Annotated in this window: 49 protein-coding genes; 24 read left to right on the forward strand and 25 right to left on the reverse strand. The window is 68.9% G+C overall.

All coding sequences use genetic code 11. The features are described 5' to 3' along the window. The coding region (locus WD271_17445; protein MEX1009606.1) for an SNF2 helicase-associated domain-containing protein at positions 1-1,598 on the reverse strand (1,598 nt) is incomplete at its 3' end. A gap of 284 nt (positions 1,599-1,882) precedes the next feature. Between WD271_17445 and WD271_17450 the strand changes: the two genes are divergently transcribed. Further along, on the forward strand, positions 1,883-2,668 hold the full coding sequence (locus WD271_17450; protein ID MEX1009607.1) for an oxygenase MpaB family protein: 786 nt from the start codon (positions 1,883-1,885) through the stop codon (positions 2,666-2,668). Here WD271_17450 and WD271_17455 read toward each other — a convergent pair. Then, positions 2,595-3,509 (reverse strand): sulfite exporter TauE/SafE family protein, encoded by a 915-nt coding sequence (locus tag WD271_17455; protein ID MEX1009608.1) that lies wholly within the window; start codon positions 3,507-3,509, stop codon positions 2,595-2,597. The two genes, WD271_17450 and WD271_17455, sit on opposite strands and share 74 nt — an antisense overlap. Positions 3,510-3,571: 62 nt before the next feature. Between WD271_17455 and WD271_17460 the strand changes: the two genes are divergently transcribed. The 3 genes from WD271_17460 (at position 3,572) to WD271_17470 (ending at position 7,056) form a co-directional block, all read left to right on the forward strand. After that, entirely contained in the window at positions 3,572-4,027 is a 456-nt protein-coding gene (locus tag WD271_17460) for an Rrf2 family transcriptional regulator (GenBank protein ID MEX1009609.1), read from the forward strand. A gap of 18 nt (positions 4,028-4,045) precedes the next feature. Further along, entirely contained in the window at positions 4,046-4,645 is a 600-nt protein-coding gene (locus tag WD271_17465; GenBank protein ID MEX1009610.1) for a class I SAM-dependent methyltransferase, read from the forward strand. 134 nt (positions 4,646-4,779) lie between these two features. After that, positions 4,780-7,056, forward strand: coding sequence for an aconitate hydratase (locus WD271_17470; protein MEX1009611.1), 2,277 nt, complete (start codon positions 4,780-4,782; stop codon positions 7,054-7,056). Here the strand turns inward: WD271_17470 and WD271_17475 are convergent. Beyond that, positions 7,034-7,423 carry a type II toxin-antitoxin system VapC family toxin gene (locus WD271_17475; GenBank protein MEX1009612.1) on the reverse strand — a complete coding sequence of 130 codons (390 nt, stop codon included), beginning with the start codon at positions 7,421-7,423 and terminating at the stop codon, positions 7,034-7,036. The two genes, WD271_17470 and WD271_17475, sit on opposite strands and share 23 nt — an antisense overlap. Beyond that, positions 7,420-7,656 carry a type II toxin-antitoxin system prevent-host-death family antitoxin gene (locus WD271_17480; protein MEX1009613.1) on the reverse strand — a complete coding sequence of 79 codons (237 nt, stop codon included), beginning with the start codon at positions 7,654-7,656 and terminating at the stop codon, positions 7,420-7,422. Before WD271_17480 ends, WD271_17475 begins: the two co-directional genes overlap by 4 nt. A gap of 32 nt (positions 7,657-7,688) precedes the next feature. On the opposite strand from WD271_17480, the gene WD271_17485 reads away from it, so the two are divergent. Further along, positions 7,689-8,252 (forward strand): HAD-IA family hydrolase, encoded by a 564-nt coding sequence (locus WD271_17485; protein ID MEX1009614.1) that lies wholly within the window; start codon positions 7,689-7,691, stop codon positions 8,250-8,252. A 17-nt stretch (positions 8,253-8,269) separates the two neighbouring features. Here WD271_17485 and WD271_17490 read toward each other — a convergent pair whose 3' ends face one another. From WD271_17490 to WD271_17500, 3 genes are read right to left on the reverse strand one after another with little or no spacing between them, the layout of a single operon-like run. Next, positions 8,270-8,680 (reverse strand): nitroreductase family deazaflavin-dependent oxidoreductase, encoded by a 411-nt coding sequence (locus WD271_17490; GenBank protein ID MEX1009615.1) that lies wholly within the window; start codon positions 8,678-8,680, stop codon positions 8,270-8,272. Then, positions 8,677-10,008, reverse strand: a complete 1,332-nt coding sequence (locus tag WD271_17495) for a CUAEP/CCAEP-tail radical SAM protein (GenBank protein MEX1009616.1) — start codon at positions 10,006-10,008, stop codon at positions 8,677-8,679. The genes WD271_17490 and WD271_17495 overlap by 4 nt, the downstream gene beginning before the upstream one ends. Then, a complete protein-coding gene (locus WD271_17500) occupies positions 10,005-10,664 on the reverse strand; it encodes a metalloregulator ArsR/SmtB family transcription factor (GenBank protein MEX1009617.1) in 660 nt (219 codons plus the stop codon). Before WD271_17500 ends, WD271_17495 begins: the two co-directional genes overlap by 4 nt. 114 nt (positions 10,665-10,778) lie before the next feature. Between WD271_17500 and WD271_17505 the strand changes: the two genes are divergently transcribed. Next, positions 10,779-12,521 (forward strand): Rieske (2Fe-2S) protein, encoded by a 1,743-nt coding sequence (locus WD271_17505; GenBank protein ID MEX1009618.1) that lies wholly within the window; start codon positions 10,779-10,781, stop codon positions 12,519-12,521. Here WD271_17505 and WD271_17510 read toward each other — a convergent pair. Beyond that, positions 12,488-13,690, reverse strand: a complete 1,203-nt coding sequence (locus WD271_17510; protein ID MEX1009619.1) for an ATP-grasp domain-containing protein — start codon at positions 13,688-13,690, stop codon at positions 12,488-12,490. The two genes, WD271_17505 and WD271_17510, sit on opposite strands and share 34 nt — an antisense overlap. Positions 13,691-13,708: 18 nt before the next feature. On the opposite strand from WD271_17510, the gene WD271_17515 reads away from it, so the two are divergent. After that, on the forward strand, positions 13,709-14,353 hold the full coding sequence (locus WD271_17515; protein ID MEX1009620.1) for a NifU family protein: 645 nt from the start codon (positions 13,709-13,711) through the stop codon (positions 14,351-14,353). Positions 14,354-14,422: 69 nt separating this feature from the next. On the opposite strand, the gene WD271_17520 is transcribed toward WD271_17515, so the two are convergent. From WD271_17520 to WD271_17535, 4 genes are read right to left on the reverse strand one after another with little or no spacing between them, the layout of a single operon-like run. Further along, positions 14,423-15,145: a DUF169 domain-containing protein gene (locus tag WD271_17520; protein MEX1009621.1), complete on the reverse strand. Its 723-nt coding sequence runs from the start codon at positions 15,143-15,145 to the stop codon at positions 14,423-14,425. A 10-nt stretch (positions 15,146-15,155) separates the two neighbouring features. Beyond that, complete coding sequence (locus tag WD271_17525) at positions 15,156-15,635, reverse strand: VOC family protein (GenBank protein ID MEX1009622.1); 480 nt, start codon at positions 15,633-15,635, stop codon at positions 15,156-15,158. Continuing rightward, positions 15,636-16,796, reverse strand: coding sequence for a cysteine desulfurase family protein (locus WD271_17530; protein MEX1009623.1), 1,161 nt, complete (start codon positions 16,794-16,796; stop codon positions 15,636-15,638). It lies immediately after the preceding gene. Beyond that, positions 16,768-17,511, reverse strand: a complete 744-nt coding sequence (locus tag WD271_17535; GenBank protein ID MEX1009624.1) for a helix-turn-helix domain-containing protein — start codon at positions 17,509-17,511, stop codon at positions 16,768-16,770. Before WD271_17535 ends, WD271_17530 begins: the two co-directional genes overlap by 29 nt. A gap of 56 nt (positions 17,512-17,567) precedes the next feature. On the opposite strand from WD271_17535, the gene WD271_17540 reads away from it, so the two are divergent. After that, positions 17,568-18,719 (forward strand): Mrp/NBP35 family ATP-binding protein, encoded by a 1,152-nt coding sequence (locus tag WD271_17540; GenBank protein MEX1009625.1) that lies wholly within the window; start codon positions 17,568-17,570, stop codon positions 18,717-18,719. Here the strand turns inward: WD271_17540 and WD271_17545 are convergent. From WD271_17545 to WD271_17555, 3 genes are all read right to left on the reverse strand, one after another. Next, positions 18,712-20,604: an adenylate/guanylate cyclase domain-containing protein gene (locus tag WD271_17545; GenBank protein MEX1009626.1), complete on the reverse strand. Its 1,893-nt coding sequence runs from the start codon at positions 20,602-20,604 to the stop codon at positions 18,712-18,714. The genes WD271_17540 and WD271_17545 overlap by 8 nt on opposite strands. 97 nt (positions 20,605-20,701) lie before the next feature. Continuing rightward, entirely contained in the window at positions 20,702-21,463 is a 762-nt protein-coding gene (locus WD271_17550) for a Crp/Fnr family transcriptional regulator (protein MEX1009627.1), read from the reverse strand. Next, on the reverse strand, positions 21,361-22,101 hold the full coding sequence (locus WD271_17555) for a tyrosine-protein phosphatase (GenBank protein ID MEX1009628.1): 741 nt from the start codon (positions 22,099-22,101) through the stop codon (positions 21,361-21,363). Before WD271_17555 ends, WD271_17550 begins: the two co-directional genes overlap by 103 nt. A 47-nt stretch (positions 22,102-22,148) precedes the next feature. Between WD271_17555 and WD271_17560 the strand changes: the two genes are divergently transcribed. Genes WD271_17560 through WD271_17575 form a run of 4 tightly spaced genes read left to right on the forward strand, consistent with a single transcriptional unit; the run spans position 22,149 to position 26,008 of the window. Continuing rightward, positions 22,149-22,382, forward strand: coding sequence for a DUF3107 domain-containing protein (locus WD271_17560; GenBank protein ID MEX1009629.1), 234 nt, complete (start codon positions 22,149-22,151; stop codon positions 22,380-22,382). Between the two features lie 16 nt (positions 22,383-22,398). After that, positions 22,399-23,364 (forward strand): ArsA family ATPase, encoded by a 966-nt coding sequence (locus WD271_17565; protein ID MEX1009630.1) that lies wholly within the window; start codon positions 22,399-22,401, stop codon positions 23,362-23,364. Continuing rightward, positions 23,364-24,575: an ArsA-related P-loop ATPase gene (locus WD271_17570; GenBank protein MEX1009631.1), complete on the forward strand. Its 1,212-nt coding sequence runs from the start codon at positions 23,364-23,366 to the stop codon at positions 24,573-24,575. The genes WD271_17565 and WD271_17570 overlap by 1 nt, the downstream gene beginning before the upstream one ends. Beyond that, complete coding sequence (locus WD271_17575) at positions 24,572-26,008, forward strand: histidine kinase N-terminal domain-containing protein (protein ID MEX1009632.1); 1,437 nt, start codon at positions 24,572-24,574, stop codon at positions 26,006-26,008. The genes WD271_17570 and WD271_17575 overlap by 4 nt, the downstream gene beginning before the upstream one ends. Positions 26,009-26,059: 51 nt before the next feature. On the opposite strand, the gene WD271_17580 is transcribed toward WD271_17575, so the two are convergent. Then, the gene (locus WD271_17580) at positions 26,060-26,353 is read right to left on the reverse strand and encodes a WhiB family transcriptional regulator (protein MEX1009633.1); all 294 of its coding nucleotides are present in this window, start codon (positions 26,351-26,353) and stop codon (positions 26,060-26,062) included. Between the two features lie 250 nt (positions 26,354-26,603). Here WD271_17580 and WD271_17585 point away from each other — a divergent pair, with 250 nt between their 5' ends. Next, positions 26,604-27,308 (forward strand): glycerophosphodiester phosphodiesterase family protein, encoded by a 705-nt coding sequence (locus tag WD271_17585; GenBank protein MEX1009634.1) that lies wholly within the window; start codon positions 26,604-26,606, stop codon positions 27,306-27,308. 74 nt (positions 27,309-27,382) lie between these two features. Here WD271_17585 and WD271_17590 read toward each other — a convergent pair whose 3' ends face one another. Then, positions 27,383-28,306 (reverse strand): diacylglycerol kinase family protein, encoded by a 924-nt coding sequence (locus WD271_17590; protein MEX1009635.1) that lies wholly within the window; start codon positions 28,304-28,306, stop codon positions 27,383-27,385. A 132-nt stretch (positions 28,307-28,438) separates the two neighbouring features. Between WD271_17590 and WD271_17595 the strand changes: the two genes are divergently transcribed. The 3 genes from WD271_17595 to WD271_17605 are packed head-to-tail and all read left to right on the forward strand — an operon-like array spanning position 28,439 to position 31,697. After that, positions 28,439-29,140: a uracil-DNA glycosylase gene (locus WD271_17595; protein MEX1009636.1), complete on the forward strand. Its 702-nt coding sequence runs from the start codon at positions 28,439-28,441 to the stop codon at positions 29,138-29,140. 4 nt (positions 29,141-29,144) lie between these two features. Next, positions 29,145-30,038: a 4-hydroxy-tetrahydrodipicolinate synthase gene (gene dapA / locus WD271_17600; GenBank protein MEX1009637.1), complete on the forward strand. Its 894-nt coding sequence runs from the start codon at positions 29,145-29,147 to the stop codon at positions 30,036-30,038. A 24-nt stretch (positions 30,039-30,062) separates the two neighbouring features. Beyond that, entirely contained in the window at positions 30,063-31,697 is a 1,635-nt protein-coding gene (locus WD271_17605; GenBank protein MEX1009638.1) for an MFS transporter, read from the forward strand. 71 nt (positions 31,698-31,768) lie between these two features. On the opposite strand, the gene WD271_17610 is transcribed toward WD271_17605, so the two are convergent. The 3 genes from WD271_17610 to WD271_17620 are packed head-to-tail and all read right to left on the reverse strand — an operon-like array spanning position 31,769 to position 37,296. After that, positions 31,769-35,398 (reverse strand): multifunctional oxoglutarate decarboxylase/oxoglutarate dehydrogenase thiamine pyrophosphate-binding subunit/dihydrolipoyllysine-residue succinyltransferase subunit, encoded by a 3,630-nt coding sequence (locus tag WD271_17610; GenBank protein ID MEX1009639.1) that lies wholly within the window; start codon positions 35,396-35,398, stop codon positions 31,769-31,771. 18 nt (positions 35,399-35,416) lie between these two features. Then, positions 35,417-36,757, reverse strand: a complete 1,341-nt coding sequence (locus tag WD271_17615) for a 3-deoxy-7-phosphoheptulonate synthase class II (protein MEX1009640.1) — start codon at positions 36,755-36,757, stop codon at positions 35,417-35,419. Then, positions 36,757-37,296 carry a proteasome activator gene (locus WD271_17620; GenBank protein ID MEX1009641.1) on the reverse strand — a complete coding sequence of 180 codons (540 nt, stop codon included), beginning with the start codon at positions 37,294-37,296 and terminating at the stop codon, positions 36,757-36,759. The genes WD271_17615 and WD271_17620 overlap by 1 nt, the downstream gene beginning before the upstream one ends. A gap of 182 nt (positions 37,297-37,478) precedes the next feature. On the opposite strand from WD271_17620, the gene WD271_17625 reads away from it, so the two are divergent. Both WD271_17625 and WD271_17630 read left to right on the forward strand, forming a co-directional pair. Then, positions 37,479-38,555 carry a sigma-70 family RNA polymerase sigma factor gene (locus WD271_17625; GenBank protein MEX1009642.1) on the forward strand — a complete coding sequence of 359 codons (1,077 nt, stop codon included), beginning with the start codon at positions 37,479-37,481 and terminating at the stop codon, positions 38,553-38,555. A gap of 237 nt (positions 38,556-38,792) precedes the next feature. After that, positions 38,793-39,821, forward strand: coding sequence for an aldo/keto reductase (locus WD271_17630; protein ID MEX1009643.1), 1,029 nt, complete (start codon positions 38,793-38,795; stop codon positions 39,819-39,821). 90 nt (positions 39,822-39,911) lie between these two features. On the opposite strand, the gene WD271_17635 is transcribed toward WD271_17630, so the two are convergent. Continuing rightward, entirely contained in the window at positions 39,912-40,997 is a 1,086-nt protein-coding gene (locus WD271_17635; GenBank protein ID MEX1009644.1) for a hypothetical protein, read from the reverse strand. Between the two features lie 150 nt (positions 40,998-41,147). On the opposite strand from WD271_17635, the gene WD271_17640 reads away from it, so the two are divergent. Further along, on the forward strand, positions 41,148-41,915 hold the full coding sequence (locus tag WD271_17640; GenBank protein ID MEX1009645.1) for a hypothetical protein: 768 nt from the start codon (positions 41,148-41,150) through the stop codon (positions 41,913-41,915). Positions 41,916-41,918: 3 nt separating this feature from the next. Here the strand turns inward: WD271_17640 and WD271_17645 are convergent, their stop codons facing one another. Both WD271_17645 and WD271_17650 read right to left on the reverse strand, forming a co-directional pair. Beyond that, positions 41,919-43,322: an RNA polymerase sigma factor gene (locus tag WD271_17645; GenBank protein ID MEX1009646.1), complete on the reverse strand. Its 1,404-nt coding sequence runs from the start codon at positions 43,320-43,322 to the stop codon at positions 41,919-41,921. A 49-nt stretch (positions 43,323-43,371) separates the two neighbouring features. Next, positions 43,372-45,165, reverse strand: coding sequence for a hypothetical protein (locus WD271_17650; protein MEX1009647.1), 1,794 nt, complete (start codon positions 45,163-45,165; stop codon positions 43,372-43,374). Positions 45,166-45,294: 129 nt separating this feature from the next. Here WD271_17650 and WD271_17655 point away from each other — a divergent pair, with 129 nt between their 5' ends. Further along, positions 45,295-46,188, forward strand: a complete 894-nt coding sequence (locus WD271_17655; GenBank protein MEX1009648.1) for an LLM class F420-dependent oxidoreductase — start codon at positions 45,295-45,297, stop codon at positions 46,186-46,188. Positions 46,189-46,197: 9 nt separating this feature from the next. Here the strand turns inward: WD271_17655 and WD271_17660 are convergent, their stop codons facing one another. Both WD271_17660 and WD271_17665 read right to left on the reverse strand, forming a co-directional pair. Next, the gene (locus WD271_17660; protein MEX1009649.1) at positions 46,198-46,965 is read right to left on the reverse strand and encodes a hypothetical protein; all 768 of its coding nucleotides are present in this window, start codon (positions 46,963-46,965) and stop codon (positions 46,198-46,200) included. Beyond that, a complete protein-coding gene (locus tag WD271_17665) occupies positions 46,962-48,158 on the reverse strand; it encodes a cytochrome P450 (GenBank protein ID MEX1009650.1) in 1,197 nt (398 codons plus the stop codon). The genes WD271_17660 and WD271_17665 overlap by 4 nt, the downstream gene beginning before the upstream one ends. A gap of 373 nt (positions 48,159-48,531) precedes the next feature. On the opposite strand from WD271_17665, the gene WD271_17670 reads away from it, so the two are divergent. From WD271_17670 to WD271_17685, 4 genes are all read left to right on the forward strand, one after another. Continuing rightward, the gene (locus tag WD271_17670; protein ID MEX1009651.1) at positions 48,532-49,074 is read left to right on the forward strand and encodes a GrpB family protein; all 543 of its coding nucleotides are present in this window, start codon (positions 48,532-48,534) and stop codon (positions 49,072-49,074) included. Positions 49,075-49,114: 40 nt separating this feature from the next. After that, the gene (locus WD271_17675) at positions 49,115-50,305 is read left to right on the forward strand and encodes an acyl-CoA dehydrogenase family protein (GenBank protein MEX1009652.1); all 1,191 of its coding nucleotides are present in this window, start codon (positions 49,115-49,117) and stop codon (positions 50,303-50,305) included. Positions 50,306-50,314: 9 nt separating this feature from the next. Then, positions 50,315-51,451 carry an acyl-CoA dehydrogenase family protein gene (locus WD271_17680; protein MEX1009653.1) on the forward strand — a complete coding sequence of 379 codons (1,137 nt, stop codon included), beginning with the start codon at positions 50,315-50,317 and terminating at the stop codon, positions 51,449-51,451. A 128-nt stretch (positions 51,452-51,579) separates the two neighbouring features. Further along, the gene (locus tag WD271_17685) at positions 51,580-52,368 is read left to right on the forward strand and encodes an SDR family oxidoreductase (GenBank protein ID MEX1009654.1); all 789 of its coding nucleotides are present in this window, start codon (positions 51,580-51,582) and stop codon (positions 52,366-52,368) included. Positions 52,369-52,511: the final 143 nt, after the last annotated feature.

Genomic DNA, 52,511 nt, shown 5'->3' on the forward strand with positions numbered 1-52,511 from the left:
CGCTCAGCGAGCGCGGCCGCCGCGGCGTCCAGGTCGGCTCGATCGATCGCGACCCACCGTCCGCCGGAGCGGATCAACGGCCGCGCTTCCTTCGCCAGCCGCGCGATGTCGGTAGCCGTGAGCTCGACGTCGCCGAAGAGTGCCGACCACCGCACGTTGGCGAGTTGGCTCGCGCCAACTGCCGATGTCGCCGAAGTGTCGGCGAACACTCGCAGCATCGGCGCCGGTCGATGCCGCGACAGCTCCGGTATCCGCATGTCGAACCCGGCGACCGCGAGCCGCGGGCCCGTCGTCGCCATCAGCTCCCATGCCTCGTCCTGGCTCAGGATCACCTGGCCGCGGCGAGTGCCGCCGGGGCGCCGCAGCGTCGGCAGCATCCGTTCGAGGCGCGCCATCTCGTCTTCGAGATCGCGCCGATCCGAACCGGCGTTGACGATCGCGTGCTCGATCGGAACCAATTCTCCCTTGGCTCCCGAAGCGAACACCCCGAGATGCCAAACGTCTCCGCGCTCGGGAGGATCGAGCCGGACGATCAGCGCGGTGTGTTCCCGGGTCACCGAGCGGGCCCAATCCTCTGCCCGCGCCACGAGCTCCCCGGCGACACGCAGCGGGGCGTCGAAGGCGCTCCCGTCGAGCCGCGCGAGGAACGCCTCAGTGACGTCGGTCGCGGTGCGAACGTTCGGTGGCGGCGCGGGCACCTCGACCCTACGGGCACTGTCCCGACAGATCGCGTCGACCATGCCGGTGAGGGCAGAGCGAGTCAGGGCCCGAGCGTCGACGCTCGGATCGAGTGCCACAACGCTGCCCGGCATCTCGCGGGCCACATCGTCGAGACGGCCCGCATCGACGAGGGCCGGCATCCAGCGCACCGAGAAGGAGGCAGTGGAGCTGCTCGCGGTTCCACTGCGCCGCCTTCGCCGGCGCAACAACGGAACCATCGCTCCCCGCGCGGTGAGCTCCACCGCCCAGATCGCCACGCGCCCCAACCATCGAACGCTGGGGGCGACATCGTCGCCGACCTGACCGGCTCCGGCAGCGACCAGCCATCCCAAGACCTCGCCGACTGGAGCGGCGAACGCGTCAGCCACGGCACCTCCCGGCAACGAGATCGCCGCGTGGCGGACCCACCCCGACGTGGGCGCACCCGCAGCGGCGAGCAGGGCCATGACCTCATCGCCGTCAGCGGCCGGCGCGCGTGGGCCCCCGCCCCACGCCACCACGCGTCCCGGTTCCCACGACGCCTGCACCTGGACCACTCCGGGCACGGGCGATGTTTCGTCGTCGCGCTCGTCGCGCTCGTCGCCGCGTTCGCCGCCGCGTTCCATGGCGGCGAACCGAACCCACGCCGCCGATAGCCGCTGTTGATCGGATTGCGCGTCCGCGAACACCTGATCGCGTTCCTCTCCCCGGAGCGATCGAGCGGTGGCAACATGCTCCTCCGCGTCGCGAACCAAGCGCAGCAGCGCAGCGCGCCACCCTGGTCGATCGGCTTCGAGGACTGCGAGTTGCTCGGCTGTGGCCTCGCCGTCAGCCTCCGCTTCGACATACAGGTCGAACTGCCAGGAAGCGACCGGGGCGGGCGCTGACAACCGATTCACCAGCTCATCGCTTGGAACGTCGACGATGACCGTCGACGGAGCTCAACGTCACGAATCGATCCGAACATCATCTCCGTTCGTCGGGCGATACCACGGAGGACACCCCACGTGTCCTCGAAGAAGAACGGGCTGCAGCTCCAGTTGTGGAACTGCTCCTGGACCGTGCCCGCACAGCGACCCGGACCACCGGCCTCGCGGCCTCGCGCGAGGCGGCCGTGACAACCAGGATAGGCGACGAAAGCGATTCGGTCACACCATGATCCGGTCGCGCGTACCGTGCACGCATGGGTGACCTCGGTCTCTTCGGGCCCGACAGCGTGGCGTGGCACATCCACGCCGACCCGGTGATGCTCGTCGGGGGGATGCGCGCGCTGCTCGTGCAGGCGCTCGAACCGCGTGCCATGGCGGCGGTCGACCAGCACGGCAAGTTCCGCGAGGACCCATGGGGTCGGCTCGAACGCACCACGAGTTTCGTGATGAACACGATCTACGGCGACACTTCCGCTGCGGAAGCCGCCTGTGATCGGGTCCGCAAGGTTCACGCGCGCATCCACGGCATCGATCCGGTCACGGGTCAGGCCTACGCCGGCAACGACCCCGATCTGCTGCTCTGGATCCACGCGGTCGAACTCGAGTCGTTCGTGCTCGTGTACCGCATGTACGCAGGACGGCTGTCGGAAGAAGACGCGGACCGCTATGTGGTCGAGATGGCGCGCGTCGCCGAGATGGTGGAGCTACCGGCGCAGATGGCGCCTCAGTCGATGGGTGAGGTGCGCGAGTACCTGAGGTCGGTGCGCCCCACGTTGCAAGTCACGCCGGCTGCGTTCGACGGCCTGCGCGTGGTGCTGTTCCCGCCGATGCAGCTCGCCTACCGCCCGCTGTGGGCCATCCCCACCACGGCTGCGATCGCGATCCTGCCGCGGTACGCGCGCCGCATGTACCGGCTGCCGTGGATACCGGGCGCGGGGCTGCCGGTGAGGGCGGCGATGTACCCGCTCAGTCGGGCGCTGAACTGGGTGACCCCGACTCCACCGATTGTGCGCGCGGCGCACGAACGCGTCGCCGCCTGACGAACCACGCGACCGCGCCGCCGATCAAGGCCAGCACCAAGATCACCGCCAGCACCTCGTTGGGTACGTCGAGCAGCTTCAGCCCCGACAACACCAGAACGAGTGCGAGCACGGGGCGGATGAACCCGTCGGGCGCACGGGACGACACGTGCGCACCGAGGATCACCCCCGGGATGCTCCCGAGCAGCAGCGACCCGGTCAGGCCGAGCACGAAGTCGCCCCAGATGATGTGACCGATCGCGGCGGCGGTGACGAGCGGCACCGCCTGCACGAGGTCGGTGCCGACGAGCTCCCTCGACGAGAGCATCGGGTAGAGCAGCATCATCGCGACGATCATCAGCGAGCCCGATCCCACCGATGTCATCCCGACGACGACGCCGCCGAAGAACCCGACGAGCAGCGTCGGGACCTGCCGCACCGGCACGCGCTGCGCGGCGGTGCCTTCGAGGGTGCCGGTGCGGTGACGCGAGATGTAGCTACGCACGACCATCGCGGCGGCGGCGATCAGCAGCACGACGCCGAGGATCACCTTGATGGTGTCGCCGACGTCGTTGCCGAGGTGAGAGATCACGTACGAGCCGAGCAGTGCACCAGGCACGGAGCCGAGCATGAGCCAGCGCACGAGACCCATGTGCACGGTGCCGCGCCGGAAGTGGATGCCGCCGCCGATCGGCTTCATCACCACCGCGGCCACCAGGTCGCTCGACACCGCGGCGAGCGGCTCGATGCCGAACCCGATGACGAGGATCGGCGTCATGAGCGCGCCCCCACCCATGCCCGTGAGGCCGACGACGAAGCCGACGATCAGGCCCGCGAGCGCGATGCCGAGATCGATGTCCACGGCCGTGGGCCTCTAAAAGACTAATCCGACTGACAAGATGAACAATGTAGGGTTCGCGAGCTATGAACGTCAAGGCCAAGACCGACTACGCGGTACGGGCGGTGGCCGAGCTGGGCGCAGCCGACGGCGCGCTCGTGAAAGCCGACCGCATTGCCGAGGCGCAGGGCATTCCCCGACACTTCCTCGACAACATCCTCAACGACCTGCGGCGCGCCGGGATCGTGAGCACTCAGCGCGGCGCCGAGGGCGGCTCGCGGCTCGCGCGTCCGGCGAAAGACATCACGCTCGCCGACGTGATGCGCGCGATGGAAGGTCCGCTCGCGGCGGTGCGCGACGTGCGCCCCGAGAACCTCGCCTACGACGGCGCGGCCGAATCGCTGCCGCAGGTGTGGGTCGCGGTGCGCGCCGCGTTGCGCAACGTCCTCGAGTGCGTCACCGTGGCCGACGTCGTCGCGGGGACACTCCCGCGCTCGGTCGAGAGACTTCTCGACGACCCCGAAGCATGGAAGCCCCACTGATCCACGGCAGACTGACGCATGGACCAAAACGAATGGAACGAGCGCTACCGCGCGACGGAGTTGGTCTGGTCGGCCGAACCCAATCGCTTCGTCGTAGCCGAAGTCGCCGACTTGGAGCCCGGCCGCGTCCTTGATCTGGCAGCAGGGGAGGGACGGAACGCGATTTGGCTTGCCGAGCAGGGCTGGCGGGCAGCCGCCATCGACTATTCGGACGTTGCGCTCGACAAGGCCCGGGATCTGGCGGCCAGGCGTGGCGTCGAGATCGACACCGCGCTCGAGGACGTGACCCGTTTCCGTCCAAGTCCCGGCGCCTACGACCTCGTGCTGGTCGCGTACTTGCAGCTCCCCGAGCCCGATCGTTCGGCGGCACTGCGGCGCGCGGTCGACGCCGTTGCGCCCGGTGGCACGCTGCTCGTGATCGCCCACGACGAATCGAACGTCGAACGCGGGTACGGCGGCCCCAAGGACCCGGCGGTGCTCGCGTCTCCTGACGAGGTCGCCTCGATCGTGTCCGAGCTCGAGGTCGTCAAAGCCGAGCGGGTCGAGCGCGCGGTCGACACCCCCGATGGTCCGCGTGTCGCGATCGACCATGTCGTCCGTGCCCGCCGGCCCGCCTGACGGCGAACGACGCGTGCACGGCCGTGCGGAGCGCCTCCTCGACCGGACCGATCGAGCCACGCGCGGCGTAGCCTGAGGGTGGCACGTGCAAGCTGCGACGGCTTGCCCACTGAGTAGCGAACGAGGAGCTCGTCATGGCGGAGAGCGTCGGGCCTACCACGCCCATCGAGCTCGTCGAGGCGGTGTACGCACGGTTCCCCAAGGCGTTGGGCGACGCCCGCCGGCGCCTCGAACGCCCGCTGACCTTCGCCGAGAAGGTGCTGTTCGCCCACGCCGACGACCCCGCCACCGTCGGCATCGACCGCGGCGTCGACTACGCCGACTACCGGCCCGACCGCGTCGCGATGCAGGACGCCACCGCGCAGATGGCGCTGCTCCAGTTCATGACCGCAGGCCTGCCGCGCGTGCAGGTGCCCACCACGGTGCATTGCGACCACCTCATCCAGGCTCGCGTGGGCGCCGACATCGATCTCCGCAGCGCGCTCGACGTGAACTCCGAGGTGTACGAGTTCCTCCGTACCGTGTCGGCGAAGTACGGCGCCGGGTTCTGGAAGCCGGGCTCCGGCATCATCCACCAGGTCGTCCTCGAGCAGTACGCGTTCCCCGGCGGGATGATGATCGGCACCGACAGCCACACGCCCAACGCGGGTGGCCTCGGCATGGTCGCCATCGGTGTCGGGGGCGCCGACGCCGTCGATGTGATGGCCGGTTGGCCGTTCAACACGCGCGTCCCGCACCTCATCGGCGTGCACCTCCACGGGGCGCTGTCGGGCTGGGCCGCGTCGAAGGACATCATCCTCGCGGTCGCCGGCATCCTCACCGTGAAGGGCGGCACCGACGCGATCGTCGAGTACTTCGGCGAGGGTGCGGAATCGATCTCCGCCACCGGCAAGGCCACGATCTGCAATATGGGTGCGGAGATCGGCGCGACCTGCTCGCTGTTCGGCTACGACGCGCAGTCGGCCGCGTACCTGAAGGCCACCGGACGCGAGGCGATCGCCGATCTTGCCGACGCGCACGCCGAACACCTCCGGATCGACCGCGAAGTACTCGCCGACCCCGAGCGGTTCTTCGACCGCGTGATCGACATCGACCTCGACGAGCTCGGGCCGCACCTCGTGGGTCCGCATACGCCCGATCTCGATCGTCCGATCGCCGACGTCGGCAAGGCCGCGCGCGAGGAGGGCTACCCGGTCGACATCCGGTACGCACTCGTCGGTTCGTGCACGAACTCTTCGTACGAAGACATCGGGCGCGCTGCGCACGTCGCGCGGCAGGCGCACGCGGCGGGGCTCACGGTGAAGTCGCCGCTGCTCATCACGCCGGGGTCGGAGCAGGTGCGCGCGACCATCGAGCGCGACGGCCTCCTCGACGACCTCGAAGCGATCGGCGCCACCGTGCTCGCGAACGCGTGCGGCCCCTGCATCGGCCAGTGGCAACGCGACGACATCGAGAAGGGTGAACGCAACACGATCGTGTCGTCGTTCAACCGCAACTTCCCGGCTCGGAACGACGGCAACGCGGCCACGCTGTCGTTCATCGGCTCGCCTGAGACCGTCACTGCGATGGCGTTGACGGGAAGACTCGATGTCGATTTCGTGCACGAGCCACTCGAGTCGCCCGACGGCACGTTGGTGCTGCTCGAGCCGCCGGTGGCCGACCGGCTGCCGGCGAAAGGATTCGATCCCGGCGAGTCGGGCTTCAGCGCGCCCGCCGACGACTCCACTACCGTCGAGGTCTTCGTGAATCCCGACTCGGAACGGCTCGAGCTCCTCGAGCCCTTCCTGCCGTGGAACGGGCGCGACTTCACCGGCGTACGGGTGCTGGCGAAGGCCGCAGGTAAGTGCACGACCGACCACATCTCACCGGCGGGCCCGTGGCTCCGGTACCGAGGCCACCTCACGAACATCTCCGGAAACCTGTTCAGCGGTGTGAACAACGCGTTCGCACTCGATGCGGCCGGCATGGGCATCGACGCGCGCGACGGGTCCGTGAGGCCGTTGCCCGACCTCGCGCGCGAATACAAGGAAGCGGGAATCTCGTGGATCGTCATCGGCGACGAGAACTACGGCGAGGGATCGTCGCGTGAGCACGCGGCGATGGAGCCGCGGTTCATGAACGGTATGGCCACGATCGTGCGGTCGTTCGCGCGCATCGCGGAGGTGAACCTCAAGAAGCAGGGCATGCTCGCGCTCACGTTCGCCAACGTCGACGACTACGAGCGCGTGCTCGCCGAAGACGTGGTCGACATCGTGGGCCTCGCCGAGCTCGCGCCAGGGAAGCCGGTGAAGGTCGTGCTGCACCACGCCAACGGCACCACCGACGAGATCTCCACCACGCACACGATGTCCGACGAGCACATCGCGTGGTTCCGCGCCGGCTCGGCGCTCAACGTGCTGCGCGGAGGTTGAGCACTTCGACGTCGTACGGCTCGAATGCTCGGTCGATCGTGACGATCGTGAGGTCTTCGGCTCGAGCCTGCGCGATCAGCAGGCGGTCGAAGGGGTCGCCGTGATGACGAGGAAGCGCGCCCGCGGCCACGGCATGTTCGAGCGTGATCGCCAACGCGCCGATCCTGTCGTTCGCGAGCTCTTCCTGCAGATTGTCCGGCGTGCGGAGCTTTCCTTGCGCGTGCTTGATCGACATCTCCCAGGCAGTTGCCGCGCTCACCAGCACGTTGTTCGCGGGCTCCGCGATCGCCACACGAGCCTGCGTCGGGATCCGGGTTGGATCGTCGAGCCACCAGATCGCGACGTGGGTGTCGAGCAGCAGGTTCACTCGTCGCCGCCGTAGAACATGCGCTCGATCTCCGCGTCGTATTCGTCGAAGTCGGGAGCGATCCACACCCTGCCCTTCCATTGGCCGCCTTCGCGCGACTTCTTCGTCTGACCGACGGGAACGAGGCGAACTTGTGGCACGCCTGCTCGCGCGATCACGATCTCCTCGCCCGCTGCGGCGCGCTCGACCAGTCGGGAGAGGTGTGTCTTGGCCGCGTGCATGTTGACTTGCATCCGATGAGCTTAGTCTAGTGAGCTAGGGTGAAATGGTAGAAATCGCTCTCTTCGACCTCGACGGGGTCGTCCGCCGGTTTCCCGGACACGCCCAGTGGCCCGAGGTGCCCGCGGTCGCCTTCGCGCCCGGGCTCCTCGACGAGGCCGTCACCGGGAAGATCACCGACGAGGAGTGGCGGGCCGAGGTGCTGCGACGGCTCGGCCATGAGTCGGCCGCGGCGGTGGCGGCGTGGTCGGAGTCGTGCGGCGAGGTGAACGACGCGGTGCTCGAACTCGTACGCGACGTTCGGGTGCGCATGCCGGTGGGGCTGCTCACGAACGGGACCACACGCCTGCGCGCGGACCTCGATCGGCTCGGTATCGCCCACGAGTTCGACGCGGTCTTCAACTCGTGCGACCTCGGCGTCGCCAAGCCCGACCCGGCCGTGTACGAGCTCGTGTGCGAGCGTCTCGACGTACCACCTCCGTCGGTGTTCTTCGTCGACGACTCGCCCGGCCACGTCGACGCCGCACGCGACGTCGGGTTCCGCGCGGTGCTGTTCGTCGATGCCGTGCTGCTGCGCGACGTGCTGCGCGACGAAGGCCTCGTGGACTAACGAACGCTCGCGGTTCGTTACCCGACGCGCTCGAGTGCAATCACGGGGATCTTCCGAGTCGTCTTCCTCTGGTACTCGCCGAACTGCGGGAACCGCTCCGCGATCCGCGCGTAGAGCTCGTCGTGCTGGTCGTCGGGCACGACCGACGCCTTCGCGTCATAGGACTCACCACTGTGCTCGACGTTGACGGTGGGATTCGCGACCAGGTTGTGGAACCACGCCGGATGTGCGGGCGCGCCGCCCTTCGACGCGATCACGTAGATGCGCCCGTCGTCGTCGAAGACCGCGAGCGGCGAGACGCGCTTGCGCCCGCTCTTTGCCCCGGTGGTGGTGAGGAGGAGCAACGATGCGGGCCCGAACTCGAGTCGGCCTCCGTTCGCGCGGAACTGCTCGATCATCTGGTCATTGAAGTCGTTGATGTTGGTCATCGGGTGACTGCCTTCAGTTGAGTATCGGTGGGTTCCGCGCAGCAGAACCAGCTCTCGGTGAGGCGGGGCCGATCGGTGACGCAGCCCACCAGGCTGACCGGAGGGATCCCAACCGTGTCGCGCACACGCGCGTATGTATCGGTGATCGGCTCGGCGCGCTCGACGCTCTCCTCGACGAGTGCCGCGAGTTTGCGCTGCAGCTCGTCCATGCCGGAATCCGCGGGCGTCCACTCGTAGGTGAGCCGCGCCGGATCCCACGGGCCGAGCCGGGGCGCGAGGTCGGGGTGACCAAGTAGGAGCGAGCCCTCGGGAAGCAGCAGCCGGATCGTGTACTGCACTGGATCGACGCTGCCGACCAGCTCGTTGTCGTACACGAAGTCGAGGAGAGCTGCGATGTCGGCGCGCGTTGTCCACGGCGTGAAGGGCAGGAACGACGGCCGGACGTCGATGCCGTGCGCGCGCAGCAGCTCGACTGCCTGTGCCTCGTCGGCCGCAGTGTGACCCTTGTCGAGCCGCTCGAGGGTGTCGTTGTTCAGCGACTCGAACGCGGAGACCACGAAGAGACATCCGGCATCGCGGAGCTCGGGTAGGAGATCAGCGTGCCGCAGCACGTGTTCGACTTTGGTGGTGCAGTCGAACGTGAGCTGCGGGAACCGCTCGTGCATGGCGCGCACCACGCGCATGGAGTGGTGCGGCGCGTTGAGGAAGTCGGGGTCGCCGAAGGTGATGTGCTGCGCGCCTGCATCGACCACCTGCTCGATGTCGGCGAGCACGGCGTCGTCGGCGACGAGGCGAACCCGGCCGTCGTAGACGACCGGTACCGGGCAATGGCGGCAGCGGTGCGCGCAACCGCGGCTCGCCTCCACGGAGCCGACGAGCCGCATCTCGTTGCCGACTGCGAGCCGCACGTAGCGGTCGAGCGGCGGGAGCAGTTCGCGTGCCGGCAGCGCGGGAGCGACTCGGCCGAGCTGCACCGGCGTACCGGCGGGCTCGCCTTCGACCCACGCCACGAGCGCGTCGTCGTATTCACCCGCGATCACACGGTCGGTCACGTCGTCGCACATGCCGGCGTAGAGGCCGTAGCAACAGGTGGGCTTGGCGATGGTCATCGCGAGCTCTCGGGCCAGGCGGGTGGCGGTGTGCATCGGCACCGAGAACGCGACCCGATCGGCCCACTCGGCGAGCGCGGGGTCCCACGGATCGACCGACGTGTCGAGCACGCGCACGTCGTGGCCCTGTTCGCGCAGGCGCGTCGCGGGCCTCGCGAGGTTGGCCGGTTGCTGACCGAGCTCGTAGGTGGCGACGAGGAGCACGCGCACAGTGGTCACGCTCCGCGTCGGATGCTGCCCGGGCGGATGCGATACGTACAGCGGCGCCCGTCGGCGAGGAGGTGCTCGGTTCGCTCGACGGTGACGTCGTCGCCGAGCGCCTTGCCGAACAACCGCAGCTCGGCGCTGCAGAACCCGAGGCACGACTTCGCGGCGTCGCAGATCGGGCAGTGGTGTTCGATCAGAAGGTATCCGCCGTCGTCGTCGACGACCTCGGCCATGTAGCCCTCCGCGGTGCGCTGCGCGGCGAGCGCGACGACGCGCGGCCGCAACGACGATCCTGAAGCGCGCAGCACCTCGCGGTACGTGCGGAGCTGCTCGTCGGTCCGGGCGTCGATCACACGCGTGAGCCCGTCCTCGCCGAGTGCGTCGCGGATCGCGTCGACGAGCTGCACGGTGAGCTCGCCGTGGCGATCGGGGAACAGGCGATGGCCGTCGTCGGTGACCGACCACCGCGCCGCTGGCCGCCCCGGCCGTTCGGCCGCAGTGGCGTTGGCGGCGACGATGCCCTCGGCCTCGAGCGCGGCAAGGTGCTGACGTACCGCGGCTTCGGTGAGGCCGAGTTCCGCCGCGAGTCCGGCTGCGGTGGCGGGCTCCTCGAGCTTGAGGATCTCGAGCACCCGTTGGCGCGCCGGGGTGATGCGGACGTCGGTCACGGCAGGGAGGGTATCGCGTTTCGCAAGGATTCCCTTGACAAACTCGCGTGCGAGGGCGCAGAGTATCGCAAGCAGTCACTTCCGTTATTCGCCTACCGCCGGTTCGGAGGCAGCATGAGCGTGCACGCGGGATCGCTGGAGGAGCTCCGCAAGACCGGGCGGCTCCTCACGAAGGTCGGCTCCTGGCCGGTGGTGGTGTTCTGGGACGAAGACCGCGCGTACGCGATCGAGGACCGGTGCCCGCACATGGGATTCCCCTTGCACCAGGGCACGGTCGAGTGCGGGCTCGTCACCTGTCACTGGCACAACGCGCGTTTCGATCTCGCGAGTGGCTGCACGCTCGATCCGTTCGCCGACGACGCACGCGGCTTCGATGTCACCATCGACGGTGACGACGTCCTCGTCGACGCTCGCGACACCGGCGATCCCGTACGGCACCTTCGCCGCCGGTTGGAGCAGGGTCTCGAAGACGGCCTCACGCTGGTGATGGCGAAGTCCGTCCTCGGTCTCCTCGAAGCCGGTGTTCCACCGTCCGACATCGTGCGCGTCGGGCTCGACTTCGGCACGCGGTACCGCGCGGGCGGCTGGGGTGCGGGGCTCACAGTGCTGGTCGCGATGGCCAACCTGCTCCCGCATCTCGACGAGGCCGACCGTGCGCTCGCGCTCACGCACGGCCTCGTGTTCGTGTCGCGCGACACGAGCAACCAGCCGCCGCGCTTCGCGCTCGACCCGCTCGACGACGGCGTCGACTCGACGCGCCTCGGCGAGTGGTACCGCCGGTTCGTGGAGACCCGGTCGTCCGACGCGGCGGAGCGTTCGCTCGCCACCGCGATCGCGTCGGCGGCGGGCGACGAGGTCGAGGAGATGATGTTCGCCGCCGTTACCGACCACGTGTTCATCGACGGCGGGCACACGATCGACTTCACGAACAAGGCGTTCGAGGCGCTCGGCTACGTCGGTCCCGACGCGGCAGCGACGGTGCTGCCCACGCTCGTGCGTGAGACCGCCGCGGCATCCCGCTCCGAGGAGGGGAGCGAGTGGCGCCACCCCCACAACCTCGCGACGCTCGTGCAACGTGCGAACGAGCGCCTGCCGCAGGCCTGGGCCGAGGGTGAGGCGCAGCGCGGCGAGTCGGGCGACCATGACGTCGCCGACCTCGGGTGGGAGCTCCTCACCGACGACCCCGACGCCGTGGTCGACGCGCTCTTGAGCTCGATGGCGCGCGGTGCCACCGCCGAGCAACTCGGGCGTGCGCTCGCGTTCGCCGCTTCACTGCGCATCGTGCGCTTCCACACCCAGAACGACCACGGCGATTGGAACGCCGTGCACCACGCGTTCACCGCCGCGAACGGGTTGCACCAGGCGCTGCGACGCAACCCAACGCCGGAGCTCCTGCGCGGCCTGGTGCACGGCGCGCTGCGCGTCTACCTCGACCGGTTCCTCAACGTTCCGGCGGCGCGCCTTCCGACCGGCATGTCCACCGGCACCGAGGGCGACCTCGCCGAGCTCGAGGCGTGCTGGGATGTCCAGGGCGGTGTCAACGAAGCCGGCGGGATCGCCTATGGCTACCTGAAGGCGGGCGGTGACCCCGCAGGGCTCATCGCAACTCTGGGACACGCGCTGCTGCGCGAAGACTGCGGCTTCCACTGGTACCAGGTGATGGAGGCGGGGGTTCGACAGTACGAGGCGTGGCCGCGCGGGTCGGAGGAAGGGATCCTCGTGCTCACCGCGCTCGCGCGGTTCCTCGCGGCGCACACGCCGACACGGCGTGAGATGTCGCGTGTCGTCGACATCGCGGCGCGGCTGCGCCGCGGTGAGGAGCTCTACGAGGAGAGCTCCACGTCGAGCGCGGCGTAACCCGCGCGGAGCGCGGTTTCCACCTGCTCCGGGCGCTCCGCGCGCGCGAAGAGGAAGCCGAGGTAGCGGTCGCCCTCGGGGAGCGGTACCACGCGGCGTCCGCGCGGCACCGTGATCTCGAGCCCCGTGATACCGGCCACCGCGCGCGCATCGTCCTGCCCGCGCACTACTTCGAGCACGCCCGCGCGCGAGATGGGCAGCATCATCACGCCCGACGCGGCGCGCTCGCGTTCGAGATCGTCGAGCGGCAGTCCGAGCGCGTGGCGCAGGATCAGCTCCTCGAGCGCGATGCCCGCGCCGAAGCGCAGCGTGCGCGCGCACAACCCGCCGATCGAACGCGCCGCGATCTCGACGACCCACCTGCGATCGCCCGCGATGCGGATCTCGGCGTGGATCGGTCCGCCCGTGAGACCGATGGCGCGCGCGGCGCGCGCGGTGAGGTCGCTCACTGCTGCGAGTGTCTCCGGAGACAGGCGTGACGGCGTGACGTAGATGGTTTCTTCGAAATACGGGCCCTCGAGCGGGTCGGGCTTGTCGAATATCGCCAGGATCTCGACGCGCTCCGGGTCGAGGACCAGTCCTTCGACCGCGACCTCCACGCCCGGTACGTACTCCTCCACGAGCAGCGGCCCGTCGACGATCGCGCGAATGCGCTCGGCCGCGACGGTCGCGGCCACCACGTCGTCGGCTCGGATCACGCCCCGGCTGGCCGAGAGGCCGACCGGCTTCAGCACGCACGGGAACCCGATGTCCTCCGCTGCGTCAGCGATGCGCGAGAGACGCTCGACGACCCGGAACCGGGGCTGAGGGATCCCCGCCCGGGCAAGGGCGTCGCGCATCACCGACTTGTCTCGAGTCGCCGAGACCGCGGCGGGGTCGTTGTGCGGCAATCCGAGCCGCTCCCCTGCTGCTGCTGCCACTTCCACGCCTTGGTCGTCGACCGCCACCACCGCGGCGATGGGCGAGCGCCCGTGGAGCGCGACGATGGCGTCGACCGCGGCGACGATGTCCGACAGCGGCACCACGACGGCCCGGTCGCCCATATCGCCCGCCATCGCTTGCGGCTCCTCGGAGCCCACGACGACCTCGACCCCGAGCCGCGTGGCGGCTCGGACGAAATCGCTCGCCCGGTAGGTCGACGTGGGAAGCAGGAGAAGAACGCGAGTCACGGACCTATCATGGCGCGCATGACGTCCGAAACTGCGAGCCCGATCCTCACCGTCACCGACGACGCGCTGGCCAAGGTGCTCGATGTGCGCGCGGCAGAGTCCGATCCCGAGTCCCTCGTGTTGTGGGTCGAGGTGAGCGGGCAGCAGGCCGGCGCCTACACGTACCTCATGGAGTTCCGCACCGAGTCCGAGCTCGACGACGACGTCGCCATCCAGCACCACGACGACGTGTCGGTCGCGATCCCTGCCGACAGCGTCGACTCGTTGCGAGGCGCCACGCTGGAGCTGAGCGGTGGCGGCATGGTCATGCAGAACCCCAACCGCCCCGCGCCGGTCACACCGTTCTCACCCGCTGTCGATCCCAACCGCCCGCACGCCGACCTGTCGGGCGAGGTCTCCCAGCGTGTCATGCAGGTGCTCGAGCAGGAGATCAATCCCGCGATCGCCGCGCACGGTGGGCAAGCGGAGCTCGTCGCCGTCGAAGGCTCGATCGCGTACCTGCGCCTGTCGGGTGGCTGCCAGGGCTGCGGCCTCGCGGCGGTCACGCTCAGCCAGGGCATCGAGGTCGCCATCCTCGATTCGGTTCCCGAGATCACCGAAGTGATCGACGTCACCGACCACGCTTCCGGCGCCAACCCCTTCTACGAAGCAGCGAAGAAGTAACTCCACCCTCCAACTTGCGTCGTTCATGGCTGCTCTACGACCCTGAACGACGCCGATTCGGTTTCGGGGCTAGTCGAATCTTCGGGCGTCTTCCGCGGCGTAGAGGGCGACGGTGGTGTCGGCTTCGGCGTGCTGCTTGATCGAGTGGACGATGTTGGGCAGCAGTGACGCGGGGAGCGCGCACGTCATCTCGGTGGGCGGCATGCCCGTACGCACCCGGCTGAGCGCGCACCCCACGCTCGCGGCGGGCACGTGCTCTTCCTTCGCCACCGCGACGATGTGACACTGCGGCTTGCCCTCGATGCGCAAGCCCGGGATCGCGTCGGACAGCACCATGAGCTGACGGCCGGTGACGCGCAGGAACACCACGTCGGGGTCGACCGGCGTGTCCGCGAGCGGCCCGTACGTAACCGCGCCGGGCTTCTTGTGCACCACCGGGATCTGCGGGACAACGTCCATCGTGACCCAACCCGAATCGAGGAGCGCGGCGACGTCGGAGTTGCCCGCCACTTCCTCGAGGGTCTTGAAGCCGTGGGTCACGCTGCCGACGCTGCAGTTGGCGTGATCGTCGGCGACGGTGCTGAAGGTTCGGTCCGCCGCTTTCATCCAGAACACACAGCCCGCGGGCACGCGCCCCGTGCGGCCGTCGGGCAGCGCGTCGGGCATCGGTTCCTCGAACGGCGCGACGCCCTCGAGCGGCGCGTCGGAGAACGTGATTGCGAGCGGCGGGGTCGCGAGGTGCAGCGTGGCGGTGAGCTCGGACGCGAGCTGGGACCAGTTGGTGTCGGCCATGCGGCGGAGCTTACCGAGCGGCGCGGCTCCCGTGTCGAGCCACCTCCGACGCGAGGTCGAGAGGCTGCGAGACCGCGTTCTTCTCGTACTCGCCCCATGCCTCGCGCGGCACGGTCCACAGCACCTCGAACTCGATGCCGTCGATGTCGTGAGCGTAGAGCGACTTGCTCACGCCATGGTCGCTCTCGCCGACCAACGCCCCAATCTCCGAGAGGTGCGCGCGGGCATCCACCAGGTCGTCGATGGTGGGCACCTCCCACGCGAGGTGGTAGAGCCCCACGCGCCCCTGCTCGGGGCCCGGCGCATCGGCGCCGATGGAGAACAGGGCGAGGTCGTGGTGGTTGTCGGACGCGCTGGCACGGAGGAACACCGCGGCCCGACCCATTGCTCCCACCACCTGGAAGTCGAGGGCCTTCTCGTAGAAGTCGGCGGACGCCTGGGCGTCGCGCACATAGAGGACGGCATGGTTGAGTCGCTTGACCGGGATCATTTAAGTTCGCAACCCCCTGAGTCGTTCGACGATTCCCGGGAACGCGCCCAGGAACGCTTGGATGTCGGCTTCGTTGGAGCTCCACCCGACGCTGGCCCGGAGCGAGTGATCGGCGTCGACCCCCATCGCTTCGAGCACGGGCGACGGCTCGAGCGACTCGCTGGAGCACGACGAGCCCGAATGGACCGCCACGCCGTGCTGATCGAGCGCGAGGAGGATGGGCTCGGCCTCGACACCACCGACGCCGAGGCACACGAGGTGGGGCAGGCAGGCGTCGGGGTCGCCGAAGCGCTCGACGTCGGCGACGGCGGCGAGCGTCTCCTTCGCGAGGCGGCCCGTCAACGCCCGTGCCGCGTCGGCCTCCTGCTCGAGGGTGTCGCCTGCCAGCTCCCCGGCGGCCGCGCCGAAGCCGACGATCGCGGGCACGTCCTCGATCCCGCCGCGGCGCGCGCGTTCCTGCGCACCGCCGACCACGAACGGAGGGAACCGGAGCCCACGCCGGACGAGGAGCGCGGCTGCGCCCTTCGGACCACCGAGCTTGTGCCCGGTGACCGAGCACAGGTCGGCGCCGAGCGCAGCGAAGTCGAGCGGCATGTGACCGACGGCGGCGCACGCGTCGACGTGCACAACCACACCGCGCTCGCGCGCTCCGGCGACGATCTCGGCCGCGGGCTGTACCGTGCCTACTTCGTGGTTGGCGAACTGCACCGACACGAGTGCGGTGTCGGGACGGATCGCGTGGAGCACCTCACCTGCACCGAAGCGACCGGTGCGGTCGACACCAACGAGCGTGACCTCGGTACTTGGACCACGCGAGCACGCTTCGAGCACCGCGGAGTGCTCCACCGCGGTGGTCACGACGTGTCCGCCGCCGTGGCGTGTCAACGCACCCCACACCGCGGTGTTCACCGCTTCGGTTCCGCTCGACGTGAACACCACCTCGCGCGGGCGTGCGCCGAAGAGCGCGGCGACACATTCGCGCGCGTCTTCGATCGCGACACGCGTGATACGTCCCTCCGCGTGCAGACGGCCGGGATCGGCGGGATGTTCGCGGAGGAACGGAAGCATCGCTTCGACCGCTGCGGGACGGAGCGGCGAGGACGACGCGTGGTCGAGGTAGGCGCGTGGCACGTCAGACGCGCGCGACGCAGTGGTCGTCACCGTCGGGCCGACTCGTCTCGAACCGGGGCGACGTCTCGCCGTAGAGACCGGAGAGCATGCCGCGGATCATTCCACGGTCGAGCGCGCACACGACGTGCGGGTACCGCTGCGCGGTCTCGCCGAATGGGCAGCACTCCGACACGATCGCGAGACTCCCGCCGCGCGCCTCGGTGTGCGCGTCGAACCCATGCGCGGTGAGTGCGTCGGCGACGGCGCCGAGCGCGGCCTGCACCGAGCGATGGCCCTCGGTGGGGTCCATGCGCGCCGCGAGCTCACGCCCGTACTGGAAGCCCACCTGGTCGGCGAGAGCCTCTGCCTGCTCGGGCCCGAGCGCGTCGAGTGCGCCGGCGAGCAGGCCGCCGAGGAGGTCGTCGTGTTTCAGGGGGAGCGCGAGGGTGGCGTCGAGTAGACCGGCGCAGTAGCGCTTCGAGGGACGGCCGGCGGCGCGGGCGCTGCCGTCGTCGGGTGCGCGCGCGATCTCGACCACGAGGTAGCCGCCGCCCGTGAGCTTCTCGAGGTGGTGGCGCGCCACGTTGGGGTGCAACTCGAAGCGCTCGGCGACCTCGCCCGCGGTGACGCCGTCGGCGGAGTCGCGTGCGAAGAGGTAGATCTCGCGCCGGGTGGGGTCACCGAATGCGTCTGTGACCGCACTGATGACGGAGTTGAACTCGTCGGGGCTCAGACCTTCTCGAGTCGGATCGGCCTCGGCGGTCACGGCGGGTATTCTACCTATCTCGGTAGTGGAAATCCGCCGAGGCTGAGGAGATGGGAATGGCGGCGCTCGACGCAGAGGTCCGGGCCGCCTTGTCCGAGGTGGAGGAACCCGAGCTCCGGCGGTCCGTGGCCGACCTCGGCATGGTTCACCAGGTGGCCGTCGACGGCCGCAAGGTCAGGGTGACCCTCGCGCTTCCCCTCCCCGGTGACGACACCCGCGCCGAGCTCAGCCGGCGGGTCCTCGACGCGGTGGCGGCGGTGCCGGGCGTCGACCGGGTCGATGTCGATCTCCGCGACATGGACGACGACGAGCTGCGCGCGGTCGCCGGCATCCTCAAGGGGATCAGACCGAATCCACTCCAGGTCCTCGACGCGACGCAGGCGGCGGCCCCGCGTTCCCCCGAACCGCGCCCCAACCCGTTCACCGACGCGCGCACGCGCGTGCTCGCGATCGCGTCGGGGAAAGGGGGCGTGGGGAAGTCGTCGGTCACCACCAACCTCTCGATCGCGCTCGCGCAGCACGGCAAGCGTGTCGCCGCCGTCGACGCCGACGTGTGGGGCTTCTCGATGCCGCGCATGCTCGGGATCGCACGGCCACCCGGTTTGATCGACGACGTCATCGTGCCGCCCGAGCGGTACGGCGTGCGGCTCATCTCGATGGGCTTCTTCGCGCGCGAGGACCAAGCGGTGATCTGGCGCGGCCCGATGTTGCACAAGGCGCTCGAGCAGTTCCTCACCGACGTCTACTGGGGCGACACCGACTACCTCCTGATCGACATGCCACCCGGCACCGGCGATGTGCCGCTCTCGATCTCGCAGTTCCTCCCCCGCGCCGAGGTGATCGTGGTCACCACTCCCCAGCCGGCCGCGCAACGCGTGGCGCAGCGCGCGGCGGCGATGGCGGAGAAGGTCGACCTCGACGTGATCGGCGTGATCGAGAACATGTCGTGGTTCCGCGGTGACGACGGCACGCGCTACGAGCTGTTCGGCGCGGGTGGTGGGCAGGAGCTCGCCGACCAACTCGGCGTTCCGCTGCTCGGTCGGGTGCCGCTCGTGCCCGCGCTGCGCGAAGGCGGCGACGAGGGTCGGCCGATCGTGGTCGCGCGCCCCGACGACGAAGCCGCGCAGGTGTTCCGCGCCATCGCCGAACAGCTCGACACCGCCCTCGCCCCGCGGCGTATCTACAACCCGGAGCTGCGGCTCAGCTAGCGTCGCGGCGTTCCGGAGCCGAGCTCTGCGCGAGCTGGAGGGTACGCTCGGCCCACACGCCGATCTCGAACGACTGCCGCAGGGCCGCTTCGTTCGCGAGGCCGGCGACGACGCGGATGCCGAGCTCGCAGTCGTCGGGATCCTCGCTGTCGAGGCTCCAGGCCACCGCAGCCCGCACGTTGTCGAGTTCGTCGAGGAAGCGAGCTCGCCAGACGAGCTCCGCAGGCCCGAGGATTTCCGCACCGGCCTGTTCGGCAAACTCGGCGTAGTGCTCGGCGTGCCGGCGGCGCCAGACGTCGGGGTCGCCGAGGTCGTCGAGGCGATCGCGCGCGTACTGGCGTAGCGTCTCGAGCTGCCGATACCGGGTCGATCCGTCGGCGGCCTCGTCGGACGTGAGCATCGACTTCGCCACGAGACTGCCGAGCACGTCGATCACGTTCCGGGCGTCGATGCCGTCGCCCGGAACCACCGCCGTCGCATCGGCGGCGGCGAAGCTGCCCCAGAACACGCTGAGTCTCGCGAGCACGCGTTGCTCGGCTTCCGTGAGCAGCGAGTACGACCACTCGATCGCGGCGCGCAGCGTTTGATGGCGCTCGACCGCGGTGCGCCGGCCGCCGGTAAGGAGCCGGAAGCGCTCGTCGACGAGCTCGGCGATCTCGCCGGGGTTCATGCTGACGACCCGCGCCGCGGCGAGCTCGATCGGGAGCGGAATGCCGTCGAGACGGCGGCAGATCTCGGCGACGGCGGGCGCGTTCGTGGCGTCGAGGACGAACTCGGGGCGTACCGCGCGCGCGCGGTCGATGAAGAGCGTCGCCGCCGCGCTCGTCGCGACCACGTCGGGCGGATCGGTTGGATCGGGCAACGAGAGCGAGCGCAGCGGTCGCATCTGCTCGTCGTCGAGCGCGAGTCCCTCGCGACTCGTCGCAAGGATGCGAACGGTCGGGCATCCGCGGATCACAGCTTCCGCGAGCCGGCCGGCGACGTGAAGAAGGTGTTCGCAGTTGTCGAGCACGAGCAACAGATGCTTCGTGTGGAGGAACTCGACGATGCTCGCCTCGATCGACGTGCCGGGCCGGGGATCCACGCCGAGCGCGGTGGCGACGACTTGCAGCGCCTCGTCGTCGTCGCCCGCGACGCCAAGCTCGCACAGCCACGCGCCGTCGGGATACTCGCCGATGACGTGCGCCGCTGTCTCCACGGCGAGGCGGGTCTTGCCGACTCCCCCCGTACCCGTGATGGTCACCAGCGGAACTTCACGGAGCGCGTCGGCCATGTCGACGACGGCCTGCTCGCGGCCGACGAACGACGTGACCCGAGGCGGGAGATTGCCCGGGGGCGAGTCGAGGAAGGTCGGAGGCCCGGAATCGCTGGGAAGTCCCGGGCCGGTTACCTGGAACACGCGCTCGGGACGCGCGAGATCGCGGAGGCGATGCTCGCCCAGGTCGATGAAGCTCAGCCCGTCATCGAGTGCGTCGCGCGCGAGCTCTTCGGTCGCGAGCGACACCAGGATCTGCCCGCCCCGTGCGGCGGCCATCAGGCGTGCGGCGCGATTGACCGCCGGGCCGTCGTGATCCTGGTCAACCAGCTCGGCGTCACCGGTATGGATCCCGATCCGCACTCGGAGCGGCCCGGTGGTCTCCCACGACTCCTCCGAGATCGTCCGTTGCGCGACGGCCGCCGCGGCGAGCGCATCGTGTGCACTTCCGAACACCGCGTGCACTCCCTCGCCCGTCGTCTTCACGATCTGGCCGTTGTGCTCCACGATCGCGGCGCGCAGGAGCGCGTCGTGCCGTGCCAGTGCTTGTTGCATCGTATCCGGGCACTCTTCCCACAAGCGCGTCGAACCTTCGAGATCGGTGAACACGAACGTCACGGTGCCTGACACCCCTTCTTGCGCGACCGCACGGTACGGCCATCGCCGGTCGATCTTCTTACGCCGAGACCGGGCCGTCTGTGACGCGTGACGCAGAACGGGCAGCTTCTCAGGCGAGGGAGCGGAGCCCCTCGATGTCCACGACCGTGATGGCGCGGCGGCCGGTCTCGACGAGGCCGCGGCCGCGCAGCGTGGTGAGGGCTCGGGCGACGGACTCCCGTGAGGCGCCGATCATGCCCGCAAGCTCGTGCTGCGACAACTTGATGCCTGTAGGCCGGCCGTCAGACGACTCACGAGTGCCGAGCTCGAGCAACAGGGCTGCGAGCCGGCGGGTCACGTCGTAGGAGCCGAACTCCGCCCGGCGACGGTCGGACTCGCGGAGCCGTTCGATGAGCGTCCGCGCCAGCTCGAGCGCCGCACGCGGATGCCGCGCCAGGAAGTCTCGGAACTCCTCCGCGGTGAGCACGAGGGCGGTGAGTGGTTCGAGGACGACCGCGCTCGCGAGCCTCGGCGCGTCGTCGAGCGCAGCGAGCTCGCCAACGAGTGAACCGGCTCCGCGCACGCTCAGGAGCGTCTCCCCGCCGTCATCGGATGTGGTGACGATCTTGATACGGCCGTCGACGATCACGACGACGAAGTTGCTGAGGTCGCCTTCGTGGAAGACGCGAGCGTTCCGCGCGTACGTGCGTTCGCGGCCGAGCTCGAACAGCGCGTCGCGTTCGACATCGGAGAGCCGGGCTGTGAAGCCGTGGGCGTGGGGTCTGTGAGTCAGCGCTCGATCATCTCCTCGCGCAGCTCGGTGATCTCGGCCTCGGTGAGCCCGTGCGCGCGTGTGTAACCCTCGATCGAGCCGTGGCGGTCGCGCATCCAGTCGAGCGCAGCCTGCATCGTCGATGCTTCTGCGCTCATGATCCGCGGCCCGGGTGGTTCACGGTCGGGTGCGCGTGCGTGCAGGCGCGCCAGCAGCACGTCGACCACCGCGGCCGATGCCGCGTAGTCCGTCGTGATCGTCTCGTCGTCGACGCCGAGCAGCCCGAGCACCATCGCCGCGACGAGCCCGGTACGGTCCTTGCCCGCGGCGCACTGGAACACCACCGGATGGTTGTCGCTGTCCGAGATCAGTCGGACCACCGCGACGAACTGGTCGCCGGAAGTGTCGAGGATCGACAGGTACCGGTCGGCGAGGGTGCCGTCGACGATGTCGCTGGTCTGGAGCGCCGGCACCGCCGGGTCGATGAGCGACTGGTGCACCACGCGCACGCCGGCAGCCTCGAGATCCGCGAGCGGAGCGGCTTCCACCTCATGGTCTCGGCGGAGGTCGATCACCATCGTGATGCCGCGCTCCTCGACCAGGTGCACGATGTCGGACACCTCGACGTGCGCGAGCGAATCGCTGCGGTACACGCGGCCGGCACGGAGGTGGCCCTCCGGCGTGGAATGTCCCCCGAGGTCGCGGAAGTTCACGAAGCCCGTGAGCTTGACCGGCTCTGGGCTCCTTGCATCCGCCATCGCCGGGAGAATAGAGGAACGGTTGCTCCGCAGGTATCCTGCGGCGCATGGACCTTCGCATCGGTGTCGTGGATTCGCCCAAGGAACTCACCCTCGAGCTCGACGGCACTGCGGACGACGTGGTGAAGGTGATCGACGCCGCGCTGGGCGACGGCTCACCGCGGGCGATGGTGTGGCTCACCGACGTCAAGGGCCGCCGGATCGGCACGCCGGCCGACAAGATCGCCTACATCGAGATCGACGAAGAGGGCTCCACCCAGCACGTCGGCTTCGGCCGGTAGCTGCCGCGTCCGTCCCATGGACGCCGGGCCCGACCTGCTCGACCACCGGCTTCTCTTCTTCACGGGCAAGGGTGGGGTCGGCAAGAGCACCGTCACCGCGGCAACCGCGCTGCTCGCGGCCGAGCGCGGCAAGCGTGTGCTCCTCGTCGAGGTCGACGCGAAGGGCAACCTGACGGCGCTCTTCGAGCATCCGCCGGTCGGCTTCGAGCCACGTCAGGTGTATCCCGGCGTGTTCGCGATGCAGATGAACACCGAAGCATCGTTGCGCGAGTACCTGAAGGTGCAGGCGCGCGTGCCGGTGTTCGGCCGGCTCGGCCCGCTCGCGCGCGCGTTCGACTTCGTGGCCAACGCCGCGCCGGGCGTGAAGGAGATTCTCACCGTCGGGAAAGTCTGTTGGGAGCTGCGCGAATCACTGCAGGGACGATCGAACTGGGATCTGATCGTGGTCGACGCGGCCGCGACCGGCCATGTGATCGGCCAGCTCGATGCCCCGCGCGCGATCCAGGAGCTCGTACAGGTCGGACCGGTTCGCAATCAGACCGATTGGATGGTGCAACTGCTGTCGGATCCGTCGCTCACCGCACTCAACGTGGTCACTGCGCCGGAGGAGATGCCGGTCAACGAGACGATCGAACTGGTCGCGCGAGCACGCGAGGAGCTCACGGTGTCGCTCGGCGTCGTGATCGTGAACCGGGTGCTGCCGGAGCTCTTCACGCACGCCGACGAAGACGTGTTCGACGCGCTGCGCGAACCTGCCGCGACCGACGTCTTGACCCGTGCGGCAGGACCGGGCGCGGTGGCGGTGCTGGATGCCGCACGTTTGGCGGTCTCGATGCGCCGCGGCCGCTCCGGCCACCTCATGCGACTCCGGCAGGAAGTCGATCTCCCGCTCCTCCTGCTGCCCTACATGTTCGTGCGCGACCACGGGCTCCGCGTGACCCGAATGGTGGCCGAGGCGCTCGGCCAGGAGCTCGGCTACTGATGCCGGCGCCGGAGGCAAGCGCCCGCGGCACGTCGCTCGAGGCGTTGCTCGCGGCTCGCGAGGTCGTGGTGTTCTGCGGCTCGGGCGGTGTCGGCAAGACGTCGGTGGCAGCGGCTTCCGCGGTCGCGGCGGCCACCCGGATCGGCGGCAAGGTTCTCGTCCTCACGATCGACCCGGCGCGGCGACTGGCCGACGCGCTCGGTATCGAGGCCTTCGGCAACATCGAACGCAGGGTCGATCTGAAGCCCTACACCGACGAAGAACCGCGCGGTGAGCTCTACGCCGCGATGCTCGACACCAAACGGTCGTGGGACGAGCTCGTGCTGCGTCACGCGCCCAACGAGGAGACCGCATACCGGATCCTCGACAACCGGCTCTACCACAACGTCACCGCCCGGTTCGTGCAGAGCCACGATTACATCGCGATGGAGCGACTCTTCGACCTGCACGCGAGCGGTGTGTACGACCTCATCGTCATCGACACGCCGCCGACCCGCAACGCGATCGACTTCCTCGAGGCGCCGGCCCGCATGAGCGAGTTCTTCGGCGGACGGTTGCTGCGCTGGCTCACCATGCCGTACCGGATCGGGGGCGCGCGTGGTGCCCGGATGCTCAACGTCGCCAGCCGTCCCTTCTACCAGGTCGCCGATCGGGTCCTCGGCAGTCAGTTCCTCCAGGACATTGCCGAGTTCTTCCTGAACTTCCAGTCGATGTACGCGGGGTTCGTCGAGCGCGCGACGGCGGTGGAGCAGCTCCTGCACGACCGCCGGACGACTTTCGCGGTGGTCACCACCCTCGAGGGTGCGCCGCTTCGCGAAGCCGAGCAGTTCTGCCATGAGCTCACCGCGCGCGACTTCCACCTGGGCGCGCTCGTGCTGAACAAGACGCTGCCCGAGTACTTCCTCACGCGGGAAGGGGAGCGGGCCGCCGGCGTGCTCGAGCGCGACAGTGAGGAACTGGCGCGTGACCTGGTTACGGTGGGGTCACCCACGCTCGCCGATCCCTCGGCGACCGCGCGCGTGCTGCGAACGCTCGGCGACTCGTTTCGCAACTACGAGGTCGTCGCCCGCCGCGAGGCCGAGTTGCGGGCGGAGCTGTCGCGCCTCCCCGAAGTGGTCGTGAGCGTGCCGAACTTCGAATCGGACATCGCCGACGTGGCCGGGCTCGCCCGCATCGGCGAGCATCTCTTCGCACACGGACCGACGTCGTGACGGCGACGTCGCTGCGCGGCGAGGCCCTGGGACACGTGCAACGCCTTGCCGCGTCGTGGCAACCGCTCGCCGACCTCTGCTTCTCCGACCTGCTCCTGCTCGCGCCCCTCGAAGGTGATCCGTCGCGGTTCGTGATCGTGGCGCAGGTCAGGCCCACGACTGGCCAGACCGTGTACCCGACGGACCTCGTCGACTCGATCATCGACGAGGGCGCCCTGCCGCTCGTCGCGCGTGCATGGTCCGAGGGCGAGATCGTGGAGGGCGACGCGTTACTGCTCGGCTCCATCGAGCGCGCGCACGTCCAGTACATCCCCGTCCGGTCGGGTGACGACGTTGTGGCCGTTGTGGTGCGGGAGACGCGTCTCACGCTCGGGCGCCGAATCGGCGAGCTCGAGCACCACTACATGTCCCTGTTCGACCGGTTCGCGCACATGATCGCGGAGGGAAGCTTCCCCTTCCGCCAGGATGACGACGAGTTCGAGGACGCGCCGCGTGTCGGTGACGGCGTCATCGTGCTCGATCCTGATCTGCGCGTGAGGTTCGCGAGCCCCAACGCGGTGAGCTCGATGCATCGCATGGGGCTTCATTCGTATGCGTCGGGCGTGCAGCTCATCGACGTGGGTTTCGACCAGCACGCGGCCGAGGTCGCGATCCGCGCGCGGGCGCCGGTCACCGAGGAGATCGAGCACGGCGACACCTCGCTGCTCGTCCGCGCCATCCCGTTTCTCGATGGTGACGAGATCGCCGGGGTGGTGGTGCTCGCGCGCGACGTCACCGATCTCCGTCGTCGCGACCGCATGCTGTTGTCGAAAGACGCCACGATTCGCGAGATCCACCACCGGGTGAAGAACAACCTCCAGACGATCGCGGCGTTGCTCCGTCTGCAGGGGCGACGACTCGAGTCGGGCGAGGCGCGCGCTGCGCTGGAGGAATCGGAGCGCCGGATCCGTGCCATCGCGATCGTCCACGAGACCTTGTCGCGTGGCGTCGCCGACGTTGTGCGTTTCGACGACATACTGCAGCCCCTCGTGCGGGTCGTGCAGGAAACCGTCTCGACACCGGATACCGACCTGCGCTTCGAAGTCGTCGGTGACGCAGGGTTCCTCCCCGGCGACGTGGCCACACCCCTCGCGGTGGTCCTCAACGAGCTGATGCAGAACGCCGCCGATCACGCCTTCCCGCCGGTGGATGGATACTCAGAACGGCGAATCGGCAACGTCTCGGTGCGGGTCGCGCGCGACGACGGCATTCTCGAGGTCGACGTGGTCGACGACGGTGTCGGATTGCCGCCGGACTTCACCATCGAGCGGTCGTCAGGGCTGGGGCTGTCGATCGTCCAGGCGCTCGTCACCACCGAGCTCGGTGGCTCGATCGAGCTCTCTGGCGAGCACGGCACGCGCGTTCACCTGACGATCCCGTTACAGCCCCCGTAGGTGCGGTCGCGACGCTCTGACGCGAGGTGAGGCGAGGCGGGGCGGGGGCGTTCAGCTGGCGTAGAGGCGTTGGCGGGCGAGCCACGCCTTTCGCAGTTTGCGCCGCTCCTCTTCGGTGGTGCCGCCCCAGATCCCGGCCTCCTGGTTGGTGGCCAGCGCGAACTCGAGGCACTCGTCGCGCACGGTGCACGCGGTGCAGATCCGTTGCGCCGTCTCGATCTGCTCGAGCGCGGTTCCGGTGCTCCCGATGGGGAAGAACACGTCCGGATCGCTGTCGCGGCACGCGGAACGAGTGCGCCACGCGGTGATATCCCATTCGTGGGTGCGAACCCAGGTCAGTGCCACCCTGTGCCTCCGGTCCTCTCACACTGCCAGTCGCGGTCGGACCCGGGGCTCGTGCACGTGTTCACAAGAGCTGGAGGTCGCCCGCTGGGGCGAGACTATTAACCCTCCGGGGACCTCCGCAAGGGTCTGACCAGGATTTTTTCCCAAATTCTGCGTCGCTCGCTCCTGGCTAGCGACTCGGCTCGCTCCGCTCGCCGTCGCCGCCGCGTGTGCACGGCCCGGCCGGCCCGGCCGGCCGTAGCATCCCGCCGTGGCTCTGGTCCTCGCGCACCGCGGCGCCAACCGCTTTGCTCCCGGCAACACGCTGCCCGCGTTCGCACGGGCCGTCGAGCTCGGGGCCGACGGCGTGGAGCTCGACATCCACCGCACTGCCGACGGTGCCCTCGTGGTCCGCCACGACGCGGCCACACCTGTCGGCATGCTCGCCGAGATGACGGTTCCCGAGATTCGGGCCGCCCTTCCCGAAGTGCCGACTCTGGAGGAGGCGCTCGACGTCTGCGCCGGACTGCTCGTGAACGTCGAGATCAAGAACGTGCGGAGCGAAGGCGACTGGGATCCCACCGATCGGGCGGCCGACCTGCTCGTCGAGCTGCTGGCCCGGCGGGACGGACGCGACCGAGTGCTCGTGTCGTCGTTCAACCTGACGAGCGTCGACCGCGTCCGGTCGCTCGCCCCACACCTGCCGACCGCCTTGCTCACGTGGGGAACCGACCCGCTCGAGGCGCTGCTGATCGCCGAGTCGCACGGACACGGAGCGCTGCACCCCGACTACCGGTCAATTGCCGGTGTCCTGGCGGGCGCGGTCGCGACGCGCGCGCACGAGCAAGGCCTCGAGGTGAACGTGTGGACCGTCAACGATCCCGACGAGCTCGCGCGCCTCGCGGCAGCCGGCATCGACGCACTGATCACCGACGTCCCCGACGTCGCGCTCCAGGCTCTCGGCCGTCGCGCCTGAAGTCGGGGGTCAGGAGCGAACGGCCACGAGCCGGGATCCCGGCTCGTAGTGAGCGACCCATTAGTCAAGTCGGGTCAGGGGATCACGATCGTGAGCGAGTCGGCGTCGTAGCGGACGTCGAGACGCTCGACGTGGCCGAGGTAGTCGCCGTCGACCTGCCAGGCGAACGGGCGGTCCGCGGTGATCAGCACCCGGGTCACGTCGGCGCGTTGGGTGATGTCGGACGTGTTCGCGACGAAACGACCGGCGGCGAGACCCGAGATCGCGGCGCGCACCACGAGCGCGGCGCGCAGGTTGTGCAGCACGGTGACGGCGAGCGCGCGGTCGAGGCCGGCACCCGGCGCGATGGTGAGCCGCCTCCGCAGGACATACGTGTACGGGTCGGAGTTCGATACCACTGCGTACGGCCCGATGGCGATGACTTCTTCCCCTGTCGCGACGCACAGCTGCGTATCGCGGTCGTAGTGGCGGAGCCACGTGTCGACCGCGGCGATCGCGAATGCCGGGTGCGCGAAGTAGCGCTTGAGGTACGAACGTTGCTCCATCTGTTGGACCACCGCGGCGTCGAAGCCCACTCCGAGGTGGAAGAGAAACCACCGGTCGCTGCCGTCCGGGAGCGCGGCGGCTCCGATACCGATCCGCTGGAACGAGCCCGCGGCGAGCGACCGCAGCAGTCGTCCTGTCGCGTCGACGGGGTCGTGTGCGATGCCGAGCGTGCGCGCGAACACGTTGGTGGAGCCCCCGGGAAGTGGTGCGAGTGCCGTTTGTGATCCGATGAGGCCACACGCGGCTTCGTTGAGCGTGCCGTCGCCGGCGAGGACCACGACGACCTCGACCCCAAGCTCTGCTGCTTCCCGCGCCAAGTCGGTCGCGTTCCCACGCTGGGACGTCTCGACCACTTCCACTTCGTGCTCGGCCTCGAGCGCTGCCTTGATCGGCGCGCGTGCGCGCATCGTGACCGAGGATGCGATCGGGTTGACGATGAGCCGGAGGCGCACGGCGGCGAACGATACCCGTACGATCCCCCGAGGCGAGCGCCGGCCGGCGCAGGTATCCTGCGCCGCCTCGAGCCGTTCGCTCGAGGTGGAGCCGAGCGGCCCGGCGCCGCAGGCGCCGAGAGCGGAGATTTGGTGCCCGACATCAGCGCGCGCCGACTGCGCGCGCTCACCGACGAGATCGTCGTCTGCCGCGCGTGCCCTCGGCTCGTCGAGTGGCGCGAGCGCGTCGCCCACGAGAAGCGCGCCGCGTTCCGCGACGAGGGCTATTGGGGTCGACCGGTACCGGGATTCGGCGATCCGGCCGCCCGGGTGCTCGTCGCGGGCCTGGCGCCTGCCGCCCATGGTGGCAACCGCACCGGTCGGGTGTTCACGGGCGACCGTTCGGGCGACTGGCTCTTCGGTTCGTTGTACCGGCTCGGCTTCGCGAACCAGCCGACCTCGGTGTCGGTCGACGACGGGCTCGAGCTGCGCGACGCGTACGTCGCCGCCGCGGTGCGCTGCGCACCACCGGAGAACAAGCCGACACCCGTCGAACGTGATCGGTGCCTCCCGTACCTCGAGCGTGAGCTCGCGCTGCTCGATCGCGTGCGGGTTGTGGTGGTGCTCGGTGGCTTTGCCTACGACGCGATCGCTCGCGTCCTCGCCGCATGCGACTCACCGCTGCCCGTCCCGCGGCCGAAGTTCACGCATGGACTCGTTGTTCGCACCGCCCGCTTCGTGGTCCTCGGCTGCTACCACCCGAGCCAACAGAACACGTTCACCGGCCGTCTCACCGAGCCGATGATCGACGACGTCTTCCGCCGGGCACGGGAGCTCGCGCAGGGGATAGCCTGACCCCATGCCTGAGCGGCTGCTCCAGGGGGTCTACGTCCCGCTCATCACACCGTTCGCGGCCGACGGCTCCGTCGCCCTCGACGCGATCGACCAGCTGTGTCACCAGTACTTCGACGCCGGCTGCGCCGGGATCGTGGCGCTCGGCACCACGGGGGAGACGTCGTCGCTCGAAGCCGACGAGCAGCGCGCGGTGATCGACCGGTGCGCGGCCGCGTGTGCCGATCGCAGCGCGCAGCTGATCGTCGGCGCGGGCACCAACAACACCGTGAAGACGATCGCGGCGGTCGAGGCGCTTCGCGGTACGCCGGCGCTCGCGGCCACGCTGATCGTGGTTCCGTACTACGTGCGCCCGTCGGAGGCCGGCATCGTCGAGCACTTCAAGGCGGTCGCCGCCGCGAGTCCGGTTCCGGTCGTGATCTACAACATTCCCGTCCGCACCGGTCGCAACCTCGGGCCCCAGGGCATGCTCGAGCTCGCGCGCGTCCCGAACATCGCCGGCGTCAAGCAGGCGCTGGCCGCACTCGACGCGGAGACCCTCGAGATCCTCGCCCGCGCCCCCCGCGAGTTCTCGGTGCTCGGCGGCGAAGACACGTTGCTGTTCCCGCTCACCTTGATGGGCGGCGCCGGCGCGATCAGCGCGGCGGCTCACGTGTGCACCACCCGGTTCGTCGCGATGATCGAGTGCGGGCTCGCAGGCAAGGTCGACGACGGCCGCGCCCACGCCGAGGCGCTGCTGCCGGTGGTGCAGGCAATGTTCGCCGAGCCCAACCCGGCGGTGTTCAAGGGTGTGCTCCACGCGCAGGGCCGCATACCCACCGCCGACGTGCGCCTGCCCTTGATCAACGCGTCTTCAGCCTCGATCGACCGCGCGCTCGCCGCGGTCGACGCCGCCAGCTGACCCGCTCTCGCCGGCCGCCGAAGGATGGCGAGTTCCCTCACCCTCCGAGTCCAGGCGCGTGCCAACGAGCGGCGCTGGTGGATCCTCGTCGTCCTCTGTTTCAGCCTGCTCGTGATCGTGCTCGACAACACGATCCTCAACGTTGCCATCCCCACCATCGTGCGCGACCTCGACGCCACGAACAGCCAGCTGCAGTGGATGATCGACGCGTACACGCTGGTGTTCGCGGGCTTGCTGCTCACGGCGGGGAGCTTGGGCGACCGGTTCGGGCGCCGCGGTGCTCTGCAGTTCGGCCTCGTCGTCTTCGGCATCGGCTCGCTCGCGTCGGCGTTCGCCGCCAGTGCCGACCAGCTCATCGCGACGCGTGCGTTCATGGGCATCGGCGGCGCGTTCATCATGCCGGCAACGCTCTCGATCATCACCAACGTGTTCCCGCCGCAGGAGCGCGGGAAGGCGATCGGCGTGTGGGCGGGTACCGCCGGGCTTGCCGGTGTGCTCGGCCCGACCACCGGAGGTTTTCTCCTCGAGCACTTCTACTGGGGCTCGGTGTTCCTCGTGAACATCCCGATCGTCGTGGTCGGTGTGCTCGCCGGCATCTTCCTGATCCCCACGTCGAAGGATCCGTCGGCGCCGCGCCTCGACCCGATCGGCGCGTTGCTGTCGATCGTGGGACTCGTCTCGTTGCTCTACGGCATCATCGAGGCACCCCAACAGGGCTGGGGGAGCACCACGATCCTCCTCTCGTTCTTCCTCGGTGCTGCGCTGCTCGCCGCCTTCTTCGCCTGGGAGAGCCACACCGACCACCCGATGCTCGACGTGAAGTTCTTCAAGAACCCGCGCTTCACCGCTGCGAGTACCGGAATCATGTTGATCTTCTTCGCGATGTTCGGCATGACCTTGCTCATCACGCAGTACTTCCAGTTCGTGCTCGGCTACTCGCCCCTCGCGACCGGCATCCGCTTCCTGCCGTGGGCCGCCGTGATCATGATCGGGTCGCCGCTGAGTGCGCCGCTCGTCGAGCGGTTCGGCACGAAGGTCGTCGTCACCAGCGGTCTCACCCTCGCGACGCTCGGCCTCGTCTCTCTCTCGACGCTCACCGTCGACAGTCACTACTGGCCCGACGTGATCGTGCGCATGATGCTGATGGCCACCGGAATGTCACTCACGATGGCGCCGGCGACCGAATCGATCATGAGCTCGTTGCCGCTCGGCAAGGCGGGCGTCGGGTCCGCGGTGAACGACACCACGCGTCAGGTCGGTGGTGCGATGGGTGTCGCCATCGTCGGGAGCGTGCTGTCGTCGATCTACGCGTCCCAGATGGGCGACTTCCTGGCGGGTAGCCCGATCAAGGGCCCCGGCGCGACCGGCATCAAGGAATCGCTCGGGGCCGCACTCGGTGTTGCCAAGGGTTTGGCGAAGTCGGCCCCCGATCTCGCGGCATCGCTCGCCCACGCCGCGAACTCGGCGTTCGTCGACGGCATGCAGGTCGGCATTCGCGTCGCGGCTGTCGCCACGCTGGCCGGTGCGATCATCGCCTTCTTCTGGTTGCCGGCACGCGCCCGCCGCGAGGACGTCGCCGCGCAGGACGCCGCGCATGCCGAGCACGGACGTCTGCGGGCACCCGCGCCCGACCCCGCGCCGGCAGAGGCAGGACGATGACTCCCTCACCACCGAACCTGCGTCAGCAGACGGCGTATAGCGCCGGTTGTTGACGCAAGTTGCGTGCTGGATTACGCGAATGCGGCGGTGAGGAGCTCGCGCTGCTCATGGTCGTGCACCTTGGTGCTGCCGCTGGCGGGGCTCGCGCTCGCTGCGCGCGCGAGGTGGCGGAGCTCGGCGCGATCGCTCAAGACACGGTGTAGGCGCTCGTGCACGAAGGTCCACGCACCCATGTTCGACGGTTCCTCCTGCACCCACCACACCTCGCGCGCGTTCGGATAGGCGTCGAGTGCGGCCATGAGCCGAGCCTCTGGCCACGGGTAGAGCTGCTCGACCCGCAGTACCGCGACCGGCGCGTGCCGTGCGTCGCGCTCGTCCATCAGCTCGTGGCCGATCTTTCCCGTGCAGACGAGCACCCGCGCGACCGCGTCGCGGTCGAGCTCGGCGCGGTCGTCCAGCACGAGCTCGAACGCGCCGGCGCTGAGCTGCTTCCGCGTCGAGCGCGTCTGCGGCATCCGCAGGTAACGCTTGGGCGTGAAGCACACGAGTGGTACCTGCTCCACCGCGACGGCCTGGCGTCGCAGCGTGTGGAAGTACTGCGCGGCGGTGGACGGGTACACGACCCGCAGGTTCCGCTCCGCGCACAAGGTGAGGTAGCGCTCGATGCGTGCGCTCGAGTGCTCAGGCCCCTGACCTTCGAAGCCATGGGGGAGGAGGAGGGACAAGCTGCTGCGCTGCCCCCACTTGTCGGCAGCGGCCACGACGAACTGGTCGATCACCACTTGAGCCACGTTCGCGAAGTCGCCGAACTGCGCCTCCCAACAGACGAGCGCGTCGCTCGCGATCGAGTAGCCGTACTCGAAGCCGAGCGCGGCGTACTCGGAGAGGACGGTGTCGTACACCATGAACCGCGCTTGGTCGTCGGAGAGATGGTTGAGCGGTTCGTACTCGACCTCGGTCAACTGGTCGACGAGCACGCTGTGGCGCTGGCTGAAGGTGCCGCGCCGCGCGTCCTGGCCTGCCAGGCGCACGGTGGAGCCCTCGAGCACGAGCGACCCGAACGCGAGCGCCTCGGCGAGCGCCCAGTCGATCTCGTCGACATCGAACTCGGTGCGGCGCGCGGCAAGCTGGCGTTCGAGCTTCGGATTGGCGCGGAATCCCTCTGGCAGGCGCGTGAGACCGTCGACCACGCGGTCGAGCACGTCGAGTTTCACGAGGGTGACAACCGCCTCGCCCGCCTGTTCGGATTCGGTGCCGCTCGCGGGGACGGACAGCTCGTCGGGACCGCCGTTCGTGCGGGTTTCCGCGAATGCCTCGTCGAGCTGCGCCCGGAAGTCGACTTCGAGCTGACGCTCGTCGTCGCGCGTGATGTCGCCGCGTTGGAGGAGCTGGTGGGTGTAGATGGTACGCACCGACTCATGGGTGTCGATCAGCTCGTACATCCGCGGCTGCGTGAACGCGGGCTCGTCGGCTTCGTTGTGGCCGTACCGCCGGTAACAGACCAGGTCGACGACGACGTCCTTGTGGAACGCGCGCCGGAACGCGAACGCGAGGTGGATCACGCGCACCGCGGCTTCAGGGTCGTCGCCGTTCACGTGGAAGATCGGCGCCTGCACCATCTTGGCGATGTCGGTGGCGTACACGCTGGAGCGGCCGAGTTCGGGCGCGGTGGTGAACCCGAGCTGGTTGTTCACCACCACGTGTACGGTGCCGCCGACTTCGTAGCCGGGTACCTCGGAGAGATTGAAGGTCTCGGCCACCACGCCCTGGCCCGCGAACGCGGCGTCACCGTGCACGAGGACCGGCAGCACGTTGTGACGGCCTTCGTCGTCGAGCGCGTCGCCGAAGGCGCGGGCTATGCCCTCGACCACCGGGCCGACCGCCTCGAGGTGACTCGGGTTTGCCGCCAGCGTGAGGTTGACCTCGGCGCCCGACGGTGATTGGTGCTTGCCCGTGGCGCCGAGGTGGTACTTCACGTCGCCCGATCCCTGTGCGCTCGAGGGATCGAGCTCCCCCTCGAACTCGCGGAAGATCTGCTCGTACGACTTGCCGAGTACGTTTGCCAGTGCGTTGAGGCGCCCACGGTGGGCCATGCCGAGCACCACGTCGGTCATCCCCGATTCGGCAGCCTCGCTGCACAGCGCGTCGAGCATCGGGATCAGCGTCTCCCCGCCTTCGAGGCTGAAGCGCTTCTGTCCCAGGTACTTGGTGTGCAGGAAACGCTCGAACGCCTCGGCCGCGTTGAGCCGCTCCAGGATCCGGTGCTTCTCCTCCGGCGGGGTCGCGGGATGCGCCCCTTCGATCCGCTCCTGGATCCACTCCTTCTGATCGGGCTCCTGGATGTGCATGTACTCGACGCCCACCGTGCGCGAGTACGCGTCGCGCAGCACACGGAGGATCTCGCGCAGCGGGAGCACGGACTGCGGTAGGCGCCCGGCGCCGAGGTTGCCGACGGGAAACTCGCGGTCGAGGTCCCAGATCGAGAGGTCGTAGTGCGTGATGTCGAGCTCGGGATGGGTGTGCGGCTCGCGCCGGCCGAGCGGATCGAGGTTGGCGATGAGATGGCCGCGAACCCGGTACATGTTGACGAGCGAATGGACCTGTACGACCTTCTCGAATTGCGTCGCGGGGTCGGCGAGTGCGCTGCGGTCGGGATTCCAGCGCGCGGGCTCGTACGGCACCGCGAGGCTCGCGAACACGTCGTCGTAGAAGCCGTCGTTGCCGAGGAGCAGGTCGTGGATCCTCCGCAGGAACTCGCCGCTCTCCGCGCCGGTGATGATGCGGTGGTCGTAGGTGCTCGTGAGCGTGGTGACCTTGCTCACACCGAGCTGGGCGAGCGTTGCGGGATCGGCACCCTCGTACTCCGCGGGATAGCCGATCGCGCCCACACCGAGGATGAAGCCCTGACCCCGCATGAGGCGCGGCACCGAGTGGACGGTACCGATCATGCCGGGATTCGTGATCGTGCAGGTGGTTCCGGCGAAGTCGTCGGGCGACACGGTGCCGCCGCGCACCTTCTCGATGAGCACTTCGTACGCCTGCCAGAAGCCTGAGAAGTCGAGTGTGTCGGCTTCCCTTACGCACGGGACGAGCAGCGTGTGGGATCCGTCGCGTCGCTGCACGTCGACGGCGAGCCCCAGGTTCACGTGCTGGTGCCGAACGACGACCGGCTTGCCGTCCTCCTGTGCGTACGACGAGTTGAGCGCCGGGAATTCGGCGAGCGCGCGGAGCACCGCGAACGCGATGAGGTGCGTGAAGCTCACCTTGTCATTGGTCGCTCGCTGCTCGCCGGGGTACCCGGCTCGCGGCCGCTCGCTCTTGCCGCCGCCGGAACGCGCGAGCTGGTTGTTGAGGATCTGCCGGTTGACTTCGAGGAGCTTCGCCGGCATCGCGCGCACCGATGTGGCGGTGGGAACGCCGAGGCTGGCCTCCATGTTCTCGACCGTGCGCGCCGCCGCGCCGCGCAGCGGCTCGGGCTCGTCACCTTCCAGCACGAGCGGGCCGGGACGCGGCGCGGGCGCCGGCGCGGGCGCGGGCGCGGACGCAGGAGCGGCCTCGGTGCGCTCGCCGTTCGGTGGCGGCGACTCACCGGTAAAGAAGGCGCGCCAGTGCTCGTCGACCGACGACGGGTTCTCGAGGTAGCGCTGGTAGAGCTCCTCCACCAGTCCGGAGTTGGGCCCGAGCTCCTCGAATCGCGTCACGCCCCCATGGTCGCGCGTTCAGCGACGGAGCAGCTCCGCGGTCTGGAAGGCGAGGTCGAGCGACTGGCGGGCGTTGAGGCGCGGGTCGCACTCGCTCTCGTAGCGTTGCTCGAGGTCGCCGCCCAGTACCGCTTCAGAGCCGCCGAGGCACTCGGTGACGTTCTCACCCGTGAGCTCGACGTGCACGCCGGCCGGCCACACACCCGAGTCGTCGCAGGCGGCGAAGAAGCCGTGCACCTCCTGCATCACGTCCTCGAAGTCGCGGGTCTTGTAGCCGCTCTCGTGCTCGTAGGTGTTGCCGTGCATGGGATCGCAGATCCAGACCACGGGGTGGTCGCTCTCGCGCACCGCGCGGAGCAGCGGCGGCAGTGTCTCGCCGACGCGGCCAGCGCCCATGCGGCTCACCAGCGTGAGGCGACCCGGACGCCGTTCGGGGTTGAGCTGCTCGCACAGCGCGAGCACCTCGTCGACGGTGGCTGCGGGGCCGAGCTTCACGCCCACCGGGTTCTCGATGCCGGAGTGGAACTCCACGTGCGCGCCGTCGAGCTGGTGCGTGCGCTCGCCGATCCAGAGCAGGTGCGCCGAGCAGTCGTACCACTGGTCGGTGAGGGTGTCGAGACGCGTCAACGCCTCCTCGTAACCGAGGATGAGCGCCTCGTGCGACGTGTAGAAGTCGACCTCGTGGAGCTTTGCCTCTCCGGCGAGGTCGATGCCGCACGCCTCCATGAACCGCAGCGCGCGGTCGATCTCTGCGGCGAGCGCTTCGTAGCGTCGCCCCTCCGGGCTGGCGTCGAGAAATTCGAGGTTCCAGGCGTGCACTCGCGACAGGTCGGCGAATCCGCCCTTCGCGAAGGCCCGTAGCAGGTTCAGCGTGGAGGCCGATTGGTGGTACGCACGCACCAGGCGCGAGGGATCGGGTTGGCGGGCGCCCGCATCGAACTCGAAGTCGTTCACCATGTCGCCGCGGAACGACGGGAGCTCGATGCCGTCACGCGCTTCCGTGGGGGTGGAGCGCGGCTTGGCGAACTGGCCCGCGATCCGGCCGATCTTGACGGTCGGCACGCCGCTGCCGTACGTGAGCACTGCGGCCATCTGCAGGATCACTTTGAGCTTGTCGCGGATGGCATTGGCCGAGAACACGTCGAACGACTCCGCGCAGTCGCCCGCCTGGAGGACGAACGCCCGCCCCTCGGCGGCGCGCGCGAGATCTTCGGTCAGGCTGCGTGCCTCACCGGCGAAGACCAGCGGCGGAACCGCGCGCAACTCGTCGAGCGCCGAGTCGAGGGCCGCGGTGTCGGGCCAGTCGGGCTGTTGCGCGGCGGGGTAGTCGCGCCAGCTCTGGGGGGACCAGTCGGCCATTACAAGTACCCGCTGGGCGACTGCTGCTGTGGCCCCATCGGGCCGCCTTCGAGCGCGCGCCGCCGCCGCATCTCTTCGAATTGCGACTGCGCCATGGCTTGCTGCGTGAACATCGTTGCCTGGATGCCGTGGAAGAGACCCTCGAGCCATCCGACCAGCTGCGCCTGCGCGAGCCGGAGCTCCGACTCGCTCGGGTCGTCGCCCTCCAAGGGAAGCACCACCTCGGTGAGCTCCTGTTGGAGGTCGGGTGACAACACGCTCTCGAGCAATTCGAGCGACCGCTCGTGGATCTCGCGCAGTCGACGGCGGCCCGCGTCGTCGAGCGGCGCGCGCCGTACCTCGTCGAGCATCGTGCGCACCATCGACGCGATGCGGATCAGCTTGGTGGGACTCGTGATCTGCTCGCCCTGCTCCCCCTGCTCCCCCTGCTCCGCCTCAGCGCGATCGGCGGCGGGGCCGCTGCCAGAGCCCTCGATCGCTCCGACGAGCTCTGCCTGCACGCGCTCGCGTTCTGGCTGGGTGGCGCCGGCATCCTCCATGGCCGCGAGGATAGAAGCTCGCCCGTGATCTGCCGGCACCGATTGGTCGCGCCGTGTGTCAGGCCGTGACCGGAGTCCGGTGCCGTTCGATCCCGTCGGCTTCATCCCGGCAGGCCGTCGGCGGCGAACAAACGGTGTGGTGAGCACTGCCTCCTTCACCGAGACCGACGACGTCGGTCTCGGTGATCGCGATTGCCCGCTACCTCCCCGACGCGCTCGCCGAGGCGTATCGCCGCCATGCCGGTGCGGTGTTCACGCTCGCGCAGCGCATGCTCTGGGAACGCGGCACCGCGGAAGAGATGGTCCAGGAGGTCTTCTTGCGGCTGTGGGAGCACCCCGAGCGCTTCGATCGCTCGCGCGGATCGCTGCGCTCGTTCCTCCTCATGGCCACGCACGCTCGCTGCGTCGACCGTCTCCGGGCCGACGTCCGGCGGCGCGAACGTGAGGAGCGCTCGGCGCGCGCCGCGCTGGTCGCCGATTACGACGTCAGCCTCGAGGCATGGGATCTGAGCGTCGGCGACCAGGTCCGGGAGGCGATGAGCACGCTGTCCGACGGCGAGCGCGAGGCCATCGAGCTCGCGTACTTCGGAGGCCACACCTACCGCGACGTGGCGCGGATGCTCGAGCAACCCGAGGGCACCGTGAAGAGCCGGATCCGCACCGGCCTGATGCGGCTGCGACAGCAGCTGCTCACGGGGGGTCCGCCACCGCCCGGCGTGTGGGAGCGGCTCGAATCGGCGATTCAGGAGTTGCACCGGCCCGACGCGCCCGTTCCGCCTCCTCGACTCGTCCCGGGTGCGCGTGCACTGCGAGTACCTCGACGCTGGCAATGGATCGCCGCGGCCGCATCCGTCGTGGCGGTGGTGTTCGGCGCGCTCTGGTTGTTCGGTGGTGACAACAACTCCGGCGCCACCAACGACACCGCCGCGCTCGCGGGTGCGGCAGAACGCGCGCCGGGCGCGCGCCGGGCGAAGCTCGTCGACGCCGACGGCACGGTCCTGGCGAAAGCGGTCGTGCTGCCCGACGGCACGGGCTACCTCACCAGCGAGTTGCCGGCACTTCCGGCCGGACGTACGTACCAGCTCTGGGGCGTCGACAACCGCAACACGATCTCGCTCGGAGTGATGGGGCGCAGCCCCAACGTCGTCGCGTTCCAAGCCGCGGGACACCCCGCCGCGCTCGCGATCACCGAGGAGCGGGCGGGTGGCGTGCCGGTCAGTACGCACGATCCGGCCGCGGTCGGCGACCTCACCGCCTGAAGCGTGCAATCCGCCACTTCCTGCTGGACGTATACCCAGTGCCCGACGCGTTCGCCGGCGAAGTCGGGCGCACGGCCGGCGAGAGACAAGATCGGCTGACCCCCGGATCCGATCACGTTCCTCGTCGGGAGTGGGCAGCCGGGTGGGCCCCCCAGGTCCGCCCGGCTGTCTCGCGCGTGGCGCCGTCGCGCGGCCGCGGTAGCTTCGCTGCTGCAGGCGACGACCAAGGAGGCCGTGATGGAGTACCGAGCATTCGGCCGAACTGGCGTGTTGGTCAGCCCGCTGTGTCTCGGGGCAATGATGTTCGGCGCGTGGGGTAACCGCGACCACGACGAGTCGATCGACGTCGTCCACGCCGCGCTCGACGCCGGGATCAACTTCATCGACACCGCCGACGTGTACTCGGCGGGGGAGTCGGAGGAGATCGTCGCCAAGGCGATCCAAGGCCAGCGTGACAACGTGATACTCGCGACGAAGGTGCACGGAACCATGGGTGCCGACCCGAACATGAGCGGAAGCTCGCGCCGCTGGATCTTGCGCGAGTGTGAGGAGAGTCTGCGCCGCCTCGACACGGACTACATCGACCTCTACCAGATGCACCGGCCGCGTCCCGGCACCGACATCGACGAAACGCTCGGCGCGCTCTCCGACCTCGTGCACCAAGGAAAGGTGCGCTACATCGGGAGCTCCACGTTCCCCGCGTCCGCGATCGTGGAAGCGCAGTGGGTGTCCGAGCGACGCAACCGCGAGCGTTTTGTGTGCGAGCAACCGCCGTACTCGGTGCTCGTGCGTGGCGTCGAGAACGACGTGCTCCCTACATGCGAGCGCTACGGCATCGCAGTGATCCCGTGGAGCCCGCTCGCGGGAGGGTGGCTCTCGGGCAAGTGGCGCAAGGGCGCGGACGACCTCACCAGCCATCGCGCGAACCGCATCCCCGCGCGCTACGACCTGTCACTGCCCGGCAACCAGGCCAAGCTCGACGCCGCCGACGCGCTCGCGCAGCTCGCCGACGATGCCGGTCTCACGCTCGTGCATCTCGCGGTGGCGTGGGTGCTCAACAACCCGGCGGTGACCTCGGCGATCATCGGCCCCCGCACGATGGAGCAACTCACGACCCAGGTCGGTGCCACCGACGTGACCCTCGACTCCGACCTGCTCGACCGCATCGACGAGATCGTGCCGCCCGGCAGCACCTTCAATCCCGCCGACGCGGGCTATCAGGTTCCGATGGTCGCCAACCCGAAGCGCCGCCGCCGCGTGGGGTAGCGCCTCAGCACGCAGGCCGCTGATCGCGCGTGATTTGGAACGGAGCCCGCCGTAATGTCAGGCGTGCCAGATCACGCGCGATTGCTCCAACTACGACGTGGTGTGCGAGTGATCGCAGCCGGCGCCGCCGTGGCCCTCGATCCCTGCGAACGGACCGCACGGCGTGTTCTCGATCCACACGTGAATCATCGGTGACGTCCCTCGGAACGTGCCGCCGGGCCGGCACACGCCGTTGACCAGGATCCCGACCACGTGGCCGGCATCGTCCCAGCAGAGGTTCTGGTGGTCGTGCCAGGGCGTGAGCGTGCCCGCGATGTCGGGCGCGCCGGCCAGCGTCCTGCCGCGGTTGAGGATGTACATCGCCGACACGACGCGCTTCGAACCGTCGGCGAGGTGCTGGAGCACGATCGACTCGATCGCGTGCGCGTCGAGCTCGCGGCCGTCCGTGATGTAGGAGCTGTTGACGAAGTGCTCGAAGGAACCGATGCGACGGCCGTCACCGATCGACTTGTAGCCCGCGGCGACGACTGCTTGCTCGTTCGCGAAGAAGGCCATCGCCAGTCGTGTCTCGTCGAGCAGCGTCTTCGCTCGCTCCCTCTGCAGGCTCGTGAGGCGAGGATCGTTCAGCGAGACGATCGTTCCCGTTGCGGTTTCGGCGGTGGCCGCCGGGTGGCTGTGCGTGTGCGCGGGAGCGGCCGTGGCGTCGCTGTGTGTGTGACCCGCAGCCATTGCCGGGACGGCGAGCACGAGCACGAGGAAGCACGCAACCGCGATCGCGGGGATGTCGAGATGACGTACGACGCGCCGTTCACCCACGAGCGAGACGGTGCCTCCGATCACCGCGATCCCGGCGAGCCCGGCCGCGAGCGCATCCTGGAAGCCGACGTGTTCGACCGTACCGAACGGACCCCCGAGCCCGACGGTGTGGGTGAGCAACCACACCGCGACGCAACCCGCGTTGAGCAGCACCCCGGCAATGACGACGGGGCGGTTGGGACGGAACACGACGAAACCGGCCCAAGCGAGTTGCGCGACCGCGCAGAGGGCGAACGTCCACGCGAGCATGGGGTCGTCGGCGTGATTCCCGGCCGCCGCCGCATGCACGAGACCGGCTCCCGCCGATGCCGCGGCCGCGGTCGCGAGCAGTGTCGAAACGGGCCGAGTGGCGGTTGTCACAGCACGCCATTCTTGCCACAAACCGTCGGCCCGGTGTCGCCGCGATGTCAGGAGATCGTGGGCGGGCCACTTTTCTGTAAGGCGCGTGGCCCCTGGTTCCTCTCAATGGTGTCGGCCGGCTCCCCGCCGGCACCCACAAGGGAGGAAGCCATGATGCAGGAAGGAACCAACCAAGCAACGAGGACTCGCCGCTCCCGCCGCCTGCTCGCGGCGCTGGGTGTGTTGGTGCTCTCCGCGGGACTCGTCGGTGGTGTCCTCGCCGCCTCGTCCGACGACGACACCCCCGCCGACCACAAGCCTGCCGACCACAAGCCTGCCGACCACAAGCCTGCCGACCACAAGTCGGTGAAGAGCGTCGACCCGACCAGCCCGAACCCGGATCCTCCCGCGACGACCTCGGCCCCAACGGTCGTGAGCGTGAACCCCGGACCGGTCGGCACCAGCAACGCGGACGACCAGTCCACGCCGGGCGAGGAGTTCGGGCACGGGACGGGACACGAGGGTGACACCTCGTTGGGCAGCCCGCCTCCGCCCACGCCTCCGCCCACGCCTCCCGTCGACACCGCAGGACCGACCATCGACCTCGTGTACTGGGACCACGTCGCGATCTACGAGTCGCGGCCGTACACCTCCAATTGCCCGTCGATGCCGACCGCGATCACCGACGCAACGCTGTACGTGCATGTCAGTGACCCGTCGGGGATTGCCGGGGTCGACGTGAGGTACGAAGTCTTCGGAGCCACGTTCGTACGTCCCATGGCGCTCTCGGGCGACACCTTCACCAAGAACCTCGGCATGCCCGACCCTTCGTTCACCGACTCGTCGCGGATCTTCCTGGTCGAGGTGATCGCAACCGACGCACGCGGCAACGAGACCCGTTTCACGGTGGACACCCTCGTGATTCTCGACTGCCCCTGAGCGTCACGGACACGGTCCGGCCTTCACGACGACGGCTCCTCGGGGTGCCGTCGTCGTGTTGCCGGCACTGTCGGTCGCGCGCACCGACCAGGTGAGCACTCCCGGGTCCGCGAATGGGCCCAGCACCACGCCGTACGACGATCCACTGATCGTCATCACCTCCGACCCTCCGCCGTCGACGTCGTGGTTCCATTCGACGACGACCTTCGCAACACCCGATGGATCGCTGACCGTCGCCGACACGGAGGTGTCGCTGGGCGCACCGTTGACGACGATGCACGCCTGCTTGCTCGAGATGTTGGTGATCGAGGGGCCTTGCGTGTCCGGCTCGGTCGGTGCCGGAGTCGGTCCCGTGCCATCGTTGCCGGACGGCGGTGTGGCGGCGGGCGCGCCCGGCGCGACCGCGGGAATTGTCGTCTCATCGGGCGCGACCGCGGGCGCGATGCCCGGAGTTGTGGTGGTGGTGTCGCCGGTCGTCTCGTGGTCGGAGTGTGTCGCGACGATGCCGAGACGGGCGTCGTCGTCGCTGGTCGCGAGCGCGGTCACGGCGCCACCGATTGCGAGCGCGGCCAGAATTGCTGCTGCGGCTGCGATCCATCTGCGCCTCCGGTCCGGAACGCTTCCGAGATTGCGGTCGCGGGCCGCGTGCATGCGCTCGAGCGTCGGCGCGCGGAGCAGCGCCGGCGCGCCGACCAGCGGGACCGCGGCAAGGGCGGCGAGCGGGCTCACGAGTGCCTTGCGGCTGCGCTCGCACACATCGCACGATTCCACGTGACGCGCGACGCGCTTTCGCCAGAGCGGCGAGAACCGGCCGTCCCAATTCACGAGGAGTTGCTGGAGCTCGGTGCAGTCGTCGCGACCCGGTCCCGCCACGAGGAGCGCGCCGAGCGACCGCTCGACCTGGTCGCGCAGCCGGTGGACGAGCACGTACGCGTGCCCCGGCGTCACGCCGATCGCGTCGGCGAGCTCCTGGCCGTCGAGCCCCTGCCGCACGTTCAGGTCGAGCAGGGAGCGGTCTCGCGCGGAGAGACCGGCGGCCGCCGCCCACACGAGCCGCGCCGCGTTGTCGGCCGCATCACCGGCTTCGAGGTCGACCGGCTCCGCCGCGATGTCGACCCCCGCGCCCTCTGTCGGCACGGCGCGGCGCCGAGCACGGGCGCGGCGGAGCGCCTCGTTGCGCGCGATGGCGTACAGCCAGGGCTTGAGTTTCGCCGGATCACGAAGCTGACCGAGGCGCGACGCCGCGAGCACGAAGGTGTCCTGCATCGCGTCGGCTGCGTCGTCACGGTTGCGCAGCACGGAGAAGCAGAAGTCGTGGATGCGGTCCGCGTACCGGTCGTAGACCTCACCGAGCGCGTCGTGGTCGCCGCTGCGCGCTGCGATGACGAGCTCGGCGTCGTCTCGCATCGCGCGAGCGTAGAGGTGCGCTCGACCGGAATCCCCGATCCGCTGATGGCTACGACAACGACGCCTCGCCGCCGCCTGCAGCCTTGGCCACGAAGCCGTTGGTGTTCGGCGCGCCGTACTGGCCTGTCCCACCCTGGCTCGGGCAACCCTCGCACGGGCCCGCGTACGTGGCCGTTGGCGTCGGCGACGTGTCGAACTTGACGACCGAGCCCGTCTTGTCGAACCACTTGAACGGCGTCTTCGGCCACGTGCCGCTCTTGTAGCGCTTCGCGCCGTCCACGTACCAGGTGACGCCCTGCCCCTCGGAGCCGATCGCCTGTGACGGTCCGGTGGTGTCCGGATCCCACCACACGGGCGCGAAGTCGAGGCCGAGCTGGAGGTACTCGTCGTAGGGCAAGCCGGGGTTCTTGCCGTAGCCGGTCATGAAGCCCACCGGATAGCCCGACGCCGCGCCGCCGGTCGCCGGTACCGCGAACAGTCCTTGCCGGAACGTCTTGGGCGTGAGGTTCGGGCCGGCCGTGTGGACCCCGCTCAGCACCCAGATGAGGAACGACGGGACGGTCAAGCTCGACGTCGCGACACCTTCACCCCAGTACCAGTTGAGGGTGTTGGTCAGCGTGCCGAGCGTCTTCTCGGGAGGGGGCGGTGCCGGCGCGGGCACGACCCATGGCGAGAGATTCGAAATGCCGAACGCGTGCGCGAACTGCTGCTGGTCGTATGGTCGGGCGAGGATCGCGAGGTCTTGGTAGACCGCACCGGTGAGGAACCACTCGGGGTTCCATTCCTGCTTCGTCGCTTGGAGCAAGAGCGCCTTTGTCATCTCGACGTCGGTGAACAGGACCACCGTGGTGACACCCGAGTTCTTCATCTTCGTGACGATGATCGGCGCTTGCTCCTGCGCGAGTGTCGCGTCGCCGATCGTCGAGCCGTTGCTTCGGTAGCTGTTCTCGGTGGTGAGCGTGCCCCCGTACTTCTCGAGGTAGCTCTTGAACTGGTCGATGTCGATGACGTCCTGGATGTAGACAGCACCGAACTTGCGCGTCTGGCCCTGGAGGTTCTCGTCGCCCGCGTGCTCGGCCTTCTTCCCCACGAGTTGCTTGCCGAGTACTTCGCCCGCGTTGATCGCGGACGACTGCGCGTCGGTTTGACCCCAGCGGTACGGAGCTTGGGCGAGTGCTTTCTTCGTGGTGGTTGCGTAGCCGTACACCAGGATCTTCGCCTTGGCCATCTCCGCCTCGAGCACGTCGAGACCGACCGGCGTGAGGTCGAGCACGGCGAACGGCTTTTCCGCCTTGACCGTCACCGAGTCGGCGCGCTGTGTCTGCTCGTCGCTGCCGGTCGACTTCACGAACTTGATCTCGATGTCGCGGCCCCAGGTCTCGTAGTACTTCATGTACGCGAGCAGGTAGTCGTGCACCGCGTCCTCGTACTTCCCCCGTGACATGTCGGTGCGGTTCACGGGCGGCGTACCGCCCTGTTGCGCCTGGATGTCGATCTGCTGGTCGTTCGGCACGACGGCGACGATCGTGATGCGGTCGGCGGTGATCCCCCGGGAGGTCTTCCCGCCGTTGTCGTCACCGTCGCTCCACGGCTTCACGCACAGAGGGCCACCGCCGACGATGGTCGAGGTGAATCGGCCGTACGGTGCGGTCCGTTCGTTCACCGTGCACCTCGGGTTGGTGAGCGCGGCTTGCGTACCCATCCCCGATCCCGGCGTCGGCTTTCCGGCACCGGCCTGTCGTTCGACGGCAGCCATCGCGGGAACGGCGATCGCCATTCCGACGACGAGCAGGACGGCGATCGCGACCGCTGCGCACGCAGTGTTACCCAGACGGTGATTCATGTCGCCTTCCCCCCCAGCGAGACGCGCGAGCAGAGCGCTGACTTTACGCTCGCGCTGGGCCGGTGGGAAAGGCGCTCGGAATCTCGTTCGGGCTGTCGTCATGAGCGGCTGACCCGTATCGTGCTGCGCATGGAATTCGGAGTGGTCATTCCGCATACGGGCCGTCGCGCGTCACCGGAGTACGTGCGCAGGTTCTGCACTACTGCGGAGGATGCCGGCTTCGACGGGCTGTGGGGCGTCGACCACATCGTGATGCCGCACCACACCGACTCCAAGTACACCCTCGGGCGCAAGCCGGCCGACATCGCCGACGACGCGGTGTCGCAACTACTCGCGCCGAACTACGAGATGATGACGACGCTGATATGGGTGGCGGGTTTCACCGGCCGGATCAAGCTCGGTACCTCGGTCGCGGTGTTGCCGATCCGTAACGCGGTGTTCAACGCGCGTCAGCTCGCGACGCTCGACGTCTACTCCGACGGGCGTGTGCTCTACGGGGCGGGCGTGGGCTGGCTACGAGAAGAAGCCGAGATGATGGGCATGCCCTGGGATCACCGCGGCCGGCGCAGCGAGGAACACATCGCGTTGTTGCGTGCGCTCTGGTGTGCGGAGGGCGACCTCGTCGAGTTCCACGGCGAGTACCACGACATCCCGCCTATCGATCCAGAGCCGCGTCCGGTGCAACGACCGATCCCGATCCTCGTCGGGGGTCACTCCGACGTCGCGCTCGAGCGCGCCGGTCGCATCGGCGACGGTTGGATCGCGGCTCCCATGTCGCCCGAACCTCTTGCCGAGCACTGGGCGAAAGTGCGCGACGCCGCGGCGCGCAACGACCGCGATCCCGACGCGCTCATGCTCGTCGGCGCGATGCGACCGCTCCGTGACACGAAGCAGGTCGACGCGATCGCCGCCTATGCCGAGATCGGCGTCGACCATCTGATCGTCGACCTGTATGTGGCGTCGCGCGACGCGGTGTTCGACGAGCTCCATCGCTTCTCCGCAGAAGTCGCGCCGCGGTTCTGACGAGCGGGATCAGCCCGGCTTGCTGAAGTGGTCCCACTCCCACGCCCGCACCGAGACGAAGGGCGCCGCGAGCTCCGGCGTGACCGGTGCGCGCTCCCATCTCTCGTTGACGACCTCGGCGACGGGGCCGGCGACTTCGACCGGGTCACCGTCGAGGTAGCACACCGCGATGCTGTAGCCGGTGGTGTCGAGGCGGTCGGGCCGCACACTGCCCGAAGCGAACGTCCACATGCCCGCGACCCCGTCGATGTCGAGGAGCGGCTCGACGTGCTCGTCCGTCCATGGGGCCGGCTCGCTCGCGTCGTCGGGGCGTTCGACCACGAGGTACATGCCGCGGTTCGGGCGGTACGGCACGACCTCCGCGGTGACCAGCGCGCTCGCCGCCGCGTGACAGGTGACGACGTCGAAACCGCCGAGCATCACGGCAGGGAGACGGTGCGGGAACCGGCCGACCTCGCCGAGGTGCGCCCCGAGCGTGAACCAGTCGTCGATGGCCTGGGCGACGGGCTCGCCGAACAGGTACTGCACGATGTGGTTCGTGGGCCCGAAGCGCTCCGATTGCACCGCGCGGGCGGCCCGGCATTCGGGTGTCGACGCCCACCGCTGCCCGTAGAGCAGACCGGGGATCTCGTACTGCTGCGGCATGTGGTCGAGCCCGTGCCACTCGAGATATGGCGCGTCGTCACCATCCCGTGAGCTCGCCGACAACGACATCGTCGCGAGCTTGACCTTGTTCCGAGCCTTGGGGTTCCGAGCCTTGGGGTTCCGAGCGTTCATCGCGTCCTCACGGGCAGCTTGTGCCAGCCGCGAACGGTGCTGGTGTGGACTCGCTCGGCGTGCTCGTCGTCGACCTCCCATTCCGGGAACCGCGCGAGCACCTCTTCGAGGGCGATGCGGCCTTCGAGTCGTGCCAGGGCGGCACCCATGCAGAAGTGAAGCCCGTAGCCGAAGCTCAAGTGGTGGTCGATGGTGCGGCGGACGTCGAAGCGGTCGGGGTCGTCGAACTTGCGCTCGTCGCGGTTCGCCGCCGCGGTGAGGAGGAGCAGCACCGCACCCTCGGGCACCGTCGTGCCGTGGAGCTCGACGTCGCGGGTGACGTAGCGCGCCTGTACGGGCGACGGTGCCTCGTACCGCAGGATCTCCTCGATCGCGCCGGGGACGAGACCGCGGTCGTCGAGTAGCACGCGGCGCTGGTCGGGATGCTTGGAGAGCAGGTACCCGGTCCACCCGATGAGGCGCGTCGTGGTCTCGTTTCCCGCCGCTGCCAACAGGCCCGCGTAGTTGAGGATCTCGTCCTCGTCGAGGTGACGGTCGACGCCGTGCTCGTCGACGAACGTGACTTCGATGAGGTCGGTCATCAGGTCGTCGGACGGATGCTCGCGCCGGAAGGTGACGTATTCGGCGAAGTGCTCCGTGTCGGTCACGAGGCTGTCCGCACCCTCGGGGATCACCCCTTCTTCGATCCGCATGCCTTCGTCGATGCGGTCACGCACCGCGATCTGATCCTCTTCGGGGATGCCGAGCAGCTCGCTGATGAGCCGCATGGGCATGTCGGCCCCGAGATCGCGCACGAAGTCGAAGCCGCCGCGCCCGACGAGCGGGTCGAGCGCGTTGGCGCAGAACTGGCGGGCGCGGCCTTCGAGCTCTGCAACGCGCCGCGGCGTGAACACGCGGCCCAACAGCTTGCGATGGAGGTCGTGGATGGGCGGATCCTCGAAGAGGATCATGCCGCGCGGGATCTCGATCCCCGAGCGGATCATCTCGAGCACCGAGCCGCGCCCCGAGATGAAGGTCTGCCAGTTGACCGAGCACGACTCCACGTCGGCGAATCGACTCACCGCGTAGAAGTCGAAGCGGTCGTTGCGGTAGAGCGGCATCTCGTCGCGCATCCGCTTCCAGATCGGATACGGGTCGGCGTCGATCTCGAAGTCGTAGGGGTCGTAGTAGATGTCGCTCGCGATGCCGGTCATCGTCGTTCCTCTCGCGCGCAGGGCCTCGCAGACCCTAGCGCCGCGTGTTGCAGATCGACCGGGGGCGCGCTACGAAATCCCGACCGAACAGGAGCCCGCGTGAGCGACGTGATGCACCACGTAGACGGCGAACCTGCGAGCGAGGCGTGCGACGCTCGCGATCGAAGCGCTCGACGCCGGCGCCGCGTCGACTGCAGCGGGTATCGCGTCCCAGGACGCGGTCGCGAAGCGTCTTGGTGCGGCGGCTGCGTTCATCCGAAGCACTAGCAGCCACTTTCCCCTTCCCGCGGGACTCGCCGAGAACTTCTTCACCGAGCCGCTCGGCTACACCGGCGAGGCAGGGACACTCGGTACCACGGACAACGTGTACTGCATGGGCAGGCCGCGGTCGGACGCGCCAGAGCAAGCACGTCAGGGGACGCGCCAGATCGACAGTCGGGAGTGGTGGCTGGAGAGCGTCGGGTATGGCCGTGCGCGATTCCGCCCTGATGGTGTCATGTCGAACGACGCGCTTCGGCTGGTCGACTACGACCGGGCATGGCCGCAGCGGTTTGTGGAGCTGCGAGATGAGCTTGCAGCTGCTCTCGGCGGCCTTGGCGTCACGATCGAGCACGTTGGGAGTACGTCAGTGCCGGGTCGGGCCGCGAAGCAGCCGCACCTGGATCACGTCTTGTTTCGGGACCTCTTGCGGCATGACGCCGGTGTCGCCGCCGAGTACGCGACCGAGAAGCGCCGCCACGCCCATCTACTGCCCACTGACCGCGCCGGCTACACCGACGCCAAGAGCGCGGTGTTCCACTACGCGCGCCGGTCGCGAATTCGGGGCGCGCTGGGCCACGTTGGCTGCACCTCGACGACCGCGCTCGACGATCTCGAGCACCGCCGAGTCGCCGGCAAGGCAATACTCGTCCCCTGACGAGTAGCTTGCGTCGAGGCCGATACGGGGAACCAAACCGATGGACATCACCTACACGACCACGCCGAAGCTCGAGGCATTGCGCAGCGAGGTCCGGTCGTGGCTCGACGAGGAGTTGCCTCCGAAGTACGAGGGCTTCCAGTGGGACTTCGAAGAGGATCCCGACCGCTGGGCGTTCTACCGACAGTTCTGGAAGCAGCAGGGCGCGAAACGCTGGCTGGAGCCCACGTGGCCGCGGGAGTACGGCGGCGCCGAGATGTCGCGTCGTGAGGCGCGCATCGTCCACGAGGAGTTCGACCGCCGTCGTGCGGGCGGCTTCGCCGGCATCGGCATGCAGGTCGGCCCGGCGATCTTGCGGCTCGGCAATGACGAGCAGAAGGCGGAGTTCCTCCCGGGTATGGCCGCCGGCGAGATCATGTGGGCGGAGGGCTACACGGAACCGAACTCCGGTTCCGACCTCGCGTCGTTGCGCACACGCGCGGTGCTCGACGGCGACGAGTGGGTGATCGACGGCCAGAAGACGTTCTGCACCGCGGGCCATCACTGCAACTGGATCATCATCGCGGCCCGCACCGATCCGGACTACGCGAAGCGCCACAACGGGATCACCTATTTTCTGTCACCGATCGACGAGCCGGGCATCGAGCTGCGGCCCCTCCTGAACATGGCGGACGGTCGTCAGAATCTCGTGTTCCTGGACGACGTGCACGTGCCGCAGCACCGGATGCTGGGAGACCTCAACCAGGGCTGGCAGCAGGTGTGGTTCGGGATGGGTGGCAACCCGATCCCAGTGTTCGAGAGCGACGACCCGGGACCGGAGCAGGAGTACGAGCCCGAACCGGCGGGTGAGGCGTGGCTACTCGACCAACTCGTGCAGTACTGCCGGAAGACCACCCGGAACGGAACCCTGCTCGCCGACGATCCCGTCGTCCGCATGCAGCTCAGCGAGCTCGCGATCAGCGTCGAGATCGAGAAGGTGCTCCGCTACGAAGGAACGTGCGCGTACAGCACACATCTCCACCAGGCGATCACCAAGGAGTTCCAACCGGAGTTCGCGCAGACGTGCATGGAGATCCTCGGTGCCGTGGGACAGGTCCAGTCAGGTGAGTGGGCCCCGCTCGCGGGCGAGATCGAACGCGTCTACCGGCGATCGTTCGGCAACCACGCGGGCGGCACGTCGCAAGTGAAGCGCATGGTGGTCGCAACGCGCGACCTCGGTCTGCCGCGGTAACCGCGCGTCGTGGCCATCGACCTCTCGCTCGACGACGACCAGCTCCTCATCCAGCGATCCGCCCAGGAGCTCTTCCGTCGGCGTTGTCCACCGGAAGTCGTGCGCGACATCGAGGCGGGCGAGCTCGGGTACGCACCCGACCTCTGGCAGGAGATGGCAGGCCTCGGTTGGTTGGGCATCGCCGCTCCCGAGGAGTACGGCGGTACGGGCGGCAGCTTCCTCGACCTCTACCCGATCTACGAGGAGATGGGCCGTTCCCTCGTGCCGAGCCCGCACCTCGACACCGTCGTGGTCGCCGGCGGGACGATCGTCGACGTCGGCACCGACGCGCAGAGACGGCGCGTCATCCCGGCGATCGCGGACGGCAGTTGCATCGTCAGCACCGCGATCCTCGAGGGCGACGGCTCGTTCGGTCCCGGTGGCATCGCGTGCTCGGCGACACTCGATGGCAGCGACTACGTGCTGAACGGGACGAAGTTGCTCGTCGGGTACGCGCCGTCGGCCGACTACTTCCTCGTGGTCGCGCGCACCGGCGGTGGGCCGGGGGCGGAGGGAATCACGCTCTTCCTCGTCGACGCACGTCGCGACGGGATCTCCTGGGCACCGATACCCAACATCGCCGGGAACGCGTTGTACGCGGTCACGTTCGACGCGGTGACAACATCTGTCGACACCGTCGTGGGTGACGTCGACGGCGGGTGGGAGCACGTGTCGGCCGCGACCACGCGGGCGGCGGTGCTGCAGACCGCGACGATCGTCGGAGCGGCGCGCACGGTGCTCGACATGACGAATCAGTACGCGAAGGACCGCGAGCAGTTCGGCAACCCGATCGGCCGCTACCAGGCGGTCCAGTACATGGTGTCGGACATCTTGATCGACCTCCACCGCGCCGACCTCTTGGCGAGGCAGGCGGCGTTTCGGATCTCCGCCGGCAAGTCCTACATGCGGGAGGCCGCGATCGCTGTCGCGTTCGGCAAGAAGGCGGCCGCGCACTTGCACCGTCAAGCGCACGAGGTGCATGCAGGGGTCGCGTTCATCGTCGACCACGACCTCACGCTGTTCTCGCGCCGAGCGAAGTTCTGGGAGAACAACTTGGGCGACGCGCGCTACTACCAGGAGCTCTTGGCGCACGAGATGAGCATCTGACCTCTGCTCGTCGCGGTCTGTTCGCCAGCCGGCACGTCACGGAATTTGAGAATCGGCGTGTGCTCGGCCACGCTGCGCCCGTCATTGAGGAGCCGGCCATCGAGAAGCCGGTCATCGAGGAGGTAGCCATGGGCGACAGGTTGCTCGGCAAGGTCTGCATCGTCACCGGTGCGGCGCAAGGAATCGGAGCCGCGTACGCGCGGGCGATGGCAGCCGAGGGCGCCGATGTCGTGATCATCGACCTGAAGCGCATCGACCAGGCGAAGGATGTCGAAGACGACGTCAAGGCACTCGGTCGGCGGGCGCTCACTCTGAAAGCCGACGTGACCGATCCCGAACAGATGACGGAGATGGGAACGACGGTGGTCGACGAGTTCGGTCACGTCGACTGCCTGGTGAACAACGCCGCGCTCATGTTCGACCAGCTCACGGCCAGCTGGGACGACTTCCTGGCCGTGAATTTCATGGGCATCGTCAACGCGTCGAACGCGGTGGTCCCGTACCTGTGGGAGCAGCGCCGTGGCTCGATCGTCAACATCTCGTCGACGGCAGCGTTTCCGCTCCCGCTGCCCGCGATGTTCATGGCCGGCGAAGACTCGCCGCCGCCGACGATCGCGCCCGCGGGCTACGGGCTCACGAAGTGGATGGTGATCTACCAGACCCGCCAGATGGCGCAGATGCTCGGTCGGCGCGGGATCCGCGTGAACGCGGTGTGCCCCGGGGTCACGATGTCACCGGCGACGAAGGCGGTGGTGCCGGAACCGATCATCGACACGCTCCGCGCCGCGTCAGCACTCGGAACGACGCTCGAGCCCGAGGACATGACTGGCCTGATCGTGTTCCTCGCGTCGGACGAGAGCTCGAAGATGACCGGCCAGGTCCTGATCAACGACGCTGGCACCTGGTTCAGCGGATAGGGAGCTGCTGGCGTGCTGGAGGGCCGGGTGCGCCCTCGGCAGGATTCGAACCTGCGCGCGGACGGCGCGGGGGTTGGGTGGCGATGTGGAGCATCGGCAGTGCGCCCTCGGCAGGATTCGAACCTGCGCGCGGACGGCGCGGG

It is taken from the genome of Acidimicrobiia bacterium, from assembly GCA_040880805.1.
Taxonomy (GTDB): domain Bacteria; phylum Actinomycetota; class Acidimicrobiia; order IMCC26256; family DASPTH01; genus DASPTH01.

Excerpts from the sequence above, each read along its gene's own strand:
- WD271_17460 (MEX1009609.1), top strand. The coding sequence starts at position 3,572 with ATGAACGTCAAGGCCAAGACCGACTACGCGGTACGGGCGGTGGCCGAG.
- WD271_17670 (MEX1009651.1), top strand. The coding sequence starts at position 48,532 with ATGGGCAGGCCGCGGTCGGACGCGCCAGAGCAAGCACGTCAGGGGACG.
- WD271_17640 (MEX1009645.1), top strand. The coding sequence starts at position 41,148 with ATGATGCAGGAAGGAACCAACCAAGCAACGAGGACTCGCCGCTCCCGC.
- WD271_17560 (MEX1009629.1), top strand. The coding sequence starts at position 22,149 with ATGGACCTTCGCATCGGTGTCGTGGATTCGCCCAAGGAACTCACCCTC.
- WD271_17520 (MEX1009621.1), bottom strand. The coding sequence starts at position 15,145 with ATGGCCGACACCAACTGGTCCCAGCTCGCGTCCGAGCTCACCGCCACG.
- WD271_17555 (MEX1009628.1), bottom strand. The coding sequence starts at position 22,101 with ATGGCGGATGCAAGGAGCCCAGAGCCGGTCAAGCTCACGGGCTTCGTG.
- WD271_17655 (MEX1009648.1), top strand. The coding sequence starts at position 45,295 with ATGGAATTCGGAGTGGTCATTCCGCATACGGGCCGTCGCGCGTCACCG.
- WD271_17470 (MEX1009611.1), top strand. The coding sequence starts at position 4,780 with ATGGCGGAGAGCGTCGGGCCTACCACGCCCATCGAGCTCGTCGAGGCG.
- WD271_17650 (MEX1009647.1), bottom strand. The coding sequence starts at position 45,165 with ATGAATCACCGTCTGGGTAACACTGCGTGCGCAGCGGTCGCGATCGCC.
- WD271_17490 (MEX1009615.1), bottom strand. The coding sequence starts at position 8,680 with ATGACCAACATCAACGACTTCAATGACCAGATGATCGAGCAGTTCCGC.
- WD271_17465 (MEX1009610.1), top strand. The coding sequence starts at position 4,046 with ATGGACCAAAACGAATGGAACGAGCGCTACCGCGCGACGGAGTTGGTC.
- WD271_17565 (MEX1009630.1), top strand. The coding sequence starts at position 22,399 with ATGGACGCCGGGCCCGACCTGCTCGACCACCGGCTTCTCTTCTTCACG.
- WD271_17570 (MEX1009631.1), top strand. The coding sequence starts at position 23,364 with ATGCCGGCGCCGGAGGCAAGCGCCCGCGGCACGTCGCTCGAGGCGTTG.
- WD271_17685 (MEX1009654.1), top strand. The coding sequence starts at position 51,580 with ATGGGCGACAGGTTGCTCGGCAAGGTCTGCATCGTCACCGGTGCGGCG.
- dapA (MEX1009637.1), top strand. The coding sequence starts at position 29,145 with ATGCCTGAGCGGCTGCTCCAGGGGGTCTACGTCCCGCTCATCACACCG.
- WD271_17480 (MEX1009613.1), bottom strand. The coding sequence starts at position 7,656 with ATGCAAGTCAACATGCACGCGGCCAAGACACACCTCTCCCGACTGGTC.
- WD271_17645 (MEX1009646.1), bottom strand. The coding sequence starts at position 43,322 with ATGCGAGACGACGCCGAGCTCGTCATCGCAGCGCGCAGCGGCGACCAC.
- WD271_17630 (MEX1009643.1), top strand. The coding sequence starts at position 38,793 with ATGGAGTACCGAGCATTCGGCCGAACTGGCGTGTTGGTCAGCCCGCTG.
- WD271_17660 (MEX1009649.1), bottom strand. The coding sequence starts at position 46,965 with ATGAACGCTCGGAACCCCAAGGCTCGGAACCCCAAGGCTCGGAACAAG.
- WD271_17485 (MEX1009614.1), top strand. The coding sequence starts at position 7,689 with ATGGTAGAAATCGCTCTCTTCGACCTCGACGGGGTCGTCCGCCGGTTT.
- WD271_17525 (MEX1009622.1), bottom strand. The coding sequence starts at position 15,635 with ATGATCCCGGTCAAGCGACTCAACCATGCCGTCCTCTATGTGCGCGAC.
- WD271_17605 (MEX1009638.1), top strand. The coding sequence starts at position 30,063 with ATGGCGAGTTCCCTCACCCTCCGAGTCCAGGCGCGTGCCAACGAGCGG.
- WD271_17675 (MEX1009652.1), top strand. The coding sequence starts at position 49,115 with ATGGACATCACCTACACGACCACGCCGAAGCTCGAGGCATTGCGCAGC.
- WD271_17505 (MEX1009618.1), top strand. The coding sequence starts at position 10,779 with ATGAGCGTGCACGCGGGATCGCTGGAGGAGCTCCGCAAGACCGGGCGG.
- WD271_17540 (MEX1009625.1), top strand. The coding sequence starts at position 17,568 with ATGGCGGCGCTCGACGCAGAGGTCCGGGCCGCCTTGTCCGAGGTGGAG.
- WD271_17515 (MEX1009620.1), top strand. The coding sequence starts at position 13,709 with ATGACGTCCGAAACTGCGAGCCCGATCCTCACCGTCACCGACGACGCG.
- WD271_17665 (MEX1009650.1), bottom strand. The coding sequence starts at position 48,158 with ATGACCGGCATCGCGAGCGACATCTACTACGACCCCTACGACTTCGAG.
- WD271_17450 (MEX1009607.1), top strand. The coding sequence starts at position 1,883 with ATGGGTGACCTCGGTCTCTTCGGGCCCGACAGCGTGGCGTGGCACATC.
- WD271_17620 (MEX1009641.1), bottom strand. The coding sequence starts at position 37,296 with ATGGAGGATGCCGGCGCCACCCAGCCAGAACGCGAGCGCGTGCAGGCA.
- WD271_17615 (MEX1009640.1), bottom strand. The coding sequence starts at position 36,757 with ATGGCCGACTGGTCCCCCCAGAGCTGGCGCGACTACCCCGCCGCGCAA.